The following is a 57424-nucleotide window of genomic DNA, read 5'->3' on the forward strand; positions in this document are numbered from 1 at the left end:
TCGCCATGTCGGTGACCGGCATCTGGGGGTGGAAAGTATGAAGATCTTTGACGTTGTATCGACCCTGTTGATCGGGGCAAACCGGCTATCCATCAGCGCGTGGAACCATATCGGGATCATGCGCGCCATGTCGGTGACCGGTATCTGGGGGTGGAAGGTATGATGGAACTGCTCTGGCTGCTGGCCAAGGATGCCTTCTGGTCGGCCATTCCGGCGGTGGGCTTTGCCATGCTGTTCAACGTGCCGCCACGGATGCTCAAATATTGCGCCATGGGGGGCGCGTTGGCCCACAGCCTGCGTACCCTGCTCATCCACTACGGCATGCCCATCGAGTGGGCCACCCTGGCAGCGGCGACCACGGTCGGCTTTGTCTGTGTCTACTGGTCGCGCCGCTTGCTGGCACCACGCCCGGTGTTCAGCGTCGCCTCCATCATCCCCATGATCCCGGGCAGCTACGCGTTCAAGACCATGATCGCTATCGTCGAGCTCAATATCTCCGGGGTGACCATGGAGTTGCTTCAGAGCGCGGTGGAGAACGGCCTCAAGGCGCTGTTTATCGTGGGGGCCCTGAGTTTCGGTTTGGCGATCCCCTCTCTGGTCGTGTACCGTAACCGCCCCATTATCTGACGACGGTGCGAGAGGTTGACCCCATGATGATTTCCATGATTGCCGCCATGGCCCAGGACAGGGTGATCGGCCTGGACAACCAGATGCCCTGGCATCTGCCAGCGGATCTGGCCCACTTCAAGCGGGTGACCCTGGGCAAGCCGGTGTTGATGGGGCGCAAGACCTTTGAATCCATCGGACGGCCGCTGCCAGGCCGTCGCAATCTGGTGATCAGCCGCAACCCCGACTACCGGGCCGACGGCGTGGAGGTCATCGACTCGGTGGAGGCCGCACTGGCCCTGCTGGCGGATAGTTACGTCGCGGAGCTGATGGTGATCGGGGGCGGTCATCTCTACGGCCAGCTACTGCCACGGGCCGACAGGCTCTATCTGACCCGTATCGATCTGGCGGTGGAGGGGGATACCCGCTTCCCGGCCTTCGATGAGAACGACTGGTCGTGCATCGAGCGCGAGTCCCATCACCCCGACGAGAAGAACCCCCATCCCTACTGTTTCGAGACCTGGCAGCGGCGCTGAGCCCTCTGATGCCATGAAGAGCCCCTTGCGACAGCCGGGGGCTTTTTTGTGCCCTGTTGCCGCAAAGAGAAGGGGGCTGAACCGGCATGGCTGAAGGTGCCTGAAGCAATACCGGGATGCGTGACATTAAAATGGTTAGTTATGTAATGAATTGGCCATTCATTGCTCCGATGGGCGCAGTCGTCCCCGCCCTCTCTTTTTGCCTGCTGCTAACGCCTTTTAATCATTAATGAAATGTGCTGTAAGTGCATCGCTACTGTGACGGCCTTGTCTGTTATAGGCGTTTTTATCGTGATTTAATGGATTTTTATGAATGAAAATAACTAATAAAAATCAATGGCTTAAATTTAACCTTTCCTGTGTGGTTTCAATTGGTTCTTTTGTTTGGGTGTGAAATTGCTTAGTGTTAAAAGCAATTGACTCACGTTCGACGGTTTGCCAGGCAAGGCGTCGGCCAAGAAAAAAGGACAATATGACAGTCAAACTCGAGGTCAAATCCCTCTACAAAATCTTCGGCGATCAGCCGGATAAAGCGTTCAAATTGCTGGCGAAAGGGCATGATCGCGCCAGTATCCTGAAAAAGACCGGACAGACCCTGGGGGTCCAGGATGTCAATCTGGCCATCAACGAAGGGGAGATCTTCGTGGTGATGGGCCTCTCCGGTTCGGGCAAGTCCACCCTTGTGCGTCTTTTCAACCGGCTGATCGAGCCGACCCGCGGCCAGGTGCTGATCGATGGCGAGGACATCGCCGCCATCTCGGAGCGCGAACTGCGCCAGGTGCGCCGCAAAAAGATCAGCATGGTATTCCAGTCCTTCGCCCTGATGCCGCACCTGAGTGTGCTGGAAAATACAGCCTTCGGGCTGGAGCTGGCCGGTGTACCGCTGGCGGAGCGCCAGCAGAGCGCCCGTCAGGCGCTCCATCAGGTGGGGCTGGGACAGTGGATAGAGGCTTATCCGGATGCCCTCTCCGGCGGCATGAAGCAGCGGGTCGGGCTGGCCCGGGCCCTTGCCAATGACCCCGACATCCTGCTGATGGACGAAGCTTTCTCCGCGCTGGATCCCCTGATCCGCACCGAGATGCAGGATGAGCTGCTCAAGCTGCAGGCCAGCCAGCAGCGCACCATCGTCTTTATCTCTCACGATCTGGACGAGGCGATGCGCATCGGCGATCGCATCGCCATCATGCAGGATGGCCAGCTGGTGCAAGTGGGCACCCCGGACGAGATCCTGAACCAGCCCGCCAACGACTATGTGCGCGCCTTCTTTCGCGGTGTGGATCTGGCCCATGTGTTCAGCGCCCGCGATGTGGCCAGCCGCAAGCAGGTGCCCCTCATCAAGAAACACACCACCGACGGGCCGGGCAACGCCCTGCGCCAGCTCAAGGAGCTTGAGCGGGAGTTCGGCTACGTGGTGGATCGCAGCCGCCGCTTCCTCGGGGTCGTCTCGGTGGAGTCGCTCGGTCAGGCGGTCAGGGCCAAAGGCAGCCTGGAGCAGGCGCTGCTGGGGGACATTCAGCCCATTCTGGCGGACACCGCCCTCAATGAACTGATCAGCCAGGTGGCGGCCGCCCCCTGTCAGGTGCCCGTGGTCGAGGAGGATGGCACTTACCTCGGCCTCATCTCCAAGGCCAATCTGCTCAATACCCTGGACAGGAGTACCCCGGCATGAAGCTGATGAATCCCCATTTCTTGCTGAGCGGGCTGCTGGCCCTGGTGCTGCTGGCGAGCCCTTCCCTGCGGGCCGATGAGGTGGCGGCAGACCCCTGGAGCGCGCCTGCGTCCGCCGAGGTGACCGATCCCTGGGGCAGTACCGACACCCAGGCCACCGACTGGCAGAACCAGATCGAAGCCGCCGACACCACAACCGCCATCGACTGGCTGGATCCTTTCCAGCAGGCGCTGGTGCCGCTGGATACCTGGGTGGAAGGGGGCATCGGCTGGCTGGTGGAGAACCTGCGGCCGCTGTTCCAGCTGATCCGCGCTCCGGTGGAGCTGACCCTGAACGCCATGACCCATCTGCTGCAGACGGTGCCCTCCACCCTGATGATGGGGCTCCTGGCCCTGCTTGCCTGGCAACTGGTGAACGGCCGCATGGCGCTCGGCACGCTCGTATCTCTTGTGGGGATCGGGCTCATCGGGGCCTGGTCCGATGCCATGGTGACCCTGTCCCTGGTGCTGACCTCGCTCTTCTTCTGCGTGCTGCTGGGGTTGCCCACCGGCATCCTGCTGGCCCGCAGCGAGCGGCTCTCCACCTGGACCCGGCCGCTGCTGGATGCCATGCAGACCACCCCGGCGTTCGTCTACCTTATCCCCATCGTGATGCTGTTTGGCATCGGCAACGTGCCCGGGGTGGTGGTGACCGTCATCTTCGCCCTGCCGCCCATGATCCGGCTCACCATGCTGGGCATTCGCCAGGTGCCCGCCGATCTGGTGGAGGCGGCCCACTCGTTCGGTGCCAGCCCCTCCCAGTTGCTGTTCAAGGTACAGCTGCCACTCGCCATGCCTACCATCATGGCCGGGGTCAACCAGACCCTGATGCTGGCGCTCTCCATGGTGGTGATCGCCTCCATGATCGCGGTGGGGGGCCTCGGCCAGATGGTGCTGCGCGGCATCGGCCGGCTCGACATGGGGCTCGCCTCCATCGGCGGCCTCGGCATCGTGCTGCTGGCCATCGTGCTCGACCGCCTCACCCAGGCGATGGGGCAACCGGATCGCACCCGTACCGGCCGCTGGTATCAGCACGGCCCCGCCGCCCTGCTGCTGCGCCTGGCCGGTCGTGACAAGAAAATCGATTACAAAGGAGTAAATGCATGAGACCGATCACCAAAGGATTGACCCTGGGCACATTGCTGCTGAGTACCCAACTGCTGAGCCCGCTCGCCATGGCCAGCGCCGAGTTGCCGGGGGAGGGGGTTCGCGTTCAGCCCCTGCAGAGCTCCTTGCCGGAAGAGGCCTTCCAGAGCCAGCTGGTGAGCAAGCTGATGGCGCGTCTGGGTTACGATGTCCAGCCCGCCCAGGAGGTGGACTACAACGTGGCTTATGCCTCGGTGGCCCAGGGAGACGGCACCTTCCTCGCGTTCAACTGGGTGCCGCTGCAGGACAACAAGTACGAGCAGGCGGGGGGCGACAAGGTGTTCTTCCGTGAGGGCACCTATGTGGCCGGTGCCGCCCAGGGGTACCTCATCGACAAGAAGACCGCGACCCAATACGGCATCACCAACCTGGGCCAGCTCAAGGATCCCGAGGTGGCGGCGCTGTTTGACGGGGATGGCGACGGCAAGGCCGACCTCATCGGTTGCAACCCCGGCTGGGGCTGCGAGGGGGCGATCAACCATCACCTCGACGCCTTTGGTCTGACCCCCACGGTGGCCCACAAGCAGGGCAACTACGCGGCGCTGATCGCCGATACCCTGGCTCGCTACCAGGCCGGCAAGCCGGTGCTCTATTACACCTGGACCCCCTACTGGCTCAGCAGCGAACTGGTGCCGGGCAAGGATGTGGTGTGGCTGGAAGTCCCCGCCGACGCCCCGGATGCGGCCAAGACCCGTTTGCCGAACGGCAAGAACTACGGCTTTGCGGTGAATACCATGCACATCGTTGCCAACAAGCGGTTTGCCGAGGCCAATCCGGCCGCCGCCAAGCTCTTCTCCATCGTCAAGCTGCCGCTCAATGACATCAACGTGCAGAACGGCCTGATGAACAAGGGGCAGAACAAGCCGGCGGACGTGGAACGTCATGCCGATGCCTGGCTCAAGGGCCACGAGGCGCTGGTGAACGACTGGCTGAATCAGGCGCGCGCCGCCGCCATGTAATGAGGGGTGAAACGTCGCCCTTTTGCGCAAAGAAAAACGCCCGGCAGTTGCCGGGCGTTTTTTTGTGGGCGGGGCGCAGCACATGGCCGGACCGGGGGATCAGATGCCGGAGCCGTCGCTCTCGCCACCTTCCTCATGCAGGCCACACTCGCGCTTGAGGCCGAAGAAGCGGGTCTGCTCCTCGCTCATGCCGGGCTCCCACTTGGCGGTGGTGTGCACGTCGCCGACCGAGAGGTAACCCTGCTCCCACAAGGGGTGGTAGGGGAGGTCGAACTCCTTGAAGTAGTAGAAGACGTCCTTGTTGCTCCAGTCGATCACCGGCAGGAACTTGAAGCGACCGCGCTGGATGGCCAGCACCGGCAGCTTGCCCCGGCTGCCGGACTGCTCACGGCGCAGGCCCGAGAACCAGGTGCGGGCACCCAGCTCGTTCAGGGCGCGGTCCATCGGCTCCACCTTGTTGAGCTGGTTGTAACGGGTGATCCCCTCCACCCCCTGCTCCCACAGGAGGCCGAAGCGGGCCTCCTGCCAGGCCGGGCTGAGTTCAGCCCGATAGATCTTGAGGTTGAGGGCGAGACGCTCGGTCAGCTCGTCGATGAAACGGTAGGTCTCGGGGAAGAGGTAACCGGTGTCGGTCAGCACCACGGGCACGTCGGCCCGCTCGCGGCTCACCAGGTGCAGCATGAGCGCCGCCTGGATGCCGAAACTCGACGACAGCACATGCTCTCCCGGCAGGTTGGCCAGGGCCCAGCGCACCCGCTCGGGGGCGCTCATGGCGTCCAGCGCCCGGTTGAGGGGGGCCAGCGCCTCGACCTGATCCTCCCGGCCCAGGGCCAGGAGGGCGTCGAGGTCGAGCCGGCCGTCGGCGGTGCGCGCCAGCCGGGCTGTATCAGTCTGTTCAGGCTGCATAGAAGTCCCTCGCGGAGTCGATAACCGGGGCGATGATGCCGGCGCGAATGACAAAATCGCCGAAGCACTCGTCCGGGTTGCGTTCGCTCGCCCAGCGGCCGATCAGGGCGTCCAGTTCGGCCAGGATCTGCGGCTCGGTGATGTTCTCCAGATGCAGGCGCGGGATGCGGGTCCCCTCGAGGTTGCCCCCCAGGTGCAGGTTGTAGCGACCCGGCGCCTTGCCCACCAGACCCACTTCCGCCAGCATGGCGCGGCCGCAGCCGTTGGGGCAGCCGGTGACCCGGAAGATGATGGCGTCATCCGCCAGGCCGTGCTTGGCCAGCAGCCCCTCAATGTCGGTGACGAAGGCAGGCAGCATGCGCTCGGCCTCGGCCATCGCCAGGGGGCAGGTAGGCAGGGCCACACAGGCCATAGACTGCTTGCGCTGCTCGCTCACGCCGTCATCCAGCAGACCGTACTGACGGGCCAGGGCTTCGATGCGGGCCTTCTCGCCGGCAGGCACGCCCGCGATGATGAGGTTCTGGTTGGCGGTGAGGCGGAAGTCCCCCTGATGCACCTTGGCGATCTCCAGCATGCCGGTTTTGAGGGGCTTGCCCGGGAAGTCCAGCAGGCGGCCGTTCTCGATAAACAAGGTCAGGTGGTGCTTGCCGTCGATCCCCTCCACCCAGCCGAAGCGATCGCCACGGCTGGTGAATTCATAGGGGTGAACCGGCCCGAACTGGATGCCGGCGCGGTTCTCCACCTCGGCCTTGAAGGCCTCGACCCCCACCCGTTCAAGGGTGTACTTGGTCTTGGCGTTCTTGCGGTTGACCCGGTTGCCCCAGTCGCGCTGGGTGCTGACCACGGCGGCCGCCACCTCCAGCACGTGGGAGAGCGGAATGAAGCCAAAGTCGCTCGCCTTGCGCGGGTAGGTGGTGGTGTCGCCGTGGGTCATGGCCAGACCGCCCCCCACGAGCACGTTGAAGCCCACCAGCTTGCCGTGATCGGCAATGGCCACGAAGTTGAGATCGTTGGCGTGGATGTCCACATCGTTGTGGGGCGGGATGACCACGGTTGTCTTGAATTTGCGCGGCAGGTAGTTGGAGCCCAGGATCGGCTCCTCGTCACCCCCCAGCTTCTCGCCATCCAGCCAGATCTCCACGTAGGCGCGGGTCTTGGGCAGCAGGTGCTCGGAGATCTTCTTGGCCCACTCGTAGGCCTCCTGGTGCAACTCGGACTCCACCGGGTTGCTGGTGCAGAGCACGTTGCGGTTCACGTCCCCCGCGGTGGCGATGGAGTCGATACCTGTGCTGTTGAGGGTCTGGTGCATCAGCTTGATGTCGCGCTTCAGTACCCCGTGGAACTGGAAGGTCTGGCGGGTGGTCAGGCGGATGCTGCCGTACATGCTGTGTTCTTCGGCGAACTTGTCGATCACCTGCCACTGGGCCGGGGTGATGATGCCGCCGGGCAGGCGGGCGCGCAGCATGACGTTGTGCAGGGGCTCCAGCTTCTGGGCGGCGCGCTCCGGGCGGATGTCGCGGTCATCCTGCTGATACATGCCGTGGAAGCGGATCAGCTGGAAGTTGTCGCCGTTGAAGCCGCCGGTGAGCGGGTCCTGCAGATCTTCGGCGATGGTGCCGCGCAGGAAGTTGCTCTCGCGCTTGAGGCGTTCGTTGTCAGCCAGCGGCCCTTCGACCGGTCCCGGAATAAGTTGTTTGCTCATCAATAGACATCCCTTTGATAACGTTTGGCACGACGCAATTCGCTCAGATACTCTTCTGCTTCCTCACGGCTCTTGTGGCCGTGTTCCGCAATCACTTCCAGCAGGGCTTCCTGCACATCCTTCGCCATGTGGTTGGCGTCGCCACACACATAGAAGTGAGCGCCTGCTTCCAGCCACTGGTAGAGCTCAAGCCCTGCCTCGCGCAGACGGTCCTGCACATAAATCTTGTTGGCCTGATCCCGGCTGAAGGCCAGGGAGATCTTGGACAGCAGGCCCGATTTCACATAACGCTGCCACTCCACCTGATAGAGGAAGTCCTGGGTGAAGTGGGGGTTGCCGAAGAAGAGCCAGTTCTTGCCCTCTGCCCCCTGTGCTTCCCGCTCCTGCAGGAAGGCGCGAAACGGTGCGATGCCGGTGCCCGGGCCCACCATGATGACGGGGGTATCGGGATTGGCGGGCAGACGGAAGTTGTCGTTGTGCTCCACGAACACCCGGACCTCGGCATCTTCCGGCAGACGGTCCGCCAGATAGGAAGAGGCGCCGCCGCTTCGCACTGTGCCATCTTCTTGGCGGTAGCGCACCACGCCGACGGTCAGGTGCACCTCTTCTTCCACCTCGCTCTGGGCGGAGGCGATGGAGTAGAGGCGGGGGGTGAGGGGGCGCAGCAGTGCGATCAATTGATCGGCACTCAAGGAAGCCGGGAAGCGTTTCAGTACGTCCACCACCTGGGCGCTGGCCACCAGGGCGTTGACCTGGGCCTTGTCACCGGCCAGATCCTTCAGCGCCGCGTTGTCCGTGATCTCGGCGAGGCCAGTGATCAGGCCCCCGTGCAACCGGGTCAGCTCGTAGTGACGGGTCAGCGCCTCGCGCAGGCTGCCATGGGGGGTGGCCTCGTCACCGGTGAGACCGGTCAGGGCCAGCACTTCCCCCACGAGATCGGCGTCGTTGTCGAACCAGATGCCGAGCGCATCCCCCGGTTGATAGGTGATGCCGGACTCTTCCAGGTTGATCTCGATGTGACGGATGTCCTTGGTGGAGTCGCGGCCGGTGATCTTCTGGTTCACCGAGAGTCTGGCAGGGAAGGGGTTCTCCTTGTTGTACTGGCTGTGGCCGACGGCGGCCTGCACCGAGCCCGCCACGCTGGCAGTCGCGGCGCCGGCAGAGAGGGTGGCGGCGACCGCCGCAACGGCCTGCTCGCCCCAGGCCTTGGCGGCATCCTGATAATCCACATCGAGGCTAGCTAGCTCATGGATGCGCTCGGCCCCTGCCTTGGCGAGGAAGCCATCGAAATCCTTGCCGGTCTGGCAGAAGAACTCATAGGAGCTGTCACCCAGCCCCAGCACGGCAAACTTGAGCCCTTCCAGCTTGCCGACCTTGCCCTTCTTGAGCTGCTCGAACAGATCGACGGCGCTCTCGGGGGGCTCCCCCTCCCCGTAAGTGCTCACTACCACCAGCAGGTGGCTCTCTTTCTTGAGCTGCTTGGGTTTGTAGTCCGCCATGGAGGTGAGGGTCACCGGCAGGCCGCGGGCCTCGGCCTGGGCCTTGATGGCGCTGGCCACGCCCTTGGCATTCCCGGTCTGGGAGCCGTAGAGAATGGTCAGGCTGCCGCCGGGAGCAGCGACTTCTACGCCTGCGCTCGCCACGGGTTGGACGCCCGCCTGGGAGAGGCCGTAGAGATAACCGCTGACCCAGGCCAGTTGCTGGGTATTGAGGGTGGTGAGAACTTGGTTGAGCTGGCGCTGCTGTTCGTCAGAGAGCGGGCTCAGGGTGGGGGCTGTCAATGGCATCACACATGTCTTCCATGGTCTGATTTTTGGTCAGGGTAAGGGGTGTAATGAATAACAACAAAGAATAAAAATATCTTCTTTATGCGATTTATGAATTTATAAAGCCAAAATCCATCTCAGCCCCGGGGGGCCCGTGATATAAAAATGGCCTTGCCGAGCCCCCTGTCCCGGGGATCTCTCATGCCCCAAGGAGCAACCATGTCCCGTCTCTATCATGTCAACGCCTTCAGCCATCACCCCTTCGCAGGCAACCCCGCCGTGGTGGTGCTGGGGGAAGCGCGGCCCGACGCCGAGCTGCAGGCCATGGCAGCGGAGTTCAACCTCTCTGAGAGCGCCTTTCTGACCCAACTGGGAGAGGGGCATTACGGGTTGCGCTGGTTCACCCCGCAAGTGGAGGTGGATTTGTGCGGCCATGGTACCCTGGCGGCGGCCCATGTGCTGTGGCAGACGGGGGCGGTGTCGGGGGATCTCCCCATCCGCTTCGCGACCCGCAGCGGTGAGTTGGTGGCCCGGCGGGAAGGGGAGTGGATCTGGCTCGACTTTCCGCGTATCTCTCTGGCTCCTCTTGAGCTGGATCCTGCCTATGGGGCTGCCCTCGGCTGCCAGCCGCTGCAAACCCTGGCTGCTGGCGCCAAGTTCCTGCTTGAGCTCGCCAGCGAGGAAGAGGTCCGCGCACTTACCCCCGATTTTCACGCCCTGCGGGCGCTGCCGGGCCGGGGGATCATGGTGACGGCGCCATCGAGCCGGAAGGAGGACGACTTCGTCTCCCGCTATTTCGCCCCCTGGGTCGGAGTGGACGAGGATCCGGTGACCGGCTCCAACCACTGCGCCCTGGTGCCCTTCTGGGCCGAGCGGCTCGGCAAACAGCAATTGCGGGCCCGCCAGATCTCGGCCCGGGGCGGGGATCTCAGGCTGGAATTGCAGGAGGAGCGGGTGCTGATGGCGGGCCGGGCTCTGACCCTGTGGCAGGGGGAGTGGCTGCTGCCGCCGGCCTGATAAGCGGCAAGTTGGTGGCGTATTGAAGGTTCGCCACCGGTTGTGTCCGTCATAAAAAACGCCCCGCAATTGCGGGGCGTTTTGATTGTCATGGACGGCAGCGTTTTGCTACGGCCCTGTTTCTGCGGCGCTTACTTTTGTGGACGCAAGGCCGGGAACAGGATGACGTCGCGGATGGTGTGGCTGTTGGTGAACAGCATCACCAGACGGTCGATACCGATACCTTGACCGGCGGTCGGCGGCAGACCGTGTTCCAGCGCGGTGACGAAGTCGGCGTCGTAGAACATGGCTTCGTCGTCCCCTGCGGCTTTCTGGTCAACCTGGGCCTGGAAGCGCTCGGCCTGATCTTCCGCATCGTTCAGCTCGGAGAAGCCGTTGGCCAGCTCGCGGCCGCCGATGAAGAACTCGAAGCGGTCGGTGACGTCCGGGTTCTGGTCGTTGCGACGGGCCAGCGGGGAGACGGCGGCCGGGTACTCGGTGATGAAGGTCGGTTGCAGCAGCATGTGTTCCACGGTCTCTTCGAAGATCGCGGTGATCACGTGGCCCAGCTCCCAGCTCTTCATCAGCTCGATCTTCAGACCCTTGGCGACGGCGGTGGCCTTCTCCAGGGTGGCCAGATCGTCACGGGTCACACCCGGGTTGTACTTCAGGATGGAGTCGACCATGGAGAGGCGCTGGAACGGCTGACCGAAATCGATGGTCAGGCCCTCTTCGCCCTCTTTGGCGTAACGGATCCTGGTGTCGCCCAGGATGTCCTGTGCCAGGGTGCGCAGCATCTCTTCGGTGAGATCCATCAGATCGATGTAATCGGCGTAGGCCATATAGAACTCGAGCATGGTGAACTCGGGGTTATGGCGAACGGAGATGCCTTCGTTGCGGAAGTTGCGGTTGATCTCGTAGACACGCTCGAAACCACCAACCACCAGACGCTTCAGATAGAGTTCCGGAGCGATACGCAGGTACATGTCGATGTCCAGCGCATTGTGGTGGGTGATGAAGGGACGTGCGGAGGCGCCACCCGGGATGACTTGCATCATGGGGGTTTCCACTTCCATGAAGCGCTTGTCGTTCAGGAACTTGCGAATGCCGGCCACCACCTTGGTGCGGGTCACGAAGGTCTTGCGGGACTCTTCGTTGGCGATCAGGTCCAGGTAACGCTGGCGGCAGCGGGCTTCCTGGTCGGTCAGACCCTTGTGCTTCTCGGGCAGCGGGCGCAGGGCCTTGGTCAGCAGGCGGATGGTGGAGACGTGTACGGAGAGCTCACCGGCGTTGGTGCGGAACAGGGTGCCCTCGACACCGACGATGTCACCCAGATCCCACTTCTTGAACTGCTCGTTGTAGAAGCCTTCTGGCAGATCGTCACGGGTCACGTAGATCTGGATCTTGCCAGCCATGTCCTGCAGGGTCGCGAAAGATGCCTTGCCCATGATCCGGCGGGTCATGATGCGACCGGCAATCTTCACCTGTTTACCCAGGGCGACCAGCTCGTCATTGCTCTTGTCGCCGAATTCGGCATGCAGATCGCCGGAGAGGCTGTCACGACGGAAGTCGTTGGGGAAGGGGTTGCCCTGGGCGCGCAAGGCGGCCAGCTTGGAGCGACGCTCAAGCATCTCGTTGTTCAGTTCGAGAGTCTGGTCGACTTCCGGGGTGGTGGTTTGTTCAGACATGGTGATTCCTGCTGCTCTGTTTACAGGCCTGATTTCAGGCTGGCTTCGATAAACTTGTCCAAGTCGCCGTCGAGTACCGATTGGGTATTGCGGGTTTCGACGCCGGTGCGCAGATCCTTGATACGGGAATCATCCAGTACGTAGGAGCGGATCTGGCTGCCCCAGCCGATGTCGGACTTGGTCTCTTCGAGGGCTTGCTTCTCAGCGTTCTGCTTTTGAATTTCCAGCTCGTAGAGCTTGGCCTTCAACTGCTTCATACACTGATCTTTGTTCTTGTGCTGGGAACGGTCGTTCTGGCACTGCACCACCACGCCGGTCGGCACGTGGGTGATACGCACCGCGGACTCGGTCCGGTTGACGTGCTGACCACCGGCACCGGAGGCGCGGTAGACGTCGATGCGAAGATCAGCCGGGTTGATCTCGATCTCGATGTCATCATCGATCTCGGGGTAGACGAACACGGAGCAGAACGAGGTGTGGCGACGGCCGCCGGAATCGAACGGCGACTTGCGTACCAGGCGGTGCACGCCAGTCTCGGTGCGCAGCCAGCCGAAGGCATACTCGCCGGTGAACTTGATGGTGGCGGACTTGATGCCGGCCACGTCGCCCTCGGAGCATTCGATGAGCTCGGGCTTGTAGCCGTGGGCATCGCCCCAGCGCAGGTACATGCGCAGCACCATGTTGGCCCAGTCCTGGGCCTCGGTGCCACCGGAACCGGACTGGATGTCGATGTAGCAGTCGGAACCGTCGTGCTGACCGGAGAACATGCGACGGAACTCGAGATCCACCAGCTTGGCCTCCAGTTCGTCCGCTTCGACCACGGCTTCGTTGAAGGTCTCTTCGTCTTCGCCTTCGACGGCCAGGCTGACCAGCATCTCGACGTCATCGACGCCCTGGGTCAGGGTATCGATGGTGCTGACGACGTTCTCCAGGGAGACGCGCTCCTTGCCCAGCGCCTGTGCGCGCTCGGGTTCGTTCCAGACATCCGGCTGTTCCAGCTCGGCATTGACCTCTTCTAGACGCTCTTTCTTGGCGTCATAGTCAAAGGTACCCCCTAAGCAGCTCGGTCCTCTCAGACAGCTCCTTAAGCTTGTTTAATACAGGATTGACTTCAAACATCGTGAAAACTCTCGGGGTCGATGTGATTTAAAAACGGGATATTCTAGCCAATTGCAGAAGGAATAAACAGGGTTGGCTGGCCTCGCTCTTTTTCCTGCTCCAATTTTCCGCAGCATTTTTAAAATTTCCGCGTAAAATATCGTCACCCACGCCATTCTCCGCTTCAGTTTTGCGCGGATTGGCCGCTAACAACACACAGTGCCACGCACTCCCGATTGATCCTGTTCCCGACCCCCACAAGAAGAAAACACGATGAAAAACCTATCACTCAAGCAGAAGATACTGTTGTCTGTGGTCATCGCCTTGTCACTGGTGATCCTGCTGCTCTCCTGGCAGAGCTACACCAGCCAGAAGTCCATGCTGCTGCAAGGCAGTCAGGAACAGGTGCAACGCCTTGGCAGCCAGCAGGCCGCCAGCGTCAGCGACTGGCTCGCGGCCCGTCGTGACGTCATCCAGGCCCTTGGCAACAAGGCCGGTGCCGAGCCCCTCAACGCCCTGCAACAGGCCCAGGTGTCCGGCCGTTTCCAGCTCACCTATTTTGGTGAGGGCAGCGGCAAGATGAACGACTCCGACCCCTCCATCAACCGCGACGGTTACGATCCCCGCTCCCGTGGCTGGTATCAGGAAGCCATGGCCAAGGGCGGCATGATCGTCACCAAACCCTACCTCGACGTGGCCTACAACATTCTGGTGGTGACCCTGGCCCAGCCGGCCCAGGGCGGCGTGGTGGGGGGGGATCTCTCCATTGCCTCCCTGGTGGATGACATCACCAAGATGAAGCTGCCAGCGGACGGCTTCGCCATCCTGATGCACAAGGATGGCACCGTCATCGCCTACAAGGATGCGGCCAAGGCGATGAAGCCAGCCAGCGAGATCGACAACGATCTGACCAATGCCCTGATCGAGCAGAGCAAGGCGAGCAACAGCCTGGTGCCTGCTTTCTTCGACAGCGAGGGGCGTGACAAGCTGCTGTGGGCGACGGACATTCCGGACACCGACTGGGAGCTGGTGCTGGTACTGGACAAGAGCACCCTAGAGGCGCCGCTCTCCTCCCTGCTGATGACCCAGCTCGGCCTGGCCCTGCTGGTGCTGGTGGGCAGCATCCTCGCTATCTCCTGGCTGGTCAGCCTGCTGCTCGGCCCCCTCACCAAGGTGTCCCAGGCCCTGGCCCGCATCGCCGACGGTAACGGCGATCTGACCCAGCGCATCAAGATCGACGCCAATGACGAAGTGGGCCAGCTCGCCGGCAGCTTCAACCGCTTCGTGGGCAGCCAGCATCAGCTCATCGCCAACATCCGTCAGCTTGCCAACGAGCTGAACGCCGATGCCGAACGCAGTCTGGTGACCAACCAGGCCGCGGTGGAAGAGCTGCAGCGCCAGCAACAGGAGGTGACCATGGTCGCCACCGCCGTCACCGAGATGGCGAGTGCCACCATGGAGATCGCGGGTAACGCCGAGAACACCGCTGCCGCCGCCCAGCAATCCGCCCAGAGCAGTGAACAGGGCAAGATCCTGGTGAACCAGACTCGTCAGTCCATCAACAACCTGGCCGAGGAAGTGGGGCAGGCGACCGGCGTCATCGGCGAGCTGAGCCGTCACGCCCAGGCCATCTCCGGCATCCTCTCCACCATCCAGGGCATCGCCGAGCAGACCAACCTGCTGGCGCTGAACGCGGCCATCGAAGCGGCCCGTGCCGGCGAACAGGGTCGCGGTTTCGCCGTGGTGGCGGACGAGGTGCGGGTGCTGTCGCGCCGTACCCAGGATTCCACCCAGGAGATCCAGTCCACCATCGAAACCCTGCAGCAGACCACGGCCCGCGCGGTGAGCCTGATGCAGACCAGCCAGGGGCTGGCGGACAACAGCGTGAAGGATGCCGACGCAGCCGCTGCGGCCCTGGAGGAGATCACCCAAGCCGTCAGCCTCATCTCCGACATGGCGGGCCAGATCGCCACCGCCGCCGAGGAGCAGACCCAGGTGACCGGTGAAATCACCCAGAACACCACCGCCATCAAGGATGTGAGCGACGAGATCACCGCTTCCGCCATGCGCGACCTGGATCAGGCGCACAACCTCAAGGGGCGTGCTACCAATCTGAACCAGCAGGTGTCGACCTTTATTTTGTAAGGAAGGTCAGGCCGCAATCTGAACCAGCAGGTGTCGACCTTTATTTTGTAAGGAAGGTCAGGCCACAATTTGAACCAGCAGGTATCGACCATCCTCCTGTAAGTTCTGACACGCGGCGATCAAGGCCGCCATGACAAAGCCCCGCACTCTGCCGAGTGCGGGGCTTTTTGTTTAGATGTTTCCCAGCGGGCACCCATGAAGGATGGGATGCAGTGCTGCTGGCGAGCAGAAATGACAGAGCCCACCGCAAGGTGGGCTCTGTCATACGGGGCCTGCGTCCGGGATCACAGGAAGGGCAGGGCCAGGAACAGCTTGATCACCACGGCGTTGATGATGTCGATGAAGAAGGCTCCGACCATGGGCACCACCAGGAAAGCCAGGTGGGAGGGGCCGAAGCGCTGGGTGATGGCCTGCATGTTGGCAATGGCCGTGGGGGTGGCGCCGAGGCCGAAGCCGCAGTGACCCGCCGCCAGCACGGCCGCATCATAGTTGCGCCCCATGACCCGGAAGGTGACGAAGATGGCGTAGAGCGCCATGGCCACCGTCTGTACGGCCAGCAGGATGAAGATGGGCAGGGCCAGGCTTGCCAGCTCCCACAACCTGAGGCTCATCAGTGCCATGGCGAGGAAGAGCGACAGGCTGACGTTGCCGAGCAGGGAGACCTCGCGGTCGCTCACTTCGTGCCAGTTGAGCAGGGTGAGCAGGTTGCGCAGCAGCACGCCGACAAAGAGCACGCAGACGAAGATCGGCAACTCGAAGACGCCGCCCTTGAGGTAGAGGGCCAGCATTTCGCCCCCTTTCAGGCTGATGGCGATGAGTGCCAGGGTCTCGATCAGGCTGAAGGTGGTGAGCGGGCGCTCCATGTCCGGCATCTCGAAGCCCTGGGGGGCGCCGTCACGGTTGTGCTCCTCACCGGGCACCTGCACTTTCTTCACCAGATAACGGGCCACCGGGCCGCCGATGAGGCCCCCCAGCACCAGGCCGAAGGTGGCACAGGCAATCGCCAGCTCGGCGGCGGATTGCACGCCGTACTTCTCGGTGAAGATGGAGCCCCAGGCCGCCCCGGTGCCGTGGCCGCCGGAGAGGGTGATGGAGCCGGCCAGCAGCCCCATGTGGGGATCCAGCCCCAGCAGGGTGGCCAGACCCACCCCCAGGCTGTTTTGCACCAGCAGCAGGCCGGTGACCACCAGCAGGAAGGTGGCCACCGCCTTGCCGCCGCGCTTGAGGCTGCCCAGATCGGCGGAGAGGCCGATGGAGGCGAAGAAGGTCAGCATCAGGGCCGTCTGCAGGCTGGTATCAAATTGCAGTTCGATCTGCAGGGTGGAACGCAGCACCAGCAGCACCAGGGCAACCACCAGGCCACCGGCCACGGGTTTGGGGATGTTGAAAGTGCGCAGGGGTCCTATCTTGTTGACCAGCAGGCGGCCAAGCAGCAGCACCAGGGTCGCGGCGACCAGGGTGGCGTAGGCATCAAGTTGTAGCATTCAGTGCTCCCATGTTGATCGGCTGTGTCTTTGGCGAGAAAGACTCACGGATCCAGCCGGGATGAAACAGAGTGGCGAACGCGCCAGTGACAGAGGGGCCGCAGCCCCGTCCCTCTGCAAAAGAGGGGGTCGACACGAGCCCGTGTTCGTCGGGCGTCCAGATGAGATTTGTGAAAAATCCGCCGGATACTAGCAAAAAACACCAAGTACATCCACATATGTCACATTAATGATTAAAACATGGTGTTAACATGGCATTTAAAACTGCCTCGCCGAGTGTGCTCCGGATCGCAACAATGCTGCTGCGGCTGTCATTTGCAGCGGCACTCTTTATAATTCGCCCGGTTCCGCCCCCACGGGAGGACACAGACCCTCAAGAGGTCTGCTGATGACCGATATTGAGCCCGCCCGCACCATCTGAAGGACGGGGGCTGTATCGGTTGAGCCCTGTTTGATTTGCCGGTTTCCAGTCCAGAGAGAGGAGAGGGTGTGAAGAAGTCCATCTACATTGCCTACACAGGCGGCACCATAGGGATGCAGCGTTCCGACCACGGTTATGTACCGATGGCGGGCTTCATGGAGGACTGTCTGGCACGGATGCCCGAGTTCCATCGACCGGAAATGCCCGATTACCATATCCACGAATATGCCCCCCTCATCGACTCTTCCGACATGACGCCGGCAGACTGGCAGCGCATCGCCGAGGATATCAAGGGCAACTACGACAAGTACGACGGTTTCGTCATTCTGCACGGCACCGACACCATGTCGTTCACCGCGTCTGCGCTCTCCTTCATGCTCGAAGATCTGCACAAGCCGGTCATCATCACCGGCTCCCAGATCCCCCTGGCCGAGCTGCGCTCGGACGGTCAGCAGAACCTGCTCAACGCCCTCTATATCGCGGCCAACTACCCGATCCACGAGGTGACGCTCTTCTTCAACAACCAGCTCTATCGCGGCAACCGCAGCAAGAAGGTGCATGCTGACGGCTTCCACGCCTTCGACTCGCCCAACTACCCGCCCCTGCTCAATGCCGGTATCGCCATCTCCCTGGAGGCAGGTGAGCTGGGCGTGCCGTGCGATCGCCCCCTGGTGCTGCACGACATCACCCCCCAGCCCATCGGGGTGGTGACCCTCTATCCGGGGATATCGGCGGAGGTGATAGCGAACATCCTGCAACAGCCGGTGCGTGCGCTGATCCTGCTCTCCTTCGGGGTGGGCAATGCGCCCCAGAACCCGGCCATGCTGGCGCTGCTCTCCGAGGCATCTGCCCGGGGCGTCATCATCGTCAACCTGAGCCAGTGCCTGCACGGCAAGGTCAACATGGGGGGCTATGCCACCGGCAACGCCCTCTCCCGTGCGGGAGTCATCTCGGGCTTTGACATGACCGCCGAGGCGGCGCTCACCAAGCTGCACTTCCTGCTGAGCCAGGATCTGCCGGCGCCGCGCATCCGCGAGCTGATGCAGCAGTCTCTGCGCGGGGAGCTGACCCCCTGACTTTCCCTCCCACCCTAACCCTCTCCCAGCGGGAGAGGGGATAGATTGAGGTGGCGAGGTTTGCCATGAAGATCGCCGGCAGGTGGCCCGCTGACTGCTCGCAGGTGCGTGCCAGCTCCCTTCTCCCTTGGTGGGAGAAGGGCCGGGGATGAGGGGGATGAGTCATCCTGCATAGAGAGGAAAAAAGAGGGGAGCCATAATGGCTCCCCTCTTTCGTTTCGTTACCGCGATAGGTGACGTGCGGCCTGCCTCAGTGGCTAAGGTCGACCCGCACTATCTCTTCCTCATCGCGATATTGGCGCTTGAGCTCGCTCTTGCTCTTCATCACGATCTCGCCGTCACGGCCGATGTTCATGTGCTCGGGGTTCTCAAGGTGCATCGCCTGCCAGGCCATCACGGCCTGCAGGGAGGTGGCCTTCTGCTCCTCGGTCAGGGGCTTGCCATCCGGCCATTTGCCGAGCTCGACCGCAGTCTTGAGCCGCTCGTACACCTCTTTGGGCATCTGCGCTATCGCTTGTTGAAACGTCACTTGCTGAGACGACATCCGGCCTCTCCTTGAAAATTGAGCCATGAACACGGGGTCAGGCAGGCAGATCCTGTCGGACTATACCGGCAGATCCTGGCGGACTATACCGGTAGATCCTGGCGGACTACGCCAGCCATCTGCTCCATCACCCGCACGACCTGACAACTGTACCCGAACTCGTTGTCATACCACACGTAGAGCACGCAGTGATCCCCCTCGGCGATGGTGGCCTGGGAGTCGACGATGCCCGCAAAACGGGAGCCCACCATGTCTGAGGAGACCAGCTCGGTGCTGGCGCTGAAGTCGATCTGGCGATGCAGGGCCGAGCTCAGCGCCATCTGCTGCAGATAGGCGTTGAGGCTCTCCCGATCGGTGGTCTGTTCCAGCGAGAGGTTGATGATGGCCAGGGACACGTTGGGGGTGGGCACCCGGATGGCGTTGCCGGTCAACTTGCCCTTGAGCTCCGGCAGCGCCTTGGCCACCGCCTTGGCGGCACCGGTGCTGGTCATCACCATGTTGAGGGCTGCGCTGCGACCGCGGCGCTCGCCTTTGTGATAGTTGTCGATGAGGTTCTGATCGTTGGTATAGGAGTGGACCGTCTCCACGTGGCCGTGGCGGATGCCGTACTTGTCCTGCATCACCTTGAGCACCGGGGTGATGGCGTTGGTGGTGCAAGAGGCGGCGGAGACTATCTTGTCATCCGGACCTATCACCTCGTGGTTGACCCCGAACACCACGTTCTTCATCTCCCCCTTGCCGGGGGCGGTCAGCAGTACCCGGGCGGCGCCGCGGGCCTTGAGGTGCTCGGACAGGCCCGCCTCGTCACGCCAGACGCCGGTGTTGTCAACGATCAGCGCATTGTCGATGCCGTAGGCGGTGTAGTCGATGTCGGCCGGGCTGTTGGCGTAGATCACCTGGATGAAGGTGCCATTGGCGATGATGGCGCTGCGTTCCACATCCACCTCGATGGAGCCGTTGAAGGGGCCGTGCACCGAATCGCGGCGCAGCAGGCTGGCACGCTTCTCCAGATCCCCGTCGCGACCGCCGCGCACCACGATGGCGCGCAGGCGCAGGGAGTTGGCGGCGCCGGTGCGCTCGATGAGCAGACGGGCCAGCAGGCGGCCGATGCGACCGAAGCCGTAGAGCACCACGTCGGTCGGGGCGGGCACGGCACTGCGGTTCAGGGCCGGTGCCAGCTTGGCGCGCAGATAGTCCTCGATGCCGGCTTCATCCTGGTGATCCTGCCAGTAGCCCACGGCCAGTTTGCCGAGATCGACTTCGGCGGCGGTCGGGTTCAGGGCCAGGATGGCTTGCAGCAGGGGAAAGCTCTGTTGGATAGGGAGGGGGGCTCCCTGGTGGCGGCGAACGACCCGGTGGGCCTTGAGGATATCGATGGTGGAGGCGTTTTGCAGGGGGCGTCCGTAGAGGGTGATCTCTATCCCTTGCTGTCGGTAGAGGCGACCTATCAAGGGTTGCATGGCTTCGGCGAGCTCCTGGCTCTCCTGCCACGCCTGCAAGTAGTGCTCGTGGGTCATTAACCAGATCCTTTTATTTCACGTTGTTGAAGCAAGTTGCCTGGGCAAATTGAAATTCGTCGAAGGCAGATCAGTGTAGGGCTGATGGTTTCGTTATATTATTCTGCAATCGCGGCCTTATACGGCGCGCGCATTGTAATGGATATGTAGCCTGTTTGCTAGTTGGCGGTGGCCGGTGCGGGTTGCGATTGTTATCAACCAGATGTGAACCATGACCCTATTCTCACAGCGTCCGTTACTGCTTTCCCTCGCTTGTTGCCTGACGTTGACGGCCTGCGACGACGACAGGATCCACAACATTTGCTCCCAATATCCCGCCCTGTGCGCGGACCTGGTGGACGATGGCTGGTGTCGCTATGAGCGCAGCGACGTCATTCGCGGTCGTTACTATCTCCAGGAAGAGGGGACGGACAGGCGCAAGTACGATCTGATGCGCGGCCTGGAGCGTTATCTGCAATGCGCCGAGCACTCCACCAACATCGAGTACAAGCGGGCCAGGGAGCAGAAGAGCCCCAGAGTGGAAGGGATGCTGGCCGCCGGCCGTCAACTGGAGCAACTGGATGCACAGACCCGGGGCTCCCGGGATCCCTACCTGCTGCTCTGGCACTGGACCAACAACACCAGTCCCGAGGCCCGCGCCAGCTTCCTCGCGCAGGAGGGGACGCCGAGCCTCGAGGAGCCCGAGCTGCAACTGGCGCTCGGCGGCATTTATGCCAAGAGCGAGCCCGAGAAGGCCATCAGGCTGATGCACCATGCGCTCTCCCTCTATCGGGAGGGGGACAAGGTCAACAGCCGGATCCTCACCGCCCTCAGCACCCTCTACATGGGGCAGAAGCGATTTGATCAGGCCTATCTGTGGGGCAAGGTGAGCGAGTCATTCCAGGAGAGCCCCGAGGTCTCCGCCACCCGGCTCGGCATTTACCATGCCATCGGCAAGGAGGAGCAGGAGACGCTGGACGACCAGGCGGCCACCATCGTCGATGCACTCAGGCAGGGGAGCTACCGCACACCATGAATTCGACCCTGACAGAGGTCTGGGAGTGGGCCCATCCCTTCGATATCCGTCTCGTGCACGGCCAGATCCGCGGCGAGGACAGGGTGCTTGAACGGGCCACGGTGAGGGCCGTGGTGATGCGTGGTGATCGACTGCTGCTGGTGCACTCCAGCGTCAACGGGGATCTCATGTTCCCCGGTGGCGGCATCGAGCACGGGGAGGCGCACGATGCGGCCCTGGCCCGGGAGTTGCGGGAAGAGTGTGGCGCCGAGCTGGTGGCCGTGGGCCCCCTGTTGGGAGAGACCCGGGAGTATCGTGCCGCGCGCGAGCCGGATTACGATGCCTACTGCATCCGATCGTCCTATTACCTCTGCCGGGTCGGGGAGGACTGGAGTGCGCCGCGCCCCCAGCCCTACGAGATCCGCCTCGGCTTCACGCCGGGCTGGTTCCCCCTGGCTGAGGCCCTGCAGACCAACAAGACCCAGCTGGCGGGTCCCTGTCCCCAGTGGACGGCGCGAGAGACCCGGGTGCTGGCAGAGTTGCACCGCTGGCAAGCGTCCGGCTTGCTGACCTGACAAGGCCGCTTGCCCCATAAAAAAACCGCCTGTCGGCGGTTTTTTTATAGTTGTCCCCGGCGTCAGGGAAGACAGACCGGGCAGAAGGCGTAGGTGCCCTGGGGATCGTTGAAGCGGGTCAGCGGGTCCAGAGTGCGGTTCATCTCCAGCAGCGCCTTGCCAAGCCCGGCGGGCAGCCAGCTTTGCAGGTGCGGGGCCAGCGTCTGGGCGCTGCTGTCAAACAGCTCGCGCAGGAACTTGTCCCTGGCAGACTCTTCCGGTGCGATGGGGGTGACCTGCCAACTCTTGAGGTTGGCGAGATCGGCGGCCGCCTTGAGGGCGTCATCCAGATTGCCGAACTCGTCCACCAGCCCCAGTGCCTTGGCATCCTGCCCGGTCCAGACCCGGCCTTCGGCGGCTTTTTCCGCCTCTTCCGGGCTAAGGCCCCGGCCCTTGCCCACCAGGCCGACAAAGCGCTGATAGGTGTCTTCCACGCTCAGTTGAATGGCTTCACCCACGTGATCCGGCAGGGCACGGGTCAGCCCGACCCCCACGAAGTCGGTGGTGCCGACGCCGTCGGTGTGTACCCCGTACTGGGAGAGCGCCTTGTCGATGGTGGCGAACATGCCGAACACCCCGATGGAGCCGGTGAGGGTGGTGGGGGAGGCGAAGATCTTGTCCGCATCGGCGGAGATCCAGTAGCCACCGGAGGCGGCGTAGCTGCCCATGGAGATGACCACCGGCTTGCCCGCCTGTTTCAGGGCCAGCAATTCGGCGCGGATCTGCTCGGCGGCGAAGGCGCTGCCGCCCGGGCTGTCCACTCGCAGCACCACGGCTTTCACCTGATCGTCACGGCGGGCTTCGGCCAGCAGATCGGCAAGGCTGTCGCCGCCGATGGTGCCGGCAGGCTGGACGCCATCCATGATGGCGCCGCTGGCGGTGATGAGGCCTACCTCATCCTTGCCGCTCTGGGGGTACTGCTCCGGGATGGCGGCCAGATACTCTTTCAGGCCCACGCCCTTCCAGCCGTGATCATCGGCCTCGCCCACTTCCTTGATCACCGCCTGGGTCATTTCGTCGCGGGTGGCGAGCTGATCCACCAGACCGTTGTCGAGGGCGTAGCTGGCCGCATTGCCACCGGCCTTGCGCAGCAGTTCGAGGAAGTGATCCTTGTTCGGTGCGACGGCATCCGGCTCGATCTCCCGCTGCTCCGCCACGTCGGCCACATAGGATTGCCACAGCTGATCCAGCCAGCGCTGGTTCGCCTCCTTGCTCTCGGGGGACATTTCGTCCCGGGTGTAGGGCTCGACGAAGGACTTGTAGGTGCCGACCTTGAAGACGTGCGGGGTGATGTTGAGCTTCTCCAGTGCCGATTTGAAGTAGGTCTGGTAGACACCCAGCCCCTCGATCAGCACGGCACCACTCTGGTTGAGCAGCACGTGGTCGGCGTGAGCGGCGAGCAGATAGGCCCCCTGGCTGTAGTAGTCCGCCATGGCGATGACCGGCTTGCCGCTCTCCTTGAAGGCGTCGATGGCGGCCGTCACCTCCTGCAGTTTGGAGAGGCTGGCCCCTTGCAGACCCTGGGGTTTGATCACCAGCGCCTTGATGCGATCGTCATTCCCCGCGCTCTTGATGGCCCACAGCAGATCGGAGAGGACGATTTCGCTTGGCTGCTCGTCCCCCTTGTCCATCTGCCTGAGCAGTTGCACCGTGGGATCGGTCTGGGTGCGTTGTTCTACCAGCACACCGGAGAGATTGAGGGTGAGCGCCCCCTCGATGGGGGTGCTTGGGGTCTCGCTCTGGCTGACGCTGAAGACAATGACCAGCACGACGAGAAGAAACAGCAGGTTGACCAGCATCAAGCGGGTAAAGTTGAGCAGACGCCAGAGGCTGCGAAAGAGCCATCCCAGACCTTTGAAAATAGACATAGCTGCGTTGTCGCCCTGTTAATGGGTTGAGAGCAGCCATTATTAACCAGTTGCGCAGCCAATTGCCATTTCCCCTTGAGTCGACTGCCCCCCGCCACTTCGGAACACGGCTGTTCGCTGAAAAAATGTCCAAACATTTGTTTGAAAAAGAGTTTTCGATTCTTTACTCTAGCCCCAGTTTGATAACAAAAAATTAACTGAAAGGCCCGATGAGCCGGCCCCATCTCCACCCACCCCCTTCTTTTTACTGCCCGTCACCCGAGGCAGCCAGGAAGGCTGGAGCATGACCTTGTGCACATCGACCTCGACAAGGAGTGCATCATGAGCCGTTATCCCACGCTGCTGACCCCCCTCGATCTGGGTTTTACCCAGTTGCGCAACCGCGTACTGATGGGGTCCATGCACACCGGCCTCGAGGAGGAGAAGGGGGGCTTTGACAAGCTGGCCGCCTTCTATGGTGAGCGGGCCCGTGGCGGGGTCGGTCTCATCGTGACCGGCGGTATCGCCCCCAATTTGCGGGGGCGGTTGGTGCCCCACGGCTCCCAGCTGAGCTTTCCCTGGCAGGTAGCCAAACACCGCAAGGTGACCGAGGCAGTGCACCAGGAAGGGGGCAAGATAGCGCTGCAGATCCTTCATGCGGGCCGCTACGCCTACCATCCGTTCAGCCTGGCGCCGAGCGCCCTCAAGGCTCCCATCTCCCCGTTCAAGCCGCGGGCCATGAGCGAGCGACAGATCCGCGGCACCATTCGCGACTTCGCCGCCACTGCGGCGCTGGCCAAGGCGGCCGGTTATGACGGGGTCGAGGTGATGGGCTCTGAAGGCTATCTCATCAACCAGTTCATCTGCGAACGCACCAACAAGCGCACCGATGGCTGGGGCGGCAGCAGCGAAAACCGCATGCGCTTCCCGGTGGAGATTGTCCGCGCCATCCGTGAGCGGGTGGGCACGGATTTCATCATCATCTTCCGCCTCTCCATGCTGGATCTGGTGGAGCAGGGCTCCTCCCTTGAGGAAGTGATCGCACTTGGCCGGGCACTGGAGCAGGTGGGGGTCACCCTCATCAACACCGGTATCGGCTGGCACGAGGCTCGCATTCCCACCATCGCCACCAGCGTGCCGCGCGGTGCCTTCAGCTGGGTGACCGCCGAGCTGAAAAAGCACCTCAAGGTGCCCCTCATCACCACCAACCGCATCAACACCCCCGAGGTGGCGGAGCGCATCCTGGCGGGCGGCGAAGCGGACATGGTCTCCATGGCGCGCCCCTTCCTGGCAGACCCCGAATTCGTCATCAAGGCGGCTGAAGACAGGGCGGACGAGATCAACACCTGCATCGCCTGCAACCAGGCCTGCCTCGACCACGTGTTCAAGCAAAAGCGTGCCTCCTGCCTGGTCAATCCCCGTGCCTGCTTCGAGACCGAGTTGACGTTTGGCCGGGTGCCCCAGCCCAAGAAGCTGGCGGTGGTGGGGGCGGGTCCTGCGGGGCTGGCGTTTGCCTGCTACGCCGCCGAGCGGGGCCATCAGGTAAGCCTGTTCGATCAGGCGAGCGAGATCGGTGGCCAGTTCAACTTTGCCAAGCAGATCCCGGGCAAGGAGGAGTTTCACGAGACCCTGCGCTACTTCGCCAAACGGCTTGAGAAGTGCGGCGTCGAGCTCTATCTGGGCCAGCGCCAGAGTGCCGAGAGCCTCTTGGGCGGCGGTTTTGACGAGGTGATCCTCGCCACCGGCATCCGCCCGCGCACCCCCAATATTCCGGGTATCGAGCACCCCAAGGTGTTGAGCTACCTCGATGTCTTACGTGATCACAAGCCGGTGGGCGAGAAGGTGGCGGTGATCGGCGCCGGCGGTATCGGCTTCGATGTGGCCGAATACCTGGTGGAAAAGAGAGGATCGCCGGATGCTGAAAGCCATCGCGATCACTGGCTCAAGGAGTGGGGTATCGACAAGCAACTGGGTGAGCGCGGCGGCCTGACTACCCCCGAGATCGATGCCCCCGAGCGCCAGATCTGGTTGCTCCAGCGCAAGGAGAGCAAGGTGGGCGACGGCCTTGGCAAGACCACCGGCTGGATCCATCGCACCGTGCTCAAGAATCGCAAGGTGCAGATGCTCTCCGGCGTCCAGTACCTGCGTATCGACGATGCCGGGCTTCACATCCAGGTGGGCGACCAGCAGCAGTGCCTGCCGGTGGATCAGGTGATCATCTGTGCCGGACAGGAACCCCTCAAGGAGTTGCAGGCTGGTCTGCAGGCTGCTGGCAAGCCGGTGCACATCATCGGCGGTGCCGACGTGGCCGCCGAGCTGGATGCCAAACGCGCCATCCGGCAAGGGGCGGAGCTGGCTGCCGTCATCTAGCCTCCCGACCCTTTCGTATCCTGACAAACCCCTGAACCCCAGGGGTTTTCTTCATCCAGTGCTGTGCTAAGGTAGCGCCATCATCGCCTTTGACAAGGAACTGCCCCATGGATGCCCTCCATCTGTTACTCAATCGCCACTCCTGTGGTCGTCTGGCCGAGCCTGCCCCGAGTGGCGAAGTGCTCGACAATATCCTCAAGGCCGGGCTGCGGGCGCCGGATCACGGCACTCTGACCCCCTGGCAGTTCATCCTGTTCGAAGGGGAGGGGCGTGAGCGCCTGGGGACATTGCTGGCCGATGCCGCCCATGCCCGTGGCGAGGATGCGGACAGTGTCGAGAAGTGCCGCGCCGCGCCACTGCGTGCTCCCCTGGTGATCGCGGTGGCGACCCGTTATCAGGCGCACCCCAAGGTACCGAAACTGGAGCAGGAGCTCTCTGCCGGTTGCGCCCTGATGGCGATGCAGATGGCGGCCCAGGCCCAGGGCTTCAACGGCATCTGGCGTTCCGGCTGGTTCATCTTCGACGAGCAGATCCATGGTGCACTGGGGCTGGCACCGGAGGATCAACTGGTGGGCTTCCTCTACCTTGGCACCCCCATGCTGGAGGCCCGCAAGCTGCGCGAGTTGCCCATCCAGGACTTCGTGCGCAGCTTCTGAAGCGCATAACGCCAAAAGCCCTGATTATTCAGGGCTTTTTTGTTTTCTGACAAAGCCGTCAGGCTGTACTGATAAATGCGCACTTGCCAAGAGGGTAGAAGGGGGTTGGCCGGACATTTTTTGAATTGTGAGAGATTCTTCTCACTCCTGGTTTATTACGCTATGTAAAACGTTTGCGCCACGTTATTATCCCACTGCCAGTTTAGAAGGTGACCCCTTCTAATTTTCTGCGATGAGAGTCGCAATTCCGTAGCACCTTTTTAGAGCCCAACGTCTTGATGACATTGGGCTTCATTTTTTGTAGGGCTGGCACGTCAGCGTTCTTTCTCCTCAGCCTCTTCTCTACCTCACCCGGCCTCTTTGTGGCGATCTTTTGCACAGCCATTGATGTGGCCTCGATTGGAATCAGGATCAGGGTCAAATATCCTGCATTTGCAGGTGAAATCCGGCCCGGGATCCGCCAGCATCGGCAGAGACAAGAGAGTCAGAGGCTTCCCTTTGACGTCGACTGTCCGCACCTTTGCCATCCGGAGGCCATATGTGGTTCAACCGCAAGCTTGAAAAAGAGAATCAACAGCTCAGGGAGGCGATGCTTCTCAAAGAGCAGCAGCACCAGAGCGAGCTGGCCGAATTGCGTGCCACCATCGGTGAATACGAGCACATGCAGCGAACCAGCCGGGAACGTGGCGATCTCTTCAATCAGGTGATCTCTTGCCAGAACCAGGGAGGTGAGATGCTGCAGAGCGTGCGGGAAGCGCTGGCTGGCAGTGCCGAGCACCTGATGGCGGAAAAGGGCGCGCTCTGCGAGCTGGATCAGCTCTTTGCCCAGACCCGGGGCGCCATCACCCGTCTCTCCGATCGCGCCCATGCCATCACGGATGAGGCGGCTCGCAGCCTCGCTGCCGTCCATCAGCTCGATGCCAGCACATCCGCCATCAATCAGTTCGTGACCGCCATCCAGGGCATTTCGGATCAGACCAACCTGCTGGCACTCAATGCGGCCATCGAGGCGGCCAGGGCCGGTGAGGCTGGCCGTGGATTCGCCGTGGTCGCCGATGAGGTACGTCAGCTGGCGAGCAAGGCCCATGAAGCCAGCAGCCAGATCGAGGTGCTGGTCAGACAGATAGTGGCACAGGCGCAGGAGATCAAGTCCATCATCGATGACAACCAGGCCAGTGCCGCCGAGGTGGCGACCTCCTCCTCCCAGATCGATGTGGTGGTGACCCAGGTGCTGGCACAATCAGGCCGGATGCAGCAGGTGATACACAGTGCGGCCTCCACCTCCTTCCTCAATACCACCAAGCTGGATCACGCCGTCTGGAAGAACACCATCTATCGGCTCATCGATCAGCAGCATTTTCACGAGCCGGTGAGCGACCACGCTCAGTGCAGGCTGGGCAAATGGTATTTCGAGGGGCAGGGTGCGGAGCTCTTCGCCCACAAGCCGGGCTTTCGTGAACTGGACGGGCCCCACAAACGGGTCCACGAGAGCGGCAAGGCCGCCCTGCACGCGCGCGAGCAGGGGGATATCAAAAGCATGGTCGAGCAGCTCAAGACCATGGAAAACGCCAGCATGCAGGTGGTGCACTGCATCGACCGCTTGCTGGAAAGCGCCTGAGCGAGCCTCGGGCCTTCCGCTCAACTTTTGACTGGCAGCAGCCGTGCCGGGTTGCCTGCCACCCTGGCACCGGCCGGTACATCTCTTGTCACGACCGAGCCCGCGCCTACGACGGCTTCCCGCCCTATGGTGACGCCGGGCAGCAGGATGGCGCCGCCGCCTATCCAGACCCTGTCTTCGATGGTGACCGGCAGTGCCGTCTCAACCCCCTGAATGCGCTCATCGGCGTCCAGCGCATGGGCGGCGGTGTAGATCTGCACGTTCGGCCCAATCATCACCTCGGCGCCGATGCGAATGGGGGCATTGTCCAGCAGGGTGGCCCCCATGTTGATGTAGCTGCCCTTGCCAAGGTGGATGTGGCGGCCATAGGTGCAGTAGAGGGGCGGGCAGATGAAGGCACCCTGGGCCAGCTCGCCGACGATCTGCTGCAGCAGCGCCAGCTGTTCATCCTCCTCGTCGCTGCGATTGAAGCGGCGGTACAGGCGAGCCGTCTCCCGGCGCAACAGATCCAGCTCTGGTGCCATGCAGTTGTAGGGCTGGCTGGTGATCATCTTCTCGTATTCGGTCATGGCTGGGCCTCGATGGGGTGGAGGAAGAGAGGATAAGCCATCGGGGGGCAGAGAAGCGTGAGGCTCTCCCCAGAGTGGGCAGAAGGAGAACGGGCGTCCGGAAACGACAAGGGCACCCTGGGGTGCCCTTGTCGTTCTGCGGCCTAAGTGTTGCCGCCATGGCCTGTTGCTTGTAAGTCGAGTGTGCGGCCAATGGGTTGGCAACTGCCGTGACTTGTTGTTTATCAGCCGAGTTTGCGGTCGATGGGTTGGCAGCCGCCGTGGCCTGTTGCTTATCAGCCGAGTGTGCGGCTGATGGGTTGGCAACTGCCGTGGCTTGTTGTTTATCAGCTGAGTTTGCGACCGGAGAGGCGGCACCACTCTTCCTTCACCGCAGTCGGGTCCATCTCGAACCACTGGCCGTAGATGGTCTCCAGCTCCGGCGCCTGGCTTTCCAGCACGCCGGAGAGGGCCATCAGGCTGCCCGCTTTGCCGTGACCGGCGATCAGCGGCGCCAGCTCCCGCAGCGGGCCGGCCAGGATGTTGGCGACCACCACGTCCGCTTCGACGTCTTGCGGCTGATCCGCCGGCAGGTAGAGTTCGATCTGGTCGGCAACGCCATTTCGCTCGGCGTTGTCACGGCTGGCCTGGATGGCCTGAGGATCGATGTCGATGCCGATGACCCGGGCGGCCCCCAGTTTCAGGGCGGCGATGCCGAGGATGCCTGAGCCGCAACCAAAGTCGACCACGGTTTTGCCGGCCAGATCCAGCCCGTCCAGCCACTGCAGGCAGAGAGCCGTGGTGGGGTGGGTACCGGTGCCGAAGGCCAGGCCCGGGTCCAGCATGACGTTGACCGCATCGGGGTTCGGCACGTCGCGCCAGCTCGGGCAGATCCAGAGCCGCTCGCCGAACTGCATGGGGTGGAAGTGATCCATCCATTCGCGCACCCAGTCCTTGTCTTCCAGTTGCTCGACCTTGTAGCCCACGTCTTCACCGAAGATCTGCTGGAAGAAGGCGATGGTGGGAGCCGGATCGGTTTCGGCGTCGAACAGCCCCATCACTTCGGTCTCGCCCCAGAGCGGGGTTTCACCGGGCATGGGCTCATAGACGGGCACATCCTTGGCATCCATAAAGGTCACCGCCTGGGCCCCACGCCCCAGCAGCATGTTGCTCACCTTGTCTGCGGTCTTGGCAGTGGCGTTGATTCGAATTTGTATCCAGGGCATGGCGTCGGCTCTTCATAAATGTGAAACCGCGGGATTCTATCATCATGGACCCGTGCTGTCGTGGTTTGACCATGGCCTCATGGGGAAGGGAGGTAACTCTGCCAAGTTGGCACGGTTAATGTATTCCTTCATGGGTGACGGGAAGCAACTTGTTCCCGCTGAATGCTTTGCTCTATGAAGTTCCGTCATCTTTTTTCAGCCACCTTCGGGTGGCTTTTTTTATGCCGGTGCGATGAAAAGCGGTCAATTGGGAGGGAAAAGCAGAGATTGGCACGCTATCTGCAAAGTTACAGATGTCCTGCATAAGGATATGTGTGTGATTGTTACCCCAACGTTCAGGTTTTTAGGGCCATCCCGACGGGATGGCCTCTTTTTTATGGTTTTTTCGGGGGAGATGCCCCGTCAGGGACAAAGGTCACCTGCGGGGCTGTGCACTCTTGGGGCTTGTCACTGGTGATTTCACCCCATGATGGTGCATTTATTTACCTACAAGGGAATAGGCTGGACGGTAAGGCCCGCTTGGGCTGTGCCTTAGCGATGGAAGCCGCTCATGTCGATCACCAGCTTGCCCACCATGCGACCCGCTTCCAGCTCGGCATGAGCCCGGGCCAGGGTGAGGGGCGTCAGTTCGGGCACCACCTTGCTGAGGGTGGTCTTGAGCACTCCTTCATCGATCAGGGCCGCGACCCGGCTGAGCAGGTTGTGCTGTTCTATCATGTCCGGGGTCTGGAACAGGGAGCGGGTAAACATGAACTCCTGGCTGAAGGTGACGCTCTTGGGTTTGAGCAGACCCAGATCCCAGGGGTCACTGGACTCGGCGATGGTGCAGATGTGACCAAACGGACGGATGAGGCTGGCCATGGTGTTCCAGTGCTGCTCGGTGGCGTTGGTGCAGAAGATGGCATCCACCTCGCTGATGCCGAGAGCCTTGAGCTCCGCCTGCAGATGGTGATGGCTCACCACCTGGTGGGCCCCCATGTCCAGGCACCACTCCCGTGTTTCGGGGCGCGATGCGGTGGCGATCACCTCCATGCCGGTGAGCTGGCGGGCGAGCTGGATGGCGATGGAACCGACTCCGCCGGCGCCCCCGATGATCAGCAGTCGCCCGGTGCTTTCGCGGGTAAGGCTCATGCGCTCGAACAGGGTTTCCCAGGCGGTGATGGCGGTGAGCGGCAGGGCGGCGGCTTCCAGATCGGTCAGGGTGACTGGGGCGATGGCGGCAATGCGCTCGTCCACCAGTTGCAGGGCGCTGTTGCTGCCCGGGCGGCTGATGTCGCCGGCATACCAGACCCTGTCACCGGCCTTGAACAGGGTGACGTCGCTACCGACGGCGATCACCTCGCCCACGGCGTCCCAGCCCAGCACGCGGGGGCTGCTTTCGACCTTGTCCTTGGGGGCGCGTACCTTGGTGTCGACCGGATTGATGGAGGTGGCGTTGACCCGTACCAGCAGATCCCGCGGGCCCGGTGTCGGATCGGGCAGATCGCTCTCGATGAAGCAGTGGGGGTGGTTGCTTGGCAGATAGTGAGTCAGGGCGATGGCTTTCATAGCTTTTCCTTTCAAATAGCAGTGTTCGGGATTGCCACTCACTCTAGTCTGGATGATTATCAAGATTAAGATGGGTAATTGGTAAAGACTGTTTGAATATATGAACAATATCGAACTGGAGTTGATGGGGCTGTTCGCCACCGTGGTGGAGCAGGGGAGCTTCACCGGGGCGGCCGAGGTGCTCGGCATGCCCAAGTCCTCGGTGAGCCAGAAGATCTCGCGCCTTGAATCCCGGCTCGGGGTGAGGTTGCTGCAACGCACCACCCGCAGGCTCAGCCTGACGCCCCAGGGGGAGGTCTATGTGACCCATTGTCAGGAGCTGCTGGCACTGGCACGCAGTGCCAATCTGGCGATGGCGCGGTTGCGCGCGGCTCCTGGAGGGCGGGTGCGGATCACTGCTCCCGAAGCCACGGGAACCTTGCTGCTTGGTCGGATACTGGCCGAATTTCGCGCCCTCTACCCCGAGGTGGTGCTGGAGCTGACCCTTTGCGATGAACAGCTGGATCTGGTGGGGGAAGGTTACGATCTGGCGCTGCGGGCAGCGCCGCTGAAAGATTCCAGCCTCATCTGCCGGCGCATCGGCCAGGTGGCGCGCCATCTGGTGGCATCTCCCGGTTACCTGGCGGCCAACGGGACGCCGCTCCAGCTCTCGGAGCTGGCCGGACACGCCTGCCTGGTACATGGCTCCTTGCCGGTGTGGCCATTGCAGGAGGGGGGCTGGCGCCCTCGCGGGGCCTGCCAGAGCAACAGCCTGCTGGCGCTGCGGGAGCTGGCACTCCATGACGGGGGGATTGCCCTGCTGCCAGCCCATGTCTGCGGCGACGATCTGGCGGCGGGGCGACTGCTCAAGGTGCTGCCGGATCTCCTGGTTCCGGTGAACCCCTTCTATCTCATCTACCCGAGCCGGGAACACCTGGCCCCCGCCCTTCGCAGCCTGATGGACTTCGTGGCCGAACGTCTTCCCTTTGCCTGATCACTGGTGCTGGCCAAGGGGAGCCTGAGCCGGTTCGAGACCGAGCGGGACCGACTGGCGTTCCGCCAGCATGCGGATCTGCCCTTCGATGAGGCCGGCATGGGGGCCGAGTACCAGCACCAGCTGATGTTCGTTCAGCACGATCCAGGAGAGGCAACCCAGTCTGGCCAGGCAGGATTGATCCACCAGCGCCATGTCGCGAACCCGCAGGCTGAGGCGGGTCAGGCAGACGCTCATGGCCTGCAGGTTGTCCATGCCCCCCAGCATCTTGAGGTACTGGATAGCCAGCATCTGGGGATCGGTGGGGGCCACGGTCGCGAGCCGGGAGAGATCCTCGGCGATGGACTTGCCGGGCAGACTGAGGGGGGCGTGTTCCAGCAGCCGGGAGAAGAGCAGGGCATAGACGACGAAGAAGAGGATGCCCAGGGGGATGAGCCAGAAGCTGTGCAGACCGGCGTGGTAGCTCAGCACCAGATCCAGCAATCCGGCAGAAAAGTAGCTGCCCACCTGGATGTCGAGCCCGCTGCAGATGGCCAGCGACAGCCCGGTCAGCAGGGCATGGGCGAGAAACAGCCAGGGAGCGGTGAAGGCAAACAGGAACTCGATGGGCTCCGTGATGCCCACTAGTGCCGAGGTGAGCGCCAGGGTGAGCAGCAGCCCTCCCTGGGGCAGTTGCTGCATCCGCTGGCGATGGATCCAGATGGCAAAACAGGCGCCGGGCAGGCCGAACATGATGACCGGATAGAGCCCGGCCACATAGCCTTCATGCAGCGGCTGGGCGGTCGAGAGGGCTTGCAGGTTGCTCTCCCCGAGCCCGATGAGGCTGCCCAGCACCTGGTGCAGGCCGAGGGGGATCAGCAGCCGGTTCAGCACGCCGTAGCAGAAGGCGCCAAATGGCGTGGTGAGCAGATCGGAGGCGAGGAGGGTTAGCCCCTGTTCCAGCAGCGGCCAGAGGATGGAGAGGGGAAGCACCAGCAGCAGGCAGGCCAGCGCCGAGAGCAACATGCCCGGCAGATCTTCCTGCAGGGGGCGCAACCAGCCCGGCAGCCGCAGAGCGCGGGCCCGGGAGCAGACCATGGCGGTGACGAGCCCGGCCAGCAGGCCGCAGATCATGTCCGCATGCAGCCCGGGCACCAGGGTGCCCAGCGCCGAGCTCAGCAGCAGGAAGTTGACCGCACCGGCGAGCGCCTGGGCTCCTTGCCCCTGGCGACTCAACCCGAAGGCGATGGCCACCGCATAGATGAGCGGCATCTGGCTGAAGAGGGCGCGACCGGCGAGGGAGAGCACGGCGAGATCCAGCACGTCCGGTTGGCCGAGCCGGTGGAGCAGGGCGGCCAGGGGCAGAATGGAGACGGGCAGCAACAGGGCATAGCCGAGGCGCTGCAGGGACTGGGTCAGGATCTTTCTGGCGTTCTGGACTGGCATGGGGGCACGGTATTTGTGACGTGGCGCACATTTTACCCGTGAGCCCCCATTTGGGAATAGGCGAGCCTTCCTTTATTGATCCTTTTCTTAATTTTGATCAAACAATCGACGGACACGCTGATCCGGGGCAGGAGTGAGCAGGCTGACCAGGACAAAGGCCGCCAGGCCGAGGGCCAGGCTCGGGACGATGGCGTGCAGACCGGCCACCTTGATCCCCCACTGGCTCAAGGTACCGTAACAGAGGATGCCGCAGACCATGCTGGCCAGGGCTCCCGGGCCGTTGGCCCTGGACCAGTAGAGGCCGAGCACCAGGGGCCAGAGGAAGACCGCCTGCAGGCCGCCGAAGGCGAGCAGGTTGAGCCAGATGATCATCTCGGGGGGCTGGAGCGCCGCCAGCAGCACCAGGGTACCCAGGATCAGGGTGCAGAGCAGGGAGAGGCGCGGCACCCGGACCTCCAGCTTCTCCTGCCTGGGGTTGAGGTAATTGAGGTAGAGATCTTTCACCAGGGTGGCGGAGGCCTGGATCAGCTGGGAGTCGATGGTGGACATGATGGCCGCCATGGGGGCGGCCAGGAAGACCCCCGCCAGCCAGGGGGGGAGCACCTCCATCATCAGGGAGGGCATGATCTTGTCCGGGCTGTCCATGCCGGGCAGGATGGCGCGGCCCAGTGCCCCGGCCAGGTGCATGCCGAACATCAGCAGGGCGCAGACGATGGTGCCGATGAGGATGCCCCGGTGCAGCGCCTTGCTGTCCCGGTAGCCAAAGCAGCGCAGCGCCGAGTGGGGCAAGCCCACCACCCCGATGCAGACCAGCACCCAGAAGCTCAGCATGAAGGGCTGGGTCAGCATGTCGCCGGCCCCCTGGGGGCTCACCAGCTTGGGATCTATCTCCTTGAGCTGGTGGACAAGATTCGGCAACCCGTCACCGGCGATGAGGATGCCCGCCAGCAGGGCGCCAGTGCCGATGAGCATCACAATGCCCTGCAGGGCATCCGTCATCACCACGGCGCGAAAGCCGCCGATCACCGTGTAGAGCAGCACGCAACTGGCAAACAGGAAGAGCCCCTGCTGATAGCTGAGGCCGGTCGCCGTTTCCAGCAGGCGGGCGCCGCCGATGAACTGCACCACCATGGTGGCGATGAAGGCGAGGATGATGGTGACCGAACCCAGCACGACCACCGCCCTGCTCTGGTAGCGGGCCCACAGCATGTCGTTGATGGTCACCGCGTTGACCCGGCGGGCGATGATGGCGAACTTCTTGCCAAGCACCCCCAGGGTGAGCCAGACGGTGGGCAGCTGGATCATCGCCAGTAGCACCCAGCCGAGGCCGACCTTGTAGGCGGCACCCGGCCCGCCGATGAAGGACGATGCAGAGGTATAAGTGGCCACCAGGGTCATGGCGAGCACCAGCCCCCCCATGCTGCGGTTGCCGATGAAGTACTCCTGCATGAAGTTGCCGCCGGTCCGGTGGCGACTGGCCCAGAAACCGACCCCCAGTACCAGCACCAGGTAGATGCAGAGCGGCAGCATCAGCTCAAGATTCATGGGGTGGTACCTCGCTATCCAGGGGAATATCGACGAACAGGCGATCCACCATGAGGGCGCAGAGGCCGATGAACAGCAGGGGCATCAGGATGCAACTGAGCAGGAACCAGAGAGGCAGGTCCCACAGCTCGAGATCCTCGGGGATGAAATAAGCCGAGCCATACCAGGCGACAAAGTAGAGCAGGGTCAGCAGCAGGCAGAAGGCTGCTTCCCGACGGGCGAGTGCGAAACGGTTCACTGTGGCCTCCGACGAGTGAGCGGGGCGCAAGAATAACAAAAAAGGGCCATGTCGCCATGGCCCTTTTTTACGTTGGCGATCCGGGTGGATCGCGCAATATCCCGATGAAAGGGGTCTTTGCAGACCCGACTTCTTGTGCAGGTGGTGGCTGTTCTGTGCTGCCACCGTGCTCAATGGGTCGGGCCTCAAGCCATTACAGACCCGACTTCTTGTGCAGGTGGTGGCTGTTCTGTGCTGCCACCGTGCTCAATGGGTCGGGCCTCAAGCCATTACAGACCCAACTTCTTGTGCAGGTAGTGGATGTTGGTGCCACCGTGCTGGAAGTTTTCGTCCTTCATGATCTCTTTTTGCAGGGCGATGTTGGTCTTGATCCCTTCCACCACCAGCTCGTCGAGGGAGTGACGCATGCGGGCGATGGCCACGTCGCGGTTCTCCCCGTAGCAGATCAGCTTGCCGATCATGGAGTCGTAGTAGGGGGGGACCTTGTAACCCGCATAGATGTGGGATTCCCAGCGCACGCCCAGGCCGCCCGGCGCGTGGAAGCGCTGGATGAGACCGGGAGAGGGCAGGAAGGTGGCCGGATCTTCGGCATTGATCCGGCACTCGATGGCGTGGCCACGGATGCGGATGTCCTGCTGGGTGATCGACAGGGGCTGACCGGCGGCAATGCGCAGCTGCTCCTTGATGAGGTCGACGCCGGTGACCATCTCGGTGACCGGATGCTCCACCTGGATACGGGTGTTCATCTCGATGAAATAGAACTCGCCGTTCTCGTACAGGAACTCGAAGGTACCCGCACCGCGGTAGCCGATCTCGAGACAGGCGCGCACACAGCGCTCACCGATGAACTTGCGCATCTCGTCGGTGATGCCGGGGGCCGGCGCCTCTTCCACGACCTTCTGGTGACGGCGCTGCATGGAGCAGTCCCGCTCACCCAGATAGAGGGCGGTACCCTGACCGTCAGCCAGCACCTGGATCTCGATGTGGCGCGGGTTCTCCAGGTACTTCTCCATGTAGACCATGTCGTTCTTGAAGAACTGGCCCGCTTCGGATTTGGTCAGCGCGATGGCGGAGGCCAGTTCGGCCTCGTTGCGCACCACGCGCATGCCGCGACCACCACCGCCACCGGCGGCCTTGATGATCACCGGATACCCGATCCGCTTGGCGATGGCGGCGTTGCGCTTGGCATCGTTGTCCACCGGGCCGTCGGAGCCGGGTACGCAGGGCACGCCCGCCTTCTTCATCGCCTCGATGGCAGAGACCTTGTCACCCATCAGGCGAATGGTCTCGGCGCGCGGGCCGATGAAGATGAAGCCGGATTTCTCGACCACTTCGGCGAAGTCGGCATTCTCGGAGAGGAAGCCGTAGCCCGGGTGGATGGCGACGGCACCGGTCACCTCGGCGGCGGCGATGATGGCCGGCACATTGAGGTAGGACTCACCGCTGGCAGGTTTGCCGATGCAGATGGTTTCGTCCGCCAGGAGCACATGCTTGAGCTCCCGATCGGCAGTGGAGTGAACGGCCACTGTCTTGATCCCGAGCTCTTTGCAGGCGCGCAGGATCCGCAGGGCAATTTCACCGCGGTTGGCGATGACTACTTTGTCCAACATGGGTGGCATTTTCCCTTATTCGATGATGAACAGCGGCTCGTCAAACTCGACGGCCTGACCATTTTCAACCAGGATCGCTTTGATCACGCCGGCCTTGTCAGACTCGATTTGGTTCATCATTTTCATGGCTTCGACGATGCACAGGGTGTCGCCGACATTGACGTGCTGACCGACTTCCACGAACGGCTTGGCTTCCGGGCTGGAGGAGCGGTAGAAGGAGCCCACCATGGGGGAGCGCATCAGATGACCGCTCGGGGCGGCATCGGCAGCAGGCGCAGCGGCTGCTGCCGGAGCAGCGGCAACCGGTGCGGCAACCTGAGCTGCGGCCTGGGGCATGATCATCTGCGGGGCAACGCTAACCTGGCCGGAGAAATTACGGCTGATGCGAACGGACTCTTCCCCTTCGGAGATTTCCAGCTCGGCGATGCCGGACTCTTCAACCAGTTCAATCAGCTTCTTGATTTTGCGGATATCCATTAGCATTCTCTTTCTTCTTTATCTGATCAGTGATTATCAAGCCGCGCGCAACTGATGCACGGCCGCGGTTAAAGCGAATTGGTAACCATCGGCACCCAACCCGCAGATCACCCCCTTGGCGACATCAGACAGATAGGAATGATGACGGAAGGGCTCCCTGGCATGAACGTTTGACAGGTGAACCTCGATAAAGGGGATGGCCACACCCAGCAGGGCATCGCGCAGGGCAACGCTGGTATGGGTGAAGGCGGCGGGATTGATGATGATGAAATCCACCTGGCCCATGGCCTGATGGATGCGGCCGATCAGCTCGTGTTCGGCATTGGATTGCAGATGTTCCAGGGTGACACCGAGTTCGCTGGCGCTGCGCGTCAGATCGGCGACGATCTCATCGAGCGTCTTGCTGCCGTAGATTCCCGGTTCCCGCTTGCCCAGCAGATTCAGATTGGGGCCGTTAAGCAGGAGGATTCGGTGATGTTGCGACATATTGAGTACATCCTCGATGATTATGCTGCTATCTATCAGCTATCTTTGGACTACCAAAAATCTAGCCAATTTTTGCACAAATCGGTGTGCCCTGACACACAGATTTCGCAATTATATTGATTTCGTGAAAATTAGCAGCATTTTACTGGTCTAATCTCTACATCTGGCTATTTATTGGCCTGATTTGCCCGCAAGCCCTGCCTGCCACCGAACTCTGCCCTGTCCGGATCCCGAAGACAACAAAGCCGGCACGTGGCCGGCTCTGTTGACGTGGGGAAGAGACTCACGCCGCTTCCGACTTCTCGCGGATCAGCTTGTCCACGACCCCCGGATCCGCCAGGGTGGAGATATCCCCCAGGCTGTCGGTTTCGCCGGTGGCGATCTTGCGCAAGATACGCCGCATGATCTTGCCGGATCGGGTCTTGGGCAGCCCTTCGGCCCAGTGGATCACGTCCGGGGTCGCGATGGCGCCAATCTCCTTGCGCACCCACTCCTTCACTTCCTTGTGCAGCTCGCGGCTCGGCTCTTCCCCGGCGATCAGGGTGACATAGGCGTAGATGCCCTGTCCCTTGATCTCGTGGGGAACACCCACCACCGCCGCTTCGGCGATCTTCGGATGGGCCACCAGAGCGGACTCGATTTCGGCGGTGCCCATGCGGTGGCCGGAGACGTTGAGTACATCATCCACCCGGCCGGTGATCCAGTAGTAGCCGTCCTCGTCGCGACGGGCACCGTCGCCGGTGAAGTAGCGACCCGGGAAGGTGGAGAAGTAGGTCTGCTCGAAGCGCTCGTGATCGCCGAACACGGTACGCATCTGGCCGGGCCAGGAGTCGGTGATCACCAGGTTGCCCTCGGTGGCGCCTTCCAGCGGCTCACCCAGGTTGTCCACCAGAGCAGGCTGTACTCCGAAGAAGGGACGAGTGGCCGAGCCGGGCTTGAGCGCGGTGACGCCGGGCAGCGGAGTGATGAGGATGCCGCCGGTCTCGGTCTGCCACCAGGTGTCGACGATGGGGCAGCGCTCGTCGCCGATGGTGCGGTAGTACCACTCCCAGGCTTCCGGGTTGATGGGTTCACCCACCGACCCCATGATGCGCAGGCTGGTGCGGGAAGTGCCTTCGACAGCCTCCTTGCCCTTGGCCATCAGTGCGCGAATGGCGGTGGGGGCGGTATAGAGGATGGTGACCTGGTGTTTGTCCACCACCTGACTCATGCGGTTGGTGGCCGGGTAATTGGGCACCCCTTCGAACATGACGGTGGTGGCGCCGTTGGCCAGTGGCCCGTAGACCAGATAGGAGTGACCGGTGACCCAGCCCACGTCGGCGGTACACCAGTATATGTCCTCTTCGTGGTAATCGAACACGTATTTGAAGGTGAGGGCGGCATAGACCAGATAGCCGCCCGTGGTGTGCAGCACACCCTTGGGTTTGCCGGTGGAGCCGGAGGTGTAGAGCACGAACAGGGGATCTTCGGCGCCCATGGCTTCGGGTGGACAATCCGGGCTGGCGGCGTTGACCGCATCATGCCACCAGATGTCTCTGTGCTCGTGCCAGGCCACGTTGCCACCGGTGCGCTTGAGGACGATCACCTTGCTGACCTTGGTATCCGGGTGGGTAAGGGCCTCATCCACGTTCTTCTTGAGGGGGATGGGGCGACCGCCTCGCAACCCCTCATCGGCGGTGATGACGACGGAGGCGCCGGAGTCGATGATGCGGCCCGAGAGCGCCTCCGGCGAGAAGCCGCCGAAGACGATGCTGTGCACGGCCCCGATGCGGGTACAGGCCAGCATGGCGATGGCCGCCTCCGGCACCATGGGCATATAAAGGCAGACCATGTGGCCACGCTTGACCCCCTGGGCTTTGAGCACGTTGGCAAACTTGCATACTTCGGCGTGCAGTTCGCGATAGGTGATCTTGCGATCTTCGGCCGGGTTGTCCCCTTCCCAGATGATGGCGACCTTGTCGCCGCGCTCGCTCAGATGGCGATCCAGGCAGTTGGCCGAGACGTTGAGCAGACCATCCTCAAACCACTTGATGGAGACGTGGCCCGGATCGTAGGAGGTGTTCTTGACGCGGGTGTAGGGGGTCATCCAGTCGAGGATCTTGCCCTGCTCCCCCCAGAAGGCGTCCGGATCCTGCACCGACGCCTGATACATGGCTTCATAACCTTCCTTGTCCAGCAGGGCGCCGTTGCCGATGTGGGCCTTGACCGGGTAGACCTTGCTCTCGCTCATCTCTCACTCCTGTGAATACATTTTCTTAATGATTGAGTAACAACTTATACCTTTGGTTCCCGAGGGCAATTAGACTTTTGGATAGCGACGAAGATAGCAGGTGAGAGGACACGTTGAGGGCAAAGAAGGGAGCCATGGGCTCCCTTCTTTGCTTTCGTGGTGGCGCGGCCAAGGCTCAATGGCGGACGGGGAGCAGGGAAGGCAGGTGGGGTTCTGGCAGAGGATGGCTGAACAGGTAGCCCTGTCCCTCCTCGCAATGCAGGGATTGCAGGAACTGGCGCTGGGGCTGGGTTTCTATCCCTTCCGCCGTGACGGCCATGCCGAGGGAGCTGGCCAGCTGGACTATGGTACGGCACAGCTCGCGGCTGTGCTTGTCGTCGGGCAACGCCTGGACGAAGGCCCTGTCTATCTTGATGCGATCGATGGGCAGGCTCCTGAGCAGGCTCAGGGAGGAGAAACCGGTGCCGAAGTCGTCGATGGCGATCTGCACCCCCAGGGCCTTGAGACGGGTGAAGAGCCGCAGACTGTGATCCACGCTCTGGATGATGCTCTCGGTCACCTCGACCTCCAGCCGCTCGGCAGGAAAACCGGTCTCGGCCAGAATGGCTGTCACCCGCTCCACGTAGTCGTGGGAGCGCATCTCCCTGACCGACACATTGACCGAGAGTCTGGGCACGGCGAGCCCTTCGGCCAGCCACTGCTGTCCTTGCCGGCAGGCGGTGCGCATAACCCATTCGCCCAGCGGTTCGATGAGACCGCACTCCTCTGCCACCGGAATGAAACGGTCCGGGGATATCATGCCAAGGCTGGGATGCTGCCAGCGGATCAGGGCCTCCAGGCCGCTGAGATGACCATCCGCCAGATCCGTCATGGGTTGGTAGAGTAGGCGGAACTGTTGCTGCTCAATGGCCTTGAGCAGTCCCTGCTCCAGCAGCATCCGCTCCCTGGTCTGTGCCGTCATGTCGGGGGAGTGGAACAGATAGCCGTTGCGGCCACGGCGCTTGGCTTCATGCATGGCGTTGTCCGCCGCGCTGATGAGGCTGTCCGGGGTCTGGCCATGCTCCGGATAGAGGGAGACGCCGATGCTGGCGGAGAGCCTCACCCGCTCCTGGCCGATGTCGGCGGGATCGTGCAGCCTGCGTTGCAACCCCTCGATGAGACCCAGCAGATCCTGGGTCTCCCTGATGGCGGGCAGCAACACCAGAAATTCGTCTGCCCCCAGCCGGATGGCGATGTCTCCGGGGCGCAGACAGTGGCGAATGCGGTCTGCCGACAGCTTGAGCAGCAGATCGCCGGCACTGTGCCCCAGGTTGTCGTTGATGAGCTTGAAGCCGTCGAGATCGATGAACAGCAGCGCCAGGACGTGGTGGTTCACCCTGGCCGTCTCTATCTCCAGGGTGAGGCGCTCTTGCAGCAGATGGCGATTGCCGAGATCGGTGAGGGGATCGTAATAGGAGAGGTGCTGCAAGCGGGCTTCGGCCTGATAGAGACGCAGTGCATGGCGGTGGGTCATCTCCTGCAGGCCGGGGGACGCGGGTGCGTCGAGGTGGGGGCCTGTCTGCGCGGATTCCCTCATCACGAGGAAGATGCCGCTGAAGGAGCCGTCCTCATCCAGTACGGAGCTGACGCTCACTTGCCAGCGTGCCGGGGAGGGCGCGCGGGAGAGACCGACCATTTCCACCTCAAATGTGCATCGGGGGGGACCTTGCCGCAGTTGCTGAAACAGCGGGAGCAGCTGGGGAGTCTGGGCAGGGACAATGTCGAACAGCGTCTTGCCCGGGTGCTCTGCCCGCGCGAGGCCGGTCAGTTCGGCAAAGCGTCCGTTGACGTCGCGACACCTGAATTCGTGATCGAAGACTCCAATCCCGACGGGCGCCTGGGCGAACAGCTGTTGCAACTCGTGGGGAGAGAGCGGGCCTGACAAATGCCGTGTCGGAACCGATTCGGGCAGCACTTTTTCCATGGAGGCTCCTGAATTGATTGCTTTGTCATTTGGACGACTGTGTCAGTATGGCAGGAAGTGTCAGGAGAGAAAGAAAGTGTGAGAAGGGTGTGAAATCAACGAGCTGTCAGCCTTTCTGGCGGCCAAACGCCTGGATCCCGCGAACAAATACCAGCCAGCCCACCAGATGAAACGGCAACGCCATGGTGTAGAGCACCAGCCAGTGGCTCTCGGTGCCGCTGCTGTTGATGAAATCTGTCCAGGCGGCGAGCAGGGCCAGCATGCCCGCTATCTGGAAGCGGCGACGCAGCACCACTTCCACCCCGAGATTGGCGAGGTAGAGGGTCAGCAGGATGCCGGCAAAGCCGGTGAGCTGGGCGGTGCCGTAGAGCGCGCGGTCCGGGTTGAACAGCAGAGTCACGAGGGGAGTGAGACCCTGATCCAGCGGGATCAGGGCCAGCAGCCAGCATGCGATAAGAAGCAGGGCTGTCTTCATGCCGGGCTCAGTCGGCGGACGGTGCCGGTTTGACCAGGGAGAGGTAGTTGGCGTCCATCTTGAGGAAGACCCCCAGCAGGCGGGCACTGGCACCGTAGAAGCCAAACGTGTCGGCGGCCCGGCAGGCCTGCTCGAAGCGCTCGAACCAGCCCAGCAGGTGACCGTGCAGCAGGGACTCCTGCTCGCCAAGCCACGCCTCGCGCTGGTCGGCGGTGGTCGACTCGGCGGCGCGGATGATGAGGCTGCCCATCAGATCCAGCTCGATGGCCAGATGATCGGCAGGCTCATTGTATTTGTCGCTGACGTTGATGCCGAGGCGATCGAGGCGTGCCTGCATCTCGGTCATGGGGGCCTGCATCAGCTGCTTGCCTTCGCCCCGGTAGAGGGATTCGTAGGGCAGGGCACCCTGCCCGGGAGCGCTCAGGAACAGGCCTGCAAAGTCGGCGGCCAGGGCCGTCTGGCGCTCGGGGCGCACCAGCAGGCGGGCGATGGCGTCGTTGAGCTCGGCCACGGCTTCGCGCATGGGATCGAGGGTGGAGAGGCTCTTCAAGAAGCTGCGCACGTCATAGGTGTCGTATTCAGCGATCTGTGCATCACTGAGTTCGGCAGCAAACAGGGTGGAAAACCACCAGTAAAGCTCGGCCCGGCGTTCGCTGGTCGCCATGAATTCCTGCATTTTTCCTCCGTGGATGACAATCGGGAGCCTTGATGGCCCCCGATTCTAACGACTTTAAAAATAAAGGAAACTCATGGGGCCTTTTGGCCGGATAGCGCCAGGAGAGGGGGGCGCTATCGCGGGATCGCCGTGGGCGACGAGGAGGCCGACCTACTCCTCGACGCGATAGAGCACCTGCTTGCAACGGGGGCAGATGTGCTGGCGGCGGTAATCCATCTGGTGCACCAGGCCGACCTCCCGCTGCTGATGATGACCGCAATGGATGCAGAAAATGAGATCCCCGTCGGCGGCGCCGGGATGGGCCGCCAGGTACTGCTCCCGGGTGGGAAGTGTCTCCCAGTTGGCGGTGCAGGCACCCTTGCGGCTGCCGGTGTAGTAGACCCAGTAGAAGAGAGCGAAGACCGCGACAATCACGAACAGCATCAGATGATCCATCATGGCGTTTCCCCTTGTGTTCCGGGATGGCAGGAAGCGACACCCGCTCGTGCAGATGTCCCATGGCCTAAAGATGTTATCTGTTAGTAAATGCTATATCCATGATCTGGCTCTGGTTTCTATCACCTTGCCCGGGAAGCGGGGACGATGACGGGAGCCGGATTGCTGGTGTGGGGAGGCCGGGGGGATGAGCGAAGCCAGGGGGCGGGATTCGAAATTTGCGACGTATTTTACATTTTATAAACAATTTTTTGGGTGGTTGGACTGTCTCTTTGATCCAGCTCACGTTACAATGCGCGGGCCCACTTCACCTATCGCGCAAACGATTTTCAGGAGATAAACGGATGTTGAAACGTGACATGACCATCGCCGGCTATGATCCAGAGCTGTGGCAGGCCATCACAGACGAGACCCGTCGTCAGGAAGAGCACATCGAGCTGATTGCGTCCGAGAACTACACCAGCCCCCGCGTCATGGAAGCCCAGGGCTCCCAGTTGACCAACAAGTACGCCGAAGGCTACCCGGCCAAGCGTTACTACGGCGGTTGCGAGTATGTGGATGTGGTTGAAACCCTGGCCATCGAGCGCGCCAAAGAGCTGTTCGGTGCCACCTACGCCAACGTGCAGCCGCACTCCGGCTCTCAGGCCAACAGCGCCGTCTACATGGCCCTGCTGCAACCGGGCGACACCGTCCTCGGCATGAACCTGGCCCACGGTGGTCACCTGACCCACGGCTCCCCCGTCAACTTCTCCGGCAAGCTGTACAACATCATCCCCTACGGCATCGACGAGTCCGGCAAGATCGACTACGACGAGATGGAGCGCCTGGCCGTTGAGCACAAGCCGAAGATGATGATCGGCGGCTTCTCCGCCTACTCCGGCATCGTCGACTGGGCCCGCATGCGCGAAATCGCCGACAAGATCGGTGCCTACCTGTTCGTGGACATGGCCCACGTGGCCGGTCTGATTGCCGCCGGCGTCTACCCGAACCCGGTGCCCCATGCTCACGTGGTCACCTCCACCACCCACAAGACCCTGGCCGGTCCGCGCGGTGGTCTGATCCTCTCCGCCGCCGACGACGAAGATCTGTACAAGAAGCTGAACTCCGCCGTCTTCCCGGGTGGTCAGGGCGGCCCGCTGATGCACGTCATCGCCGGCAAGGCTGTGGCCTTCAAGGAAGCGCTGGAGCCCGAGTTCAAGACCTACCAGGCCCAGGTCGTGAAGAACGCCAAGGCCATGGCGGCGACCTTTATCGAGCGCGGCTACAAGATCGTCTCCGGCGGTACCGACAACCATCTGATGCTGGTTGACCTGATCGGTCGCGAGCTGACCGGCAAAGATGCCGACGCAGCCCTCGGCAAGGCCAACATCACCGTCAACAAGAACTCCGTACCGAACGACCCGCGTTCCCCGTTCGTGACCTCCGGCGTGCGTATCGGCACCCCGGCCATCACCCGCCGCGGCTTCAAGGAAACCGAGTCCATCCAGTTGGCCAACTGGATCTGCGACGTGCTGGACAGCCACGACAACGAAGAAGTGCTGGCGACCGTGCGCGAGAAGGTGCTGGACATCTGCCGCCGCTTCCCGGTCTACGCATAATCAGCCTGACCTTCAGGTTGAAGACCAATGCCACCCTCGGGTGGCATTGTTTTTTGCAGCGTCTGGCAAGATGAGACAGAGGTGATCATGTGCGATGACATGGAAGAGGACGTGCTGGAGGCGTCACTGCGGCAGACGGTTCGCGCCCAGTACCACTTTCGCGCCAGCGAACAGGGGCTGCTGGCCTGGGATGTGCGCCGCTTGATCCGGCTGAGCCGCAACCTGCCGGTGCAGGCGGTGGCACTCGGCGAGATTGCCGAGCTTGACCGCGACCACTGGTACGGCCATGGCGACGCCACGCCCACGGTGCGCAGCGTGGTGGCGCATTGCCAGCTCATGATGGCGGCGGATCTCGCCTATCCCATCCTGCTGGACAGCGCTGGTCGGGTGATGGATGGCATGCACCGGGTGGGCAAGGCGCTGATGCTGGGTCACAGCCATGTGGCTGCTCGCCGGTTCGCGGCGGATCCTGCCCCCGATTACCAGGATTGCGACCCCGAGGCGTTGCCCTATGACGACTGAGTCCTGCCCGAAGGTCTGGCTGGTTGTCCCTTGTTTTCATGGGCTTTTACCGGTTCTGGATGGCCGTGTTACACTGGCCGGCCTAGCGCCAGCCCCCGGGGCCCGCGCCCATTTTCATCCACGCCGGAGGTCAGATGCATTGCCCTTTCTGTAGTGCCGTTGATACCAAGGTGATCGATTCCCGTCTGGTGGCCGAGGGCCATCAGGTGCGCCGCCGTCGCGAATGCCTGCTCTGTCACGAGCGTTTTACCACCTTCGAAATGGCCGAACTGGTCATGCCCCGCGTCATCAAGTCCAACGGCTCCCGCGAGCCCTTCAACGAAGACAAACTGCGTGCCGGCATTCTGCGGGCGCTGGAGAAGCGGCCGGTGAGCATGGAGGCCATCGAGAAGGCGGTCAACCACATCAAGTCCCGCCTGCGGGCCACCGGTGAGCGGGAGGTGGCCTCCCAGCTGGTGGGCAATCTGGTGATGGATGAGCTCAAGAGCCTGGACAAGGTGGCCTACATCCGCTTTGCCTCCGTCTACCGCAGCTTTGAAGACATTCGCGAATTCGGGGAAGAGATCGCCAAGCTGGAGAAGTAACGTCGGCCTGTCGCTCCCTATGTGAATAAGAGAGGGGCTGCCGTTGCGGCAGCGCCAGTTGTTACACCAGTGAGACATCCAGATAGCGCATCGTTGCACTGGTGAAAAAGTATGAGGGCGTGCGGCCGCATCCTGCGATGTGTGTGCCCGTCGCCATGGCGTCAGATGCCATGGCCGATCTGCCCGAGAAGGCGTGCGGCAAGCGCGTACACCCTATTTTCTTGTCCCATCGGATGGCCGTGCCACGGGGGACAGGTTGCTGGACACAGGAGCCCGGATGTTTAGTCAAGACGATTACCAATGGATGAGCCGGGCCCTCGAACTGGCCCGGCGCGGCCGTTACACCACGGCCCCCAACCCCTGCGTCGGCGCCGTGCTGGTGAAGGCCGGCGTGGTGGTGGGGGAGGGCTGGCACAAGCGGGCCGGTGAGCCCCATGCCGAGGTCTATGCTCTGCACGCGGCAGGGGAAGAGGCCCGCGGTGCCACCGCCTATGTGACCCTGGAGCCCTGCTCCCATCATGGTCGCACGCCGCCCTGCGCCGAGGCGCTCATCAAGGCCGGGGTGACCCGGGTGGTGGCTGCCATGGTGGATCCCAATCCCCAGGTGGGCGGGCGTGGCCTGCGGATGCTCTCCGAGGCGGGGATCAAGACCGATTTCGGCCTGCTGGCCGCAGAAGCCGAGGCCCTCAACCCCGGTTTCTTCAAGCGGATGCGCACCGCGTTTCCGCTGGTGACGGTCAAGCTGGGGGCGAGCCTGGATGGTCGCACCGCCATGGCGAGTGGCGAGAGCCAGTGGATCACCTCTGCGGAGGCGCGCCGGGACGTGCAGCGACTGCGGGCCCGTCACGATGCGGTCCTCTCCAGCGCCGAGACCGTGCTGGCAGATGGCGCCTCCCTCACCGTGCGCTGGGACGAGCTGCCTCCCTCGGTCAAGGCGGTCTATCCCAAAGAGACCCTGCGCCAGCCACTGCGGGTCATCGTGGATTCGCAAAACCGGCTCACCCCGGATCTGCCCCTGTTCCAGAGCGAGAGCCCGGTACTGCTGGCCCGCCACAAGGCATCCGGTGAGTGGCCCGCCTGGGTGCAGCAGCTGGAGGTGCCGCTGCTGGATGGCAAGCTGGATCTGGTCAGCCTCTTCATGCTGCTGGCCAAACAGAACGTCAACTCGGTACTGGTGGAGGCGGGGCCGCGGCTGTGCGGCGCCCTGCTGGAGAAGGGGCTGGTGGACGAGCTGGTGCTCTATCAAGCGCCCAAACTGATGGGGGATGAGGGACGTGGCCTGTTCCATCTGCCGGGGCTGACCCGGCTGTTCCAGGCCCCCAAACTCAACCTCAAGGATGTGCGCATGCTTGGCCAGGATATTCGCATCACTGCTAAAATAGCCTGATTTTTCAATGTTCACGGGGGCATCCGTCGCCCCCGTCATCAGCAAGGTGATCTGCATGTTTACCGGAATTATCGAAGCGGTGGGAACCCTGGTCGAGCTGCGTCGCCAGGGGGAGGACATGGCCCTCACCGTGCACGCGCCGACCCTGGACTTCAGCGACGTCAAGCTGGGCGACTCCATCGCTACCAACGGCGTCTGCCTCACCGTGGTGGCGCTCGGGGATCACAGCTACACCGCCGACGTCTCCCTGGAGACCCTCTCCCGCACCGGTTTTTCTGCCGCCAAGGTGGGTGATCCGGTCAACCTCGAGAAGGCGTTGATGCCCACCTCCCGCCTCGGCGGCCACCTGGTCTCCGGCCACGTGGACGGCATCGGCGAGGTGAAGAGCAAATCGTCCAGCGGCCGCGCCATCGAATACTGGATCAAGGCGCCGGGGGAGCTCTCCCGCTACATCGCCGAGAAGGGGTCGATTGCGGTGGATGGCATCAGCCTCACCGTCAATGCGGTTCAGGGGGATCTGTTCCGGCTGACCATCGTGCCCCACACCGCCCAGGAGACCACCATCGCCCGCTGGAAACCCGGCTACCGGGTCAACCTCGAGGTGGACCAGATAGCCCGCTATCTGGAGCGGCTGATGACGGGCAAGCGCGAGGAGAGCAGTGTCTCTACCCTGACCCTGGAAAAGCTGGCCCAGTCCGGATTCTTGTGAGCCGTTTTGACGGGAAAACGCGGTTCTGTGATCCCGCGCGGATTGAAACGGGGCCGCGTGCCCCCATCTAGAGCACAATACGCAGTATCAAGTCGAGCCGACTGGCTCAATCCCCAAGCATGTTGATGGAGTAGCCCATGGCGCTGAGCACGACCCAGGAAATCATTGCCGATATCAAGGCTGGCAAGATGGTGATCCTGATGGATGACGAAGACAGGGAGAACGAAGGGGACCTGATCATGGCCGCCTCCTGTGTCCGCCCGGAAGACATCAACTTCATGGCGCGCTACGGTCGTGGCCTCATCTGCCTGACCCTGACCCGGGATCGCTGCAAGCAGCTGGCGCTGCCGCTGATGGTCGATCGCAACAATGCCCAGTTCTCCACCGCCTTCACCGTCTCCATCGAGGCGGCGGAAGGGGTGACCACTGGCATCTCCGCCGCCGACCGCGCCGTCACTGTACAGGCCGCGGTGGCGCCCCATGCCAAGGCCGCCGATCTGGTGCAGCCCGGCCACATCTTCCCGCTGATGGCGCAGGATGGCGGTGTGTTGACCCGCGCCGGCCACACCGAAGCGGGCTGCGATCTGGCCCGGCTGGCCGGCTTCGAGCCTGCCTCCGTCATCGTCGAGATCCTCAACGAAGACGGCACCATGGCCCGGCGCCCGGATCTCGAGATCTTCGCCGAGCAGCACGGCATCAAGCTCGGCACCATTGCCGACCTTATCGAATACCGCAACCAGCACGAGACCACGGTAGAGAAGGTGGCCGAGTGCAAGTTGCCCACCGAATACGGCGAGTTCGACCTCGTCACCTTCCGCGACACCATCGACAACCAGGTCCACTTCGCCCTGAAGAAAGGGGACGTGAAGGCCGACCAGCCGACCCTGGTACGGGTGCACCTGCACGACGTGCTGAGCGATCTGCTGCTCACCGACCGCCACAGCGCCCGCAGCTGGCCGCTGCCCAAATCCATGGCCCGCATCGCCGACGAGGGCGGGGTGCTGGTGATCCTGGGGGCGGAAGCCCATGGCGCCGAGCTGCTGGCCAGGGTCAAGGGTTTTGAAGCCGCCGACAAGGGGCTGGCGCCGGAAGGGGCCAAGTGGCAGGGCACCTCGCGCCGGGTCGGCGTCGGTTCCCAGATCCTCAAGGCGCTGGGGGTCGGCAAGATGCGCCTATTGAGCTCTCCCAAGAAGTACCATGCCCTCGGTGGCTTTGGTCTGGAAGTGGTGGAGTACGTCGGCGAGTAAGCGCTGCGTACGGTTGAATTCATCACCATGGCCGCCCGTTGCGGCCATGGTTTTTTGTCGCGGCTCTGTTGTGCTAGAATGCGTGCACTTTTGAGCCCGGCCCCTAATTGATTGCACAGAGACAGGATTTCCAATGAAGATTATCGAAGGAAATATCGCCGCTCCCGAGGCGCGTGTTGCTATTGTCGTTGCCCGTTTCAACAGCTTCATCAATGACAGCCTGGTGAACGGCGCGCTGGACGTGCTGAAGCGTCAAGGTCAGGTCCAGGAGAGCAATCTGACCCTGGTGCGCGTACCGGGGGCCGTCGAAATTCCCCTGGCGGCCAAGAAGCTGGCCAAGAGCGGTCAATACGACGCCATCGTCGCACTCGGCACCGTCATCCGCGGCGGTACCTACCACTTCGAACTGGTAGCGAGCGAGAACGGCAAGGGTCTGGCCCAGGTGATGATGGAATACGACATTCCCGTTGCCTTCGGCGTGCTGACCACCGAAAACATTGAACAAGCCATCGAACGCGCCGGTACCAAGGCGGGTAACAAGGGTGCAGAGGCTGCACTGAGCGCGCTCGAAATGATCAACGTCCTGAAACAACTGGACGTGTAACGAGGAGAAATGCATTGAAACCGTCCGAGCGCCGTAAGGCCCGCCATTGCGCCACCCAGGCCATCTACCAGTGGCAGATGACCCAGGCCAACGTGGGCGACATCGAAGAGCAGTTCAAGATCGATCAGGACACCAAGGGTGTGGACCTGAACTATTTCCGCGATCTGCTGTTCGGGGTTGCGGTCCACTGCAACGAGCTGGACAAGGTGTTCGCGCCTTTCCTCTCCCGTCCGCTGGAAGAAGTGGACATGGTGGACAAGGCGATCCTGCGTCTGGCGACCTACGAGCTGACCCGTCGTGAAGATGTGCCGCCGCGCGTGGTGATCAACGAAGCGATCGAGCTGGCCAAAGCCTTCGCCGCCGATGACAGCCACAAGTTTGTCAACGGCGTCCTGGACAAGGTGATCAAGACGCTGCCCAAGCGCTGATCCTGCTGTCCGTCAGCAATTAAGAGAGGAGCCAGCTTATTGCTGGCTTTTTACTGTATGGGTGAATTTGAGCTGATTGAGAAGTACTTCAAGGTCCCCCACGCCCGCAAGGACGTGGTGATGGGCCCTGGAGATGACTGTGCCCTGCTGACCCTGCCCCCCGACGCCCAGTTGGCGGTGAGCACGGACACCCTGGTGAGCGGCGTGCACTTCTTCCCCGACATGGATCCGGTGGATCTCGGCTACAAGGCGCTGGCGGTCAATCTCTCCGATCTGGCCGCCATGGGTGCCGAGCCGCGCTGGGTCTCCCTGGCCCTGACCCTGCCCGCCATCAACGAGCGCTGGGTCGCCGGTTTCGCCGAAGGGTTCCTCGAGCTCGCCGAGTACTACAACGTGGCGCTGGTGGGGGGGGACATGACCCGCGGGCCCCTCTCCATCACCGTCTCGGTGAAAGGATCGGTCCCGGCAGGTCGCGCCCTGCTGCGCAGCGGCGCCAAGGCCGGTGACGGGGTCTACGTGACCGGTACCCTGGGAGATGCCGCCCTGGCGCTCTCCCACCTGCTGGGCAAGCGCACCCTCAACGAGAACCAGCTGGCGGCCGTGCTGCCGCGCCTCGACCATCCCCATCCCCGCATCCTGGCCGGTCAGGCCCTGCGCGGGCTGGCCAGCAGCGCCCTGGATCTCTCCGACGGCCTGGCGTCTGATCTCGGCCACATCCTCAAGGCGTCCGGCGTGCGGGCCCAGATCGATCTCAACCTGCTGCCCCTCTCCCCCGTGTTGCAGGATGCAGTGCCGGCCATGGATGCCTGGCAGCTGGCCCTGGCCGGGGGCGACGACTACGAGCTCTGCTTCACCGTGCCCCAGGAGCATCACGGCGCCCTGGACACGGCGCTGGCCAATTGTGGCGTGAAGTTCACCCGCATCGGTCGCATCCTGGCCGGGGAGCCTGGTATCGACTACCTGCAGGACGAACAACCCGTCGAACTGCACCTCAAGGGCTGGGATCACTTCGCATGATGTCTTTCAAGATAAAGCCCGAACTGACGCGGCTGAGCCTTAAAAACCCGCTCCACTTCCTGGCGGTTGGGTTTGGCTCCGGCCTCTCCCCCAAGGCGCCGGGCACCATGGGGACCCTGGCAGCCATCCCGCTCTATCTGTTGGTGAGCGGGCTGCCGACCTCCTGGTTCATCGCCCTGCTGGTGGTGGGTTTCGTGGCGGGCATCCGCATCTGCCAGAGCGCCACCGACGCCATCGGGATGCCGGATCACGGGGCCATCGTCTGGGACGAGGTCATCGGATTCGGGGTCACCATGATTGCGGCCCCGGCCGGCTGGGAGTGGGTGCTGGCGGGTTTCGTGCTGTTTCGCCTGTTCGACGTGCTCAAGCCCTGGCCCATCTCCTGGTTCGATCGCCGCATTCACGGCGGGCTTGGCATCATGCTGGACGATCTCATCGCCGGCCTGTTCGCCCTGGCCTGCATGCAACTGCTTGCCCACTGGTGAGGGGAGGCGGCTCCCGAACGCCCGTCTCGTTGTTTTTTCACTCATCTCCTCTTGCAAAGAGGTCGGATATACCGCACACGCAGGCCCTGAGGGGCCTGCGTTTTTTTGTATGCAATCCCTCCCGGCTTGCCGTGCCGGCGGGCCTGTGGCCCAGGTTGATCCTTCTGCATTGTCCCTATTTAGCTCTGCCTATTTTTCCTTACTCCGGATATGCTGCCGTCAAAAAATCATTTCACATAAATATTCACTACTCATTCGAAGCTGGTCAGCATAATGCTGATAGTGAATAAGATGGTTTGTTGCTATTTTGTTGAAACATAATTGGTTGATGGTCTCGCAATGCCAGCGTAATCTCTGGTAATGTGACTTTTATCGACATTTTAACCCCAGGGTGTCGGCATTCTCTGGGCAAAGTATTGCGAAATTGTATAACTGGATCATTTACACCCGCGGGCAAACCGACTAACTTACTCGCGGGTTATTCCAAAAAAATGCAAAAAACCCGCCCGGATCGCTGGTTTGGCTGCCTCATGGATTGAGCGTTAATTACACAACAACGGCTCTCGAGCAGTACCAAGGCACAACCAGCATCTGCGGCTGATTTACGGACGAATTATTTGGGACGGATGTCCCCCGCAGAGGTAACCATGTCCTTGCTTGAAGTCAAAAACTTGCGGATCGAGTACCCCTCCCGCTACGGGGTGCTTGCCGCGGTCAAGGATCTCTCTTTTTCTGTTGAAAAGGGCGAGATCGTCGGCGTCGTCGGTGAGTCCGGCGCTGGCAAATCCACCATCGGCAACGCCGTCATCGATCTGTTGAGCCCGCCCGGTCGCATCGCCCGTGGTGACATCTACCTCAACGGCGAGCTCATCTCCGGGAAGAGCCAGAACGAGATGCGGGCCATTCGCGGCTCGCGCATCGGTTTCATCTTCCAGGATCCCATGACCTCCCTCAACCCGCTGTTCACCGTGGAGCAGCAGCTGGTGGAGACCATCCTCGCCAACACCGACCTGTCCCGCGAGGCGGCCTTTGCCAAGGCCCTCGAGCTGATGGGGGCGGTGGGGATCCCGAACCCGGACGTGCGCATCAAGCAGTATCCTCACCAGTTCTCCGGTGGCATGCGCCAGCGGGTGGTGATCGCCATCGCCCTCTCCGGGGATCCCGAGCTCATCATCGCCGATGAGCCGACCACGGCGCTGGACGTCTCCATCCAGGATCAGATCCTCCAGCTCATCCGCAACCTCTGCAAAGAGCGTCAGGTAGGCTGCATGCTGGTGACCCATGACATGGGTGTGGTCTCCAACGTCACCGACAAGGTGGCGGTGATGTACCGCGGCGATCTGGTGGAGTTCGGCACCACGGAACAGGTGCTGGGCCGCCCCAATCACCCCTATACCCGCAGCCTCATCTCGGCGGTTCCCCGCTCGGATGTGAAGCTGGTGCGCTTCCCCCTGGTCTCCTATATCGAGGATGCCGGTGCGGCGGATACCAGCATCGATCTCAAGACCCACTGGCTCGGCCAGAGTCAGGACGAGCGCACCTATGAAGGCGCGCTGCTGCGGGTGGAGAACGTGGATCTGAAGTTCGTCACCAAGGATTCCATCTTCCCGAGCCGCCGCCAGTACGTGCGCGCCTGCAACAACATCAGCTTCGAGATCTTCGAGGGTGAGACCTTCGGTCTGGTGGGGGAGTCGGGCTCCGGCAAATCCACCATCGCCCGTGCCATCACCGGGCTCTATCCGCCCGATACCGGCAAGATTGTCTTCGAGGGGATCGATCTCACCGCCCTGAAAGGGGAGCACGAGCGTCGTCCCCTGCGCCGCCAGATGCAGATGGTGTTCCAGAACCCGTATTCTTCGATGAACCCGCGCATGAAGGTGCGTGACATCATCGCCGAGCCGATCCGCTTCCACCGCCTCGCCGAGAGTGAGCGGCAGATAGAGCAGATCGTCGGGGACCTGCTGGATCACGTGGGCCTGGGCCGCGGCGCCGGGGTCAAGTATCCCCATGAGTTCTCCGGTGGTCAGCGCCAGCGCATCTCCATTGCCCGCGCCCTGGCGACCCGCCCGCGCTTCCTCATCTGCGACGAGCCCACCTCGGCGCTGGATGTTTCGGTGCAGGCCCAGATCCTCAACCTGCTCAAAGACTTGCAACAGGAGCTTGGGCTCACCATGCTGTTCATCAGTCACGATCTGCCGGTCATCCGCCAGATGTGCGACCGCATCGGTGTGATGCAGCACGGTCATCTGGTGGAAGTGGCCGAGACCGAGAAACTGTTCACCAATGCCGAGCATGAGTACAGCCGCAAGCTGATCTCCCTCATGCCGGAATTCAAGGGAATGTCCCGCGAGGGGCTGGAAATCGCAAGCTAGGAAAGCACCGGCTCGCCGGTTTGTCTGTCAATAAAAAGCCAAAAGCATGGAGAAAGACATGAAGAAAGGATTATCCAAGATCGCCATGGCGCTGTTCGCCGCTGGTCTCGCGTTCAACGTTTCTGCTGCCGACATCAAGGTCGCCGTCGCGTCCGACGCCACCTCGCTGGACCCGCAGGAGCAGCTCTCCGGTCAGACCCTGGAGATGTCTCACCTGGTGTTCGACCCCCTGATGCGTTACACCCAGGATCTGCAGTTCGAGCCGCGTCTGGCCGAGAAGTATGAGCGCATCGACGACAAGACCGTCCGTTTCCACCTGCGCAAGGGTGTGAAGTTCCACTCCGGCAACGACTTCACCGCCGATGACGTGGTATGGACCGTCAACCGTCTGAAGGCCTCCCCGGACTTCAAGGCGATCTTCGACCCCATCGCCGAAGCCAAGAAGGTGGATGATTTCACCGTGGATCTCGTCACCGCCAAGCCGTTCCCGCTGGTACTGCAGACCGTCACCTACATCTTCCCGATGGACTCCAAGTTCTATAGCGGCAAGACCGAGGCGGGCAAGGACAAGGCCGAGATCGTGAAGAACGGTGACTCCTTCGCCTCCACCAATGTCTCCGGTACCGGTCCGTTCAGCGTCAAGTTCCGCGAGCAGGGCGTGAAGCTGGAATACGTGCGCAACGCCAACTACTGGGACAAGGCCTCCAAGGGCAACGTCGAAAACCTGACCGTGGTACCGATCAAGGAAGACGCCACCCGTGTTGCAGCCCTGCTGGGCGGCGACGTGGACATGATCTACCCGGTTGCCCCGAACGATCTGGAGCGCGTGAAGAACGGCAAGGATTCCCAGCTGGTCACCCTGTCCGGTACCCGTGCCATCATCATCGAGCTGAACCAGAACACCAACCCGGCGCTGAAAGACAAGCGCGTGCGTCAGGCGATCAACTACGCCATCAACCAGGTGGGCATCGTCGACAAGATCAACAAGGGCTTCGGTACCCCGGCCGGCCAGCTGAGCCCGAAAGGCTACGCAGGCTACAACGAGGCGCTCAAGCCCCAGTATGATCTGGCCAAGGCCAAGGAGCTGATGAAGGAAGCAGGTTACGAGAAGGGCTTCAAGATGAGCTTCATCTCCCCGGCTGCCCGCTACGTCAACGACGTCAAGATTGCCCAGGCCGTCTCCGCCATGCTGTCCAAGATCAACATCAAGGTGGATCTGAAGACCATGCCGGTGGCCCAGTACTGGCCGGAGTTTGACAAGTGCGCCGCTGACATGCAGCTGATCGGCTGGCACTCCGACACCGAAGACAGTGCGAACTTCTTCGAGTTCCTGACCTTCACCAAGGATGCCAAGACCGGCATGGGTCAGTACAACTGCGGCGGTTATGCCAACGCAGAAGCTGACAAGATGGTGATGGAAGCCAACACCGAGACCGATCCTGCCAAGCGTGCCGCCATCCTGCAGAAGGTGGAAGCCATGCTGATCGACGACGCTGCCTATGTGCCGCTGCACTGGGAAGACCTGGCCTACGGTGCCAAGAAGAACGTCGACATCAAGCCGGTGGTCAACGTGATGAACTTCCCTTATCTGGGTGACCTGGTGGTCAACAAGTAAGCGAAGCGTTTAAGGAAGGACCCGGCGGGGCACCCATGGTTGCCCCGCCATTAACAGAAGCCTGTGCCAAGACACAGGCCACGTAGAAGGACAAGCATGTTTACATTCCTGCTGAAACGGTTCTATCAGGCCGTGATAGTGATGTTCGTCATCAGCCTGGTCGCCTTCTCCATCCAGGACAACCTGGGGGATCCGCTGCGCGAGCTGGTGGGACAATCCGTCTCCGAGTCCGTGCGCCAGGAGCTGCGCGACAAGATGGGACTCAATGATCCCTTCCTCGTGAAATACAGCCGCTTCTTGAAGAACGCGGTACACGGGGATCTGGGCACTTCCTATTTCTTCAAGCGACCAGCCCTCGAGGTTATCCTCGACAAGCTGGTGGCTACCCTTGAGCTGGTGTTTGCCGCCGCGCTCATCATCGTCGTGGTCTCCATTCCGCTGGGGGTTTATTCGGCGATAAGACCGCGCAGCATCCTCACCAAGGTCATCATGGCGGTGAGCAGCATCGGTATCTCGATCCCGGTCTTCCTGACCGCCATCATGCTGATGTACCTCTTCTCCATCCAGCTGGGCTGGCTGCCGGCCTATGGCCGTGGCGAGACTTA

General features: G+C 62.3%; 50 protein-coding genes (1 of these 50 cut by a window edge). 27 read left to right on the top strand and 23 right to left on the bottom strand.

The features are described 5' to 3' along the window. Nucleotides 1-159: 159 nt before the first annotated feature. The 5 genes from AB5Y93_RS00015 to proX all read left to right on the top strand — a co-directional run bounded on the left by AB5Y93_RS00015 (nt 160) and on the right by proX (nt 4954). Complete coding sequence (locus AB5Y93_RS00015; RefSeq protein WP_010675437.1) at nt 160-627, top strand: threonine/serine exporter family protein; 468 nt, start codon at nt 160-162, stop codon at nt 625-627. 23 nt (nt 628-650) lie between these two features. Further along, nucleotides 651-1142, top strand: coding sequence for a type 3 dihydrofolate reductase (gene folA / locus AB5Y93_RS00020; protein ID WP_368228604.1), 492 nt, complete (start codon nt 651-653; stop codon nt 1140-1142). A 472-nt stretch (nt 1143-1614) separates the two neighbouring features. After that, nucleotides 1615-2811, top strand: a complete 1197-nt coding sequence (gene proV / locus AB5Y93_RS00025) for a glycine betaine/L-proline ABC transporter ATP-binding protein ProV (protein WP_182954916.1) — start codon at nt 1615-1617, stop codon at nt 2809-2811. Continuing rightward, on the top strand, nt 2808-3956 hold the full coding sequence (gene proW / locus AB5Y93_RS00030; protein WP_368228605.1) for a glycine betaine/L-proline ABC transporter permease ProW: 1149 nt from the start codon (nt 2808-2810) through the stop codon (nt 3954-3956). The genes proV and proW overlap by 4 nt, the downstream gene beginning before the upstream one ends. After that, nucleotides 3953-4954 (top strand): glycine betaine/L-proline ABC transporter substrate-binding protein ProX, encoded by a 1002-nt coding sequence (gene proX, locus AB5Y93_RS00035; protein ID WP_368228606.1) that lies wholly within the window; start codon nt 3953-3955, stop codon nt 4952-4954. The genes proW and proX overlap by 4 nt, the downstream gene beginning before the upstream one ends. Before the next feature lie 99 nt (nt 4955-5053). Here the strand turns inward: proX and AB5Y93_RS00040 are convergent, their stop codons facing one another. From AB5Y93_RS00040 to AB5Y93_RS00050, 3 genes are read right to left on the bottom strand one after another with little or no spacing between them, the layout of a single operon-like run. Next, nucleotides 5054-5860 (bottom strand): phosphoadenylyl-sulfate reductase, encoded by an 807-nt coding sequence (locus AB5Y93_RS00040; protein ID WP_274798776.1) that lies wholly within the window; start codon nt 5858-5860, stop codon nt 5054-5056. After that, nucleotides 5850-7562, bottom strand: coding sequence for an assimilatory sulfite reductase (NADPH) hemoprotein subunit (cysI, locus tag AB5Y93_RS00045; protein ID WP_039040326.1), 1713 nt, complete (start codon nt 7560-7562; stop codon nt 5850-5852). Before cysI ends, AB5Y93_RS00040 begins: the two co-directional genes overlap by 11 nt. Further along, entirely contained in the window at nt 7562-9349 is a 1788-nt protein-coding gene (locus AB5Y93_RS00050; protein WP_160838094.1) for an assimilatory sulfite reductase (NADPH) flavoprotein subunit, read from the bottom strand. Before AB5Y93_RS00050 ends, cysI begins: the two co-directional genes overlap by 1 nt. Nucleotides 9350-9547: 198 nt before the next feature. Between AB5Y93_RS00050 and AB5Y93_RS00055 the strand changes: the two genes are divergently transcribed. Further along, the gene (locus tag AB5Y93_RS00055) at nt 9548-10345 is read left to right on the top strand and encodes a PhzF family phenazine biosynthesis protein (protein WP_368228607.1); all 798 of its coding nucleotides are present in this window, start codon (nt 9548-9550) and stop codon (nt 10343-10345) included. A gap of 131 nt (nt 10346-10476) precedes the next feature. Here AB5Y93_RS00055 and lysS read toward each other — a convergent pair whose 3' ends face one another. Both lysS and prfB read right to left on the bottom strand, forming a co-directional pair. Further along, a complete protein-coding gene (lysS, locus tag AB5Y93_RS00060) occupies nt 10477-11955 on the bottom strand; it encodes a lysine--tRNA ligase (protein WP_223302609.1) in 1479 nt (492 codons plus the stop codon). Between the two features lie 77 nt (nt 11956-12032). Next, a protein-coding gene (gene prfB, locus AB5Y93_RS00065) for a peptide chain release factor 2 (RefSeq protein WP_102948437.1) occupies nt 12033-13131 on the bottom strand; the annotation gives its coding sequence in 2 pieces (ribosomal slippage) (nt 12033-13055 and nt 13057-13131; 1098 coding nt in all). Nucleotides 13132-13383: 252 nt separating this feature from the next. Here prfB and AB5Y93_RS00070 point away from each other — a divergent pair. Next, entirely contained in the window at nt 13384-15255 is a 1872-nt protein-coding gene (locus AB5Y93_RS00070; protein ID WP_049636568.1) for a methyl-accepting chemotaxis protein, read from the top strand. Nucleotides 15256-15539: 284 nt separating this feature from the next. Here the strand turns inward: AB5Y93_RS00070 and gltS are convergent, their stop codons facing one another. Beyond that, on the bottom strand, nt 15540-16739 hold the full coding sequence (gene gltS / locus AB5Y93_RS00075) for a sodium/glutamate symporter (RefSeq protein ID WP_041212483.1): 1200 nt from the start codon (nt 16737-16739) through the stop codon (nt 15540-15542). A 489-nt stretch (nt 16740-17228) separates the two neighbouring features. Here gltS and ansA point away from each other — a divergent pair, with 489 nt between their 5' ends. Further along, nucleotides 17229-18236, top strand: coding sequence for an asparaginase (gene ansA / locus AB5Y93_RS00080; protein WP_010675424.1), 1008 nt, complete (start codon nt 17229-17231; stop codon nt 18234-18236). A gap of 250 nt (nt 18237-18486) precedes the next feature. Here the strand turns inward: ansA and AB5Y93_RS00085 are convergent, their stop codons facing one another. Together AB5Y93_RS00085 and AB5Y93_RS00090 are read right to left on the bottom strand one after the other, a co-directional pair. Next, on the bottom strand, nt 18487-18780 hold the full coding sequence (locus AB5Y93_RS00085; protein WP_010675423.1) for a YeaC family protein: 294 nt from the start codon (nt 18778-18780) through the stop codon (nt 18487-18489). Between the two features lie 83 nt (nt 18781-18863). Then, complete coding sequence (locus tag AB5Y93_RS00090) at nt 18864-20297, bottom strand: glyceraldehyde-3-phosphate dehydrogenase (RefSeq protein ID WP_104452419.1); 1434 nt, start codon at nt 20295-20297, stop codon at nt 18864-18866. Nucleotides 20298-20508: 211 nt separating this feature from the next. Between AB5Y93_RS00090 and AB5Y93_RS00095 the strand changes: the two genes are divergently transcribed. Continuing rightward, entirely contained in the window at nt 20509-21312 is an 804-nt protein-coding gene (locus AB5Y93_RS00095) for a DUF2989 domain-containing protein (RefSeq protein WP_042865069.1), read from the top strand. Continuing rightward, complete coding sequence (locus tag AB5Y93_RS00100; protein ID WP_368228608.1) at nt 21309-21866, top strand: NUDIX domain-containing protein; 558 nt, start codon at nt 21309-21311, stop codon at nt 21864-21866. The genes AB5Y93_RS00095 and AB5Y93_RS00100 overlap by 4 nt, the downstream gene beginning before the upstream one ends. A 62-nt stretch (nt 21867-21928) precedes the next feature. Here the strand turns inward: AB5Y93_RS00100 and sppA are convergent, their stop codons facing one another. Then, entirely contained in the window at nt 21929-23773 is a 1845-nt protein-coding gene (gene sppA / locus AB5Y93_RS00105; RefSeq protein ID WP_277856679.1) for a signal peptide peptidase SppA, read from the bottom strand. A gap of 321 nt (nt 23774-24094) precedes the next feature. On the opposite strand from sppA, the gene AB5Y93_RS00110 reads away from it, so the two are divergent. From AB5Y93_RS00110 to AB5Y93_RS00120, 3 genes are all read left to right on the top strand, one after another. Then, nucleotides 24095-26122 carry an NADPH-dependent 2,4-dienoyl-CoA reductase gene (locus AB5Y93_RS00110; RefSeq protein WP_045525811.1) on the top strand — a complete coding sequence of 676 codons (2028 nt, stop codon included), beginning with the start codon at nt 24095-24097 and terminating at the stop codon, nt 26120-26122. 107 nt (nt 26123-26229) lie between these two features. After that, complete coding sequence (locus AB5Y93_RS00115; protein WP_010675416.1) at nt 26230-26778, top strand: NAD(P)H nitroreductase; 549 nt, start codon at nt 26230-26232, stop codon at nt 26776-26778. A gap of 538 nt (nt 26779-27316) precedes the next feature. Beyond that, nucleotides 27317-28396, top strand: coding sequence for a methyl-accepting chemotaxis protein (locus tag AB5Y93_RS00120; protein ID WP_010675414.1), 1080 nt, complete (start codon nt 27317-27319; stop codon nt 28394-28396). 20 nt (nt 28397-28416) lie between these two features. Here the strand turns inward: AB5Y93_RS00120 and AB5Y93_RS00125 are convergent, their stop codons facing one another. The 3 genes from AB5Y93_RS00125 to AB5Y93_RS00135 all read right to left on the bottom strand — a co-directional run bounded on the left by AB5Y93_RS00125 (nt 28417) and on the right by AB5Y93_RS00135 (nt 31718). Next, on the bottom strand, nt 28417-28965 hold the full coding sequence (locus AB5Y93_RS00125; protein ID WP_368228609.1) for a sugar O-acetyltransferase: 549 nt from the start codon (nt 28963-28965) through the stop codon (nt 28417-28419). 326 nt (nt 28966-29291) lie between these two features. Then, nucleotides 29292-30170, bottom strand: coding sequence for a 50S ribosomal protein L11 methyltransferase (prmA, locus tag AB5Y93_RS00130; protein ID WP_323899273.1), 879 nt, complete (start codon nt 30168-30170; stop codon nt 29292-29294). A 531-nt stretch (nt 30171-30701) separates the two neighbouring features. Next, nucleotides 30702-31718 (bottom strand): zinc-binding alcohol dehydrogenase family protein, encoded by a 1017-nt coding sequence (locus tag AB5Y93_RS00135; RefSeq protein ID WP_368228610.1) that lies wholly within the window; start codon nt 31716-31718, stop codon nt 30702-30704. Nucleotides 31719-31818: 100 nt separating this feature from the next. Here AB5Y93_RS00135 and AB5Y93_RS00140 point away from each other — a divergent pair, with 100 nt between their 5' ends. Continuing rightward, nucleotides 31819-32691 (top strand): LysR family transcriptional regulator, encoded by an 873-nt coding sequence (locus AB5Y93_RS00140; protein ID WP_227263457.1) that lies wholly within the window; start codon nt 31819-31821, stop codon nt 32689-32691. Here AB5Y93_RS00140 and AB5Y93_RS00145 read toward each other — a convergent pair whose 3' ends face one another. The 11 genes from AB5Y93_RS00145 to AB5Y93_RS00195 all read right to left on the bottom strand — a co-directional run bounded on the left by AB5Y93_RS00145 (nt 32692) and on the right by AB5Y93_RS00195 (nt 44254). After that, nucleotides 32692-34116, bottom strand: coding sequence for a PTS transporter subunit EIIC (locus tag AB5Y93_RS00145; RefSeq protein ID WP_316287058.1), 1425 nt, complete (start codon nt 34114-34116; stop codon nt 32692-32694). It abuts the gene before it with no gap. 87 nt (nt 34117-34203) lie between these two features. Beyond that, nucleotides 34204-35661, bottom strand: a complete 1458-nt coding sequence (gene panF / locus AB5Y93_RS00150; RefSeq protein ID WP_042014456.1) for a sodium/pantothenate symporter — start codon at nt 35659-35661, stop codon at nt 34204-34206. Continuing rightward, nucleotides 35651-35899: a YhdT family protein gene (locus AB5Y93_RS00155; protein WP_039040309.1), complete on the bottom strand. Its 249-nt coding sequence runs from the start codon at nt 35897-35899 to the stop codon at nt 35651-35653. The genes panF and AB5Y93_RS00155 overlap by 11 nt, the downstream gene beginning before the upstream one ends. 269 nt (nt 35900-36168) lie before the next feature. Then, nucleotides 36169-37509 carry an acetyl-CoA carboxylase biotin carboxylase subunit gene (gene accC / locus AB5Y93_RS00160; RefSeq protein WP_010675406.1) on the bottom strand — a complete coding sequence of 447 codons (1341 nt, stop codon included), beginning with the start codon at nt 37507-37509 and terminating at the stop codon, nt 36169-36171. A gap of 15 nt (nt 37510-37524) precedes the next feature. Then, on the bottom strand, nt 37525-37986 hold the full coding sequence (accB, locus tag AB5Y93_RS00165) for an acetyl-CoA carboxylase biotin carboxyl carrier protein (RefSeq protein WP_010675405.1): 462 nt from the start codon (nt 37984-37986) through the stop codon (nt 37525-37527). A gap of 36 nt (nt 37987-38022) precedes the next feature. After that, nucleotides 38023-38472 carry a type II 3-dehydroquinate dehydratase gene (gene aroQ, locus AB5Y93_RS00170; RefSeq protein ID WP_039040307.1) on the bottom strand — a complete coding sequence of 150 codons (450 nt, stop codon included), beginning with the start codon at nt 38470-38472 and terminating at the stop codon, nt 38023-38025. Nucleotides 38473-38755: 283 nt separating this feature from the next. After that, a complete protein-coding gene (gene acs / locus AB5Y93_RS00175; RefSeq protein WP_336591950.1) occupies nt 38756-40702 on the bottom strand; it encodes an acetate--CoA ligase in 1947 nt (648 codons plus the stop codon). A 175-nt stretch (nt 40703-40877) separates the two neighbouring features. Beyond that, the gene (locus AB5Y93_RS00180) at nt 40878-42665 is read right to left on the bottom strand and encodes an EAL domain-containing protein (RefSeq protein WP_368228611.1); all 1788 of its coding nucleotides are present in this window, start codon (nt 42663-42665) and stop codon (nt 40878-40880) included. 106 nt (nt 42666-42771) lie between these two features. Next, nucleotides 42772-43140 (bottom strand): hypothetical protein, encoded by a 369-nt coding sequence (locus AB5Y93_RS00185; RefSeq protein WP_368228612.1) that lies wholly within the window; start codon nt 43138-43140, stop codon nt 42772-42774. 7 nt (nt 43141-43147) lie between these two features. Beyond that, nucleotides 43148-43816 (bottom strand): molecular chaperone TorD, encoded by a 669-nt coding sequence (gene torD / locus AB5Y93_RS00190; protein WP_039040303.1) that lies wholly within the window; start codon nt 43814-43816, stop codon nt 43148-43150. 150 nt (nt 43817-43966) lie between these two features. Continuing rightward, complete coding sequence (locus AB5Y93_RS00195; RefSeq protein ID WP_069652090.1) at nt 43967-44254, bottom strand: hypothetical protein; 288 nt, start codon at nt 44252-44254, stop codon at nt 43967-43969. Nucleotides 44255-44595: 341 nt separating this feature from the next. Here AB5Y93_RS00195 and glyA point away from each other — a divergent pair, with 341 nt between their 5' ends. The 13 genes from glyA to AB5Y93_RS00260 form a co-directional block, all read left to right on the top strand. Further along, nucleotides 44596-45849: a serine hydroxymethyltransferase gene (gene glyA / locus AB5Y93_RS00200; protein ID WP_368228613.1), complete on the top strand. Its 1254-nt coding sequence runs from the start codon at nt 44596-44598 to the stop codon at nt 45847-45849. An 87-nt stretch (nt 45850-45936) separates the two neighbouring features. Next, a complete protein-coding gene (locus tag AB5Y93_RS00205; RefSeq protein WP_052224829.1) occupies nt 45937-46371 on the top strand; it encodes a hypothetical protein in 435 nt (144 codons plus the stop codon). 134 nt (nt 46372-46505) lie between these two features. Further along, entirely contained in the window at nt 46506-46955 is a 450-nt protein-coding gene (gene nrdR, locus AB5Y93_RS00210) for a transcriptional regulator NrdR (protein WP_010675395.1), read from the top strand. A 277-nt stretch (nt 46956-47232) separates the two neighbouring features. Continuing rightward, nucleotides 47233-48342 (top strand): bifunctional diaminohydroxyphosphoribosylaminopyrimidine deaminase/5-amino-6-(5-phosphoribosylamino)uracil reductase RibD, encoded by a 1110-nt coding sequence (gene ribD / locus AB5Y93_RS00215; RefSeq protein ID WP_010675394.1) that lies wholly within the window; start codon nt 47233-47235, stop codon nt 48340-48342. 55 nt (nt 48343-48397) lie between these two features. Further along, nucleotides 48398-49051 carry a riboflavin synthase gene (locus AB5Y93_RS00220; protein ID WP_324034849.1) on the top strand — a complete coding sequence of 218 codons (654 nt, stop codon included), beginning with the start codon at nt 48398-48400 and terminating at the stop codon, nt 49049-49051. Between the two features lie 137 nt (nt 49052-49188). Continuing rightward, nucleotides 49189-50298, top strand: a complete 1110-nt coding sequence (gene ribBA / locus AB5Y93_RS00225; protein ID WP_039040299.1) for a bifunctional 3,4-dihydroxy-2-butanone-4-phosphate synthase/GTP cyclohydrolase II — start codon at nt 49189-49191, stop codon at nt 50296-50298. 133 nt (nt 50299-50431) lie between these two features. Further along, the gene (gene ribE / locus AB5Y93_RS00230) at nt 50432-50902 is read left to right on the top strand and encodes a 6,7-dimethyl-8-ribityllumazine synthase (protein ID WP_010675391.1); all 471 of its coding nucleotides are present in this window, start codon (nt 50432-50434) and stop codon (nt 50900-50902) included. A 14-nt stretch (nt 50903-50916) separates the two neighbouring features. After that, nucleotides 50917-51330 carry a transcription antitermination factor NusB gene (gene nusB / locus AB5Y93_RS00235; RefSeq protein ID WP_010675390.1) on the top strand — a complete coding sequence of 138 codons (414 nt, stop codon included), beginning with the start codon at nt 50917-50919 and terminating at the stop codon, nt 51328-51330. 57 nt (nt 51331-51387) lie between these two features. Next, nucleotides 51388-52347: a thiamine-phosphate kinase gene (thiL, locus tag AB5Y93_RS00240; protein WP_043153245.1), complete on the top strand. Its 960-nt coding sequence runs from the start codon at nt 51388-51390 to the stop codon at nt 52345-52347. Beyond that, complete coding sequence (locus AB5Y93_RS00245; RefSeq protein WP_128313240.1) at nt 52344-52832, top strand: phosphatidylglycerophosphatase A; 489 nt, start codon at nt 52344-52346, stop codon at nt 52830-52832. Before thiL ends, AB5Y93_RS00245 begins: the two co-directional genes overlap by 4 nt. A gap of 647 nt (nt 52833-53479) precedes the next feature. Next, nucleotides 53480-55204: an ABC transporter ATP-binding protein gene (locus tag AB5Y93_RS00250; protein WP_010675387.1), complete on the top strand. Its 1725-nt coding sequence runs from the start codon at nt 53480-53482 to the stop codon at nt 55202-55204. 58 nt (nt 55205-55262) lie between these two features. After that, nucleotides 55263-56819, top strand: a complete 1557-nt coding sequence (locus tag AB5Y93_RS00255) for an ABC transporter substrate-binding protein (RefSeq protein ID WP_010675386.1) — start codon at nt 55263-55265, stop codon at nt 56817-56819. 96 nt (nt 56820-56915) lie between these two features. Continuing rightward, a protein-coding gene (locus tag AB5Y93_RS00260; RefSeq protein ID WP_039040297.1) for an ABC transporter permease crosses the window boundary here: on the top strand, nt 56916-57424 show its 5' portion. 466 nt of this gene lie beyond the right edge of the window; only the first 509 of its 975 coding nucleotides appear in the window; the start codon lies at nt 56916-56918; its stop codon lies off the right edge, out of view.

Origin of the sequence: Aeromonas sp. R10-1 (assembly GCF_040908465.1) — a bacterium.
In the GTDB taxonomy this organism is placed as follows: Bacteria; Pseudomonadota; Gammaproteobacteria; order Enterobacterales; family Aeromonadaceae; genus Aeromonas; species Aeromonas caviae.

Coding starts and splice junctions, on each gene's coding strand:
- AB5Y93_RS00180 (WP_368228611.1), bottom strand. CDS start 42,665: ATGGAAAAAGTGCTGCCCGAATCGGTTCCGACACGGCATTTGTCAGGC.
- ribBA (WP_039040299.1), top strand. CDS start 49,189: ATGGCGCTGAGCACGACCCAGGAAATCATTGCCGATATCAAGGCTGGC.
- folA (WP_368228604.1), top strand. CDS start 651: ATGATGATTTCCATGATTGCCGCCATGGCCCAGGACAGGGTGATCGGC.
- ribD (WP_010675394.1), top strand. CDS start 47,233: ATGTTTAGTCAAGACGATTACCAATGGATGAGCCGGGCCCTCGAACTG.
- proV (WP_182954916.1), top strand. CDS start 1,615: ATGACAGTCAAACTCGAGGTCAAATCCCTCTACAAAATCTTCGGCGAT.
- nrdR (WP_010675395.1), top strand. CDS start 46,506: ATGCATTGCCCTTTCTGTAGTGCCGTTGATACCAAGGTGATCGATTCC.
- AB5Y93_RS00220 (WP_324034849.1), top strand. CDS start 48,398: ATGTTTACCGGAATTATCGAAGCGGTGGGAACCCTGGTCGAGCTGCGT.
- aroQ (WP_039040307.1), bottom strand. CDS start 38,472: ATGTCGCAACATCACCGAATCCTCCTGCTTAACGGCCCCAATCTGAAT.
- accC (WP_010675406.1), bottom strand. CDS start 37,509: ATGTTGGACAAAGTAGTCATCGCCAACCGCGGTGAAATTGCCCTGCGG.
- AB5Y93_RS00135 (WP_368228610.1), bottom strand. CDS start 31,718: ATGAAAGCCATCGCCCTGACTCACTATCTGCCAAGCAACCACCCCCAC.
- acs (WP_336591950.1), bottom strand. CDS start 40,702: ATGAGCGAGAGCAAGGTCTACCCGGTCAAGGCCCACATCGGCAACGGC.
- lysS (WP_223302609.1), bottom strand. CDS start 11,955: ATGCTTGAGCGTCGCTCCAAGCTGGCCGCCTTGCGCGCCCAGGGCAAC.
- AB5Y93_RS00145 (WP_316287058.1), bottom strand. CDS start 34,116: ATGCCAGTCCAGAACGCCAGAAAGATCCTGACCCAGTCCCTGCAGCGC.
- AB5Y93_RS00050 (WP_160838094.1), bottom strand. CDS start 9,349: ATGCCATTGACAGCCCCCACCCTGAGCCCGCTCTCTGACGAACAGCAG.
- AB5Y93_RS00055 (WP_368228607.1), top strand. CDS start 9,548: ATGTCCCGTCTCTATCATGTCAACGCCTTCAGCCATCACCCCTTCGCA.
- AB5Y93_RS00110 (WP_045525811.1), top strand. CDS start 24,095: ATGAGCCGTTATCCCACGCTGCTGACCCCCCTCGATCTGGGTTTTACC.
- AB5Y93_RS00120 (WP_010675414.1), top strand. CDS start 27,317: ATGTGGTTCAACCGCAAGCTTGAAAAAGAGAATCAACAGCTCAGGGAG.
- AB5Y93_RS00095 (WP_042865069.1), top strand. CDS start 20,509: ATGACCCTATTCTCACAGCGTCCGTTACTGCTTTCCCTCGCTTGTTGC.
- AB5Y93_RS00195 (WP_069652090.1), bottom strand. CDS start 44,254: ATGATGGATCATCTGATGCTGTTCGTGATTGTCGCGGTCTTCGCTCTC.
- torD (WP_039040303.1), bottom strand. CDS start 43,816: ATGCAGGAATTCATGGCGACCAGCGAACGCCGGGCCGAGCTTTACTGG.
- AB5Y93_RS00245 (WP_128313240.1), top strand. CDS start 52,344: ATGATGTCTTTCAAGATAAAGCCCGAACTGACGCGGCTGAGCCTTAAA.
- AB5Y93_RS00205 (WP_052224829.1), top strand. CDS start 45,937: ATGTGCGATGACATGGAAGAGGACGTGCTGGAGGCGTCACTGCGGCAG.
- AB5Y93_RS00040 (WP_274798776.1), bottom strand. CDS start 5,860: ATGCAGCCTGAACAGACTGATACAGCCCGGCTGGCGCGCACCGCCGAC.
- AB5Y93_RS00255 (WP_010675386.1), top strand. CDS start 55,263: ATGAAGAAAGGATTATCCAAGATCGCCATGGCGCTGTTCGCCGCTGGT.
- glyA (WP_368228613.1), top strand. CDS start 44,596: ATGTTGAAACGTGACATGACCATCGCCGGCTATGATCCAGAGCTGTGG.
- AB5Y93_RS00115 (WP_010675416.1), top strand. CDS start 26,230: ATGGATGCCCTCCATCTGTTACTCAATCGCCACTCCTGTGGTCGTCTG.
- gltS (WP_041212483.1), bottom strand. CDS start 16,739: ATGCTACAACTTGATGCCTACGCCACCCTGGTCGCCGCGACCCTGGTG.
- proX (WP_368228606.1), top strand. CDS start 3,953: ATGAGACCGATCACCAAAGGATTGACCCTGGGCACATTGCTGCTGAGT.
- AB5Y93_RS00090 (WP_104452419.1), bottom strand. CDS start 20,297: ATGACCCACGAGCACTACTTGCAGGCGTGGCAGGAGAGCCAGGAGCTC.
- AB5Y93_RS00140 (WP_227263457.1), top strand. CDS start 31,819: ATGAACAATATCGAACTGGAGTTGATGGGGCTGTTCGCCACCGTGGTG.
- AB5Y93_RS00185 (WP_368228612.1), bottom strand. CDS start 43,140: ATGAAGACAGCCCTGCTTCTTATCGCATGCTGGCTGCTGGCCCTGATC.
- cysI (WP_039040326.1), bottom strand. CDS start 7,562: ATGAGCAAACAACTTATTCCGGGACCGGTCGAAGGGCCGCTGGCTGAC.
- AB5Y93_RS00125 (WP_368228609.1), bottom strand. CDS start 28,965: ATGACCGAATACGAGAAGATGATCACCAGCCAGCCCTACAACTGCATG.
- thiL (WP_043153245.1), top strand. CDS start 51,388: ATGGGTGAATTTGAGCTGATTGAGAAGTACTTCAAGGTCCCCCACGCC.
- AB5Y93_RS00015 (WP_010675437.1), top strand. CDS start 160: ATGATGGAACTGCTCTGGCTGCTGGCCAAGGATGCCTTCTGGTCGGCC.
- proW (WP_368228605.1), top strand. CDS start 2,808: ATGAAGCTGATGAATCCCCATTTCTTGCTGAGCGGGCTGCTGGCCCTG.
- accB (WP_010675405.1), bottom strand. CDS start 37,986: ATGGATATCCGCAAAATCAAGAAGCTGATTGAACTGGTTGAAGAGTCC.
- AB5Y93_RS00070 (WP_049636568.1), top strand. CDS start 13,384: ATGAAAAACCTATCACTCAAGCAGAAGATACTGTTGTCTGTGGTCATC.
- panF (WP_042014456.1), bottom strand. CDS start 35,661: ATGAATCTTGAGCTGATGCTGCCGCTCTGCATCTACCTGGTGCTGGTA.
- AB5Y93_RS00250 (WP_010675387.1), top strand. CDS start 53,480: ATGTCCTTGCTTGAAGTCAAAAACTTGCGGATCGAGTACCCCTCCCGC.
- AB5Y93_RS00100 (WP_368228608.1), top strand. CDS start 21,309: ATGAATTCGACCCTGACAGAGGTCTGGGAGTGGGCCCATCCCTTCGAT.
- ribE (WP_010675391.1), top strand. CDS start 50,432: ATGAAGATTATCGAAGGAAATATCGCCGCTCCCGAGGCGCGTGTTGCT.
- prmA (WP_323899273.1), bottom strand. CDS start 30,170: ATGCCCTGGATACAAATTCGAATCAACGCCACTGCCAAGACCGCAGAC.
- AB5Y93_RS00085 (WP_010675423.1), bottom strand. CDS start 18,780: ATGTCGTCTCAGCAAGTGACGTTTCAACAAGCGATAGCGCAGATGCCC.
- sppA (WP_277856679.1), bottom strand. CDS start 23,773: ATGTCTATTTTCAAAGGTCTGGGATGGCTCTTTCGCAGCCTCTGGCGT.